We start from the raw sequence: 57,671 nt of genomic DNA, 5'->3' as shown, positions 1-57,671 counted from the left end.
TCCACACCTTCCGTGGCGGTAGTCAGGAATACTGGAAAGCTCCGGTAACAAGTTCTATTTATTATCCTAGTGCATCCTGGGACGCTCTATAGTTCCTATATACTTTAAAAAAATTAAAACCTGAGAATCTTAAGATTTTCAGGTTTTTTTGTTAATGATACTTTTCAATCTTATCACATTTTTTTCTTTTGATTTTCAATTTGTTGCCTTTATATTTTTTTTAAACAAAACTATATCGTAATATTGCAATATAATTATAAAACGATGGGAGCAACAAAAACAGATCACTTTACAGACAACCAGAATGAGCTGGCTGTTTTAGCCAAGGCGTTAGGACATCCTGCGCGTATTGCTATTATAGAATATTTATTAAAAGTAGATGCCTGTATCTGCGGGGATATTGTAAACGAACTTCCTCTTTCACAGCCAACTGTTTCACAACATCTTAAAGAATTAAAAAATGCCGGCTTAATAAAAGGAAGCATCGAAGGAAATGCTATCTGCTACTGCATCAACGAACCCGGACTGGAAAAGATAAAAGGTTTCTTTGAGCATATCACAAATCATCTTGCTAAAAAGAGAAACGAATGCTGTTAATCTAATCTCTATGGAAATCAGAAAACTTTTAACAACAGACTGGCAACAGGTAAAATCAATCTACGAAAAAGGAATAGAAACCGGCAATGCTACTTTTCAAACCGGTGCTCCATCGTGGGAAGATTGGGACAAGTCACATCTTACAGACTGCAGAATTGTTGCTGAAATTAATAAAACACTAACTGGCTGGGCAGCACTTACGCCTGTCTCTTCCCGCTGCGTTTATGCGGGAGTTGCAGAAGTGAGTGTATATGTCGATCCTGAATATTCCGGAAACGGAATCGGACTTACTCTTTTAAACGAACTTATAAAACAAAGTGAAGCAGAAGGCATCTGGACACTTCAGGCCGGAATTTTCCCGGAAAATAAGGCAAGCCTTCGTATCCATGAAAAAGCAGGATTCAGAATCGTTGGAATAAGAGAAAAAATCGGAAAACAGAATGGTGTCTGGAGAGATACCGCTCTTCTTGAAAGAAGAAGCAATCTTTTGTTTTAACCGTAATTATTGAATGAAAACAGTTTAACTAAAAATAAAAAAACATGAAACTTTCAGAAATCAAAGAAATACTAAAAACAGTAGAAGCTGTAAATTTTGAATTACCTAACGGAACTTTTGTACCGGAATATTTTCACGTAACCGAAGTAGGCCTGATAACAAAAAATTTTATTGACTGCGGAGGAACAGTAAGAAAAGAAACTGTTGTAAACTTTCAGCTTTGGAATGCCAATGACTACGAACACAGGCTTAAACCTCAAAAACTGATTCATATTATTGAACTTTCAGAAAAAGTACTGGGAATTGAAGATCATGAAATTGAAGTAGAATATCAGGATACCACTATTGGTAAATATGATTTAGACTTTAATGGACAGAATTTCATTTTACTAAATAAACAGACAGCCTGTCTTGCTCAGGAGCAATGCGGAATTCCATCGGATAAGCCTAAAGTAAAATTATCACAATTAAACAGCGATACCAGTAATTCCTGTACTCCAGGCGGAGGATGCTGTTAATTTTAAAAACTTACAAGTAATAAAATTATGTTATACCCTGAAATTGATAACACAATCAGTTCATTTGATTTTAAGCAGATTTCTGAAGACCGCAGGAGTCTGCTTCAGCCATTAATCGACTATATTCAATACAAAGCAGACAGCAAACTGGATATCAGGTTAAATTTAATCTGTACACACAATTCCAGAAGGAGCCACTTGTCACAGGTCTGGGCACAGACGGCCGCTGCTTATTATGGCCTGAAAAATGTTTCATGCTATTCAGGAGGAACAGAAGTTACGGCCTTATTCCCAATGGCAGCCGAAATTTTAGAATATTCCGGGTTTAAGGTCAAAATTATTTCAAAGGGGACAAATCCGGTATATTCAATAAAATTTTCACCGAATGAACTTTCAGTAATTGGTTTTTCTAAAACCTATAATGATAACTTCAACCCGGAAAGCGAATTTGCAGCAATAATGACCTGTTCACAGGCTGACAGCGGATGTCCGTTTATAGCCGGTGCAGAAAAAAGAATTCCAATAACTTTTGAAGATCCAAAAATTTCCGACGGCACGCCACAGCAAAAAGAAATATACCTCGAACGAAGCCTGCAGATAGGAACTGAAATGTTTTATGTGTTTTCGCAAATCAAAATTTAGATTAGACATTAAATAGGAATTGGTTCCAGCTCTACCCTTTTAATTGGTCTTCGCCAGAGTCTGAATAAAAGAATAATAACAATTGGTAAAAAACAAACCGCTGACATTACCAAATAGATATCCTTATAAGCCAATAAAATTGCAGCTTGCGAGGTTTTGTTTGAAAGGTTTTTTTCTGCCATTTTTTGTGCTTCGGCTTCAGACAGGCCCATATAGAGAAAATTTCTTTTGGAGCTGGCCAATTGCTGTTTTGCCATTGTGTTCACTTCTGTCAATTGCTGGCTCAGGCCTGTTTTATGATGTACATTTAGACCCGAAACAAAAGTTCCTAAAACAGCACTTCCCAATAAACCGGCAAAAATGGCCTGGGCAATAATACCGCTCATCATTCTGGATGCACTCAATCGTGGCGGAACACCTTCTGAAATATAAAGCAGGGATATCGGAAAGAGAAACCCCATTCCAAGTCCTTTGAATATTAACGGCATAAAAAAATCAGAAGAATCAATTCCCGGATAAAACCTGAAAAACAATATGATATGATAGAATCCGTAACAGGCAAAACCCATAATCCAGATGGTTGCCAAATACGTTCTTCTGAATAGAAGATATGTAGACAACGGAATCGAAATACACAATCCAATTAATAAAGCCAAATGTGTTTTGGCCCCGGATACAGCATCAAAACCTAAGATATTGGTCATGTATCCTGTTATAACGCTTCCTGTGCCGTTCATTACACCAATATATAACATTAAAAAGGTACCAATAATTACATTTTTATATTTATAAACATCGGGATTAATTATGGGGTCTTCGGTAAAACGAACGTGCAGGAAATAAATCCCAGGAATGATAACTAATAAAGCCGTGGCTAAACTAATTTTAGGATCGTTAAACCAGTTGCGGCTTTGTCCTTCTGCACTAAGAAAAAGAATCACGGTAAAAAACAGAATCATGATAATCCATCCGCGCCAGTCAAATTGAAATTTGGTTTTCATGGGCGCAACATCGGCTTTATAAAAATACCAGGCCAGAATAATACAGATCAGAAAATTGATATTGAGAAAATAAATACCAAAAGTCCAATTGTGAAAACTGGTAAAATGAGCACCTAAATATTGGTAAACATGCTGGCTCCCTTTTTGAATGAACTGAAGAATTCCGTACAATAATGCCATATTAAAAGCAGGATTGTACTTTAATATCACAGGAACCATTGAAGCAAAAATCCCAATAACAGATACAATTCCCAAAAGCGATCGCCAAAAAGTAAACCATTCAATACTGGTAGTAAATAATGAGGCCGTGTTAAATAAAATCGACAGGAATGCTGCTGACAATATCATGGTTTTTACTTTGATCTGTTTGCCTAATTTTAATCCTAAAGGCATAAAAGCCAGCATTACAAAAATGGGAATATAAATAGAATAGGTAAAAACGGTTGTCGAAGCTCCAAAATGTCCCAGAATTTGGGAATTATCGTAAGTGGTGACATTCAGTCCGTTAAAAAAAGGAATGGTGAGGATATACAATCCTGTCAGAGTAAAAATACTTCCTTTTCTTCCTGCAAACATATTTTATTTTTTTACTTCAACTGTTACATTCATTCCTGGTTTTACTTCCTGTAAATCTTTGGTTTCGTCCTCAAATTCTATTTTTACCGGAATACGCTGCGTTATCTTTACAAAATTCCCTGTTGAATTATCGGGCTGAACCATCGAGAATTTGGCACCCGTTGCAGGCGAAAATCCTGAAACTTTTCCTTTGAACTTTTTGCCGTTCAGAGCATCAATTGTAATGGAAACCTGCTGTCCTTGTTTAATTTTTTCAATCTGAGTTTCTTTAAAATTAGCCGAAACCCATAATTTCTGATTCAGTACCAGGGTTGCCACAACCTGATTTGCATTTATTAATTCGCCAATTGACAAATTCCGTTCTCCAACTATACCCGTTGCCGGAGCTATTATATTGGTGTATGATGACTGCAGTTTCGCTGCCTCAAGATCTGCTTTTTTCCGTGCAACAGTCGCCCTTGCTGCCTCCAGGTTAATCGCACTTTGCCGTGTTACAGAACTATTGGCGTCGAGTCCTTTTTGACCTGCTTTAAGATAAGCTTCTTCTGATCGTAATTTTGAAACTACCTGATCATATTGGTTACGAGTAACAGCAGAATCTGCATACATGTTTTTGAACCTTTGGTAATCTTTTTGTGCTTTTTCAAAACTGGCCAAATCGCCTGCTAATTTTTCTTTTGCCGCAGATTGGTTAGACGCCGATGTAACAATTGTTTGTTCGAGCGAATGCAGGTTTCCTTCGGCAATAGCCAGATCAGCTTCTGCCTGTTTTTCTTTGATCTGATATTCTGAATCATCCAAAATTACCAACGTATCACCTGCATGAACAAGCTGATTGGCTTCGAAACGAATTTCTTTTATATGACCGGATGCCCGTGCCGAAACATTATTGATATAAGCTTCAACCTGAGCATTATTTGTGGTTTCGTAATTACTGAAATCAAAAAACAAACTCAAAATCCAGAAACCTCCTCCTGCCAGAAAAACAAAGGAGAGAATGGTTAAAATGGTATTTCTTTTTTTGTCTTTTTGAATTGCTTCACCGGGTTTGTTTTCTTCGCTCATACTATTCTTATTTTAAAGTTTACCCATTGCAAATTGAAGGGAATAATAGTGAATGATAAAATCTAAATTGGCATTTACAAGTGAAATTTTTGAGTTGTTCAATTGCAGTTCAGCATCGACCAGGTCACTTATCAAAGCAAAATCATTATCATATCTGCTTTTTACAATTTTATAATTGCTTAATGATAATTCAACATCTTTTTTATAAGTGTCGATGTTTCTTTTACTTTCTTCAAATTTGATATAAGCACTTTTTACTTCGCGCTCAATCTGATCTTTTGCGGCATCGAACGCCACATTGCTTTTATCGATTTGCAGTTTGTCACTCGTAATGCGATGCTTAATTGTATAAAAACCGGAAACATCCCAATTTAGAGAAATGCCTGCTGCCCAGTAGTTAATGATGTTTACATAATTGGGCCATTGGGCAGGATATTCGGTATTTAAAATCAGACTGGCATTTATATTGGGCCGAAACCCGCTTTTTGTAATGTTCAAAGAAGACTCTGACAACTGAATATTAATTGCTGCCCGTTTGATTTCCTGCCTGTTTTGATATGCATCTGCAAGGCTTTTCTGCAATTCAACATTTTCTGGCAGAATACTGCTTTCTGAAACTACAGGTTTTAAAATCGTATGCGTCGGAAGTCCTGTTAAAATATCCAAATAATTGCTTACCAGTTCAATATCATTCGTATTACGAAAAACAGAAACTTTAAAGCCGGATTGCTGCAGCTCTGTTCTCAATAAATCGCTTTTTAAATTCTGTCCGTTATCAACACGGGATTTTAATTGTTTTATCCTGAGATCTGTATTTAGAATATTTTGCCTGGTTACTTCAATTTCTCTGTACAATTTTTCGAGGGTAAAATAATACGTCGCAACCGCATTTTTAACGTCGGCCTGTGTCATTTTTATTGCAGATTCCTGCATCTGGATGAGGAGTTTTTGTTGTTCAATTTTTTCGTTAATCAAACCACCGCTGTAAAGTGGCACTGACGATACAATATTGGCAAATGCCTGATGATTGAAATAATCGACGGTGACATTTCTCTCATAAAATCCTTCGTATAATTTCGGATCTCCAATATAGGTATAGCCGCCATTTATTCCCACGCGTGGCACTTTTGCGATTTTAGCCTGAGACAGATTTTCATTTGCAATGGCAGCGTCTATAAAAACCATTTTAAGCTGCCTGTTGTTTTGAATTGCCAATGCAAGTGCTTCTTCAAGCGTTATGGTTTTTGCCTGAAAGAGACTATCTTTTTGTGCAAAACCCAACAGGTTACTAAAAAAGGCAAAAACCAATACCAAATAATGAAATTGTGTTTTTTTGTTTAACATACAATTTATTATTATTAATTTAATCAGTTGAAAATCAGGTAGAAGTAAAAATATTTAAAAAACAATACTTAAAGAAATGCGAGTATTTGGCTTGTAGGAGCTTAATTTAAAGGATTAACAGGATTTTATGTTAAAATATTTCATTATAAATGTAGTGAATATTTCTTTATATAAGAATAAATCACTAATATTGAACAACTTAAAACCGAAATACCATGTTTATAGAACTTGCTTTAACCGGAAAATTTATTGTTGATATTGTAAAAAGATTAAAAAACGACAAGACATTTCGAACGCTTGGTTTTTTGCTTTTTGTATTAGTTTTGGTGGGTACGATGTTTTTTTGGCTGGTCGAACACCTTCCTTTTCTTAAAGCACTCGCTTATTCTGTTGGTACACTTTCCATGAACAGCCCTTATGATCATGAAATTACATTTTCGACTATTGGAGTTGTATTCAATATCATCTATATTTTTATAGGTGTTGGTGTATACCTGATATTTGTTATTGAAGCCGGAAGAACAATCATAGCGGCACATGAAGAATTTGAGAGAAAACAAGCAGAAAGGAAAGCTTTGAAAAAAGCAAAAAAAGAGGCCGGATTATAATCTGCTTTATTGTTTTGCAAATTATCAAACCTACTATTTTCTGTGGTTCTAAATTCTAATTAACTGACTATGAATACAAATTTACTAGATGCTACTGAAGCCTGGATGATTGCTCTGCTTCTTTTTATATTGATGCTCATTTCCAGCTATATTGGAAAACTGACTGGAAATCATATTCGGAAAAAAACAGGCACTGAAGAGAAATTACCGGAAACCTCAGCACTAATTGCCCTGCTTTTTTTTCTGCTCGCATTTACTTTTGGCATGAGTGGCGATCGTTATGATTCGCGAAGAAAAGTTGTCGTAGAAGAAGCCAATATCATTGGCACTGCGATATTAAGAAGCGATTTATATCCCGATTCAACAAGAATTTTGTTTCGCAATGATTTTAAAGATTATGTAGAAACAAGAATTTCCTACTATGAAGTGGGTGCAGATGTAAAAGGAATTTTTAAAGCCGACAGCCTGTCACAAATAATTTCGGCGAAATTATGGAAAAGGGCAAGCACACTTTCTAAAGATCCTGCAAATTTGGCCGCAACCCAGCAAATGATTCCGGCGCTAAACGACATGATCGATATAACTACTACCCGTCTTTCAGGAGAAAAAGCAAAAGTTCCCCAAAGTATCTTAGTAATGCTGTTTTTTCTTGCTATGATAATCGCATTTTACGGAGGTTATTCTGAAGGCAGAAAAGGCAAGATTGACTGGCTGGTCCAGATCGGATTTTGTGTTTTAGTGTCTTTGGTTGTTTTGTTCACCTTAGATTTAGACAGGCCCCGCAGAGGTTTTGTTAATTTAGACACGCCAAATCAAACGATAATCGATCTGAGGAAAAATTTTAATTAAAGCTATTATTCAGATTTCATACGCTCTGATTTGCAGGATTCAAAAAATTCATACGCTCTTTTTTCGGCATAGGAATACTCTGAGTCACGCAGAGGAAAAGCACAGTGCCCTCCATATTTTGGAGTTTCCAGATAGACATATGCGCTGTCCTTGGCTATAGCCCTTGGATAGCACCTTTCACCCAAAAAAGGATCATCAAGCGAGTTGATAATCAAAACCGGAGTAGTAATATTTTGAAGGGAAAATTCAGGAGAAACACGCTGGTAATAATCATCCCGGCTCGCAAAACCATGCAAAGGTGCCGTAAAATACTGGTCAACCTCATCAAAAGAAGAAATCTTATCAATCTGGTCACGGTTTATAAAATCAGGAAACTGTGCTGCTTTATATTTCAGCTTTTTTTTAATATCAATTGTAAAATTCTTCAGGTAGACTCTGTTAAAGCCTTGTTTGAGTACAGCAGCGCTTGTTGCAATATGAGTTGGCACTGAAATGCATACTCCGGCCTTTATGCGCTTATCAATTTTTGTCCATCCTAAATAATTCAGCAGCTGAACACCTCCCATCGAATATCCGATCAGATAAACATCTTCGAATCCTTTTTTTAAAACAAACTGAACCACTTCGTCAAGATCGTCCACTGCACCATGATGATAAAGTCTCGGCAGACGATTCATTTCTCCGCCACAAGTACGGTTGTTCCATGCGAAAACCGAAAAATCTTTCTGCTGAAAATAAGCTGCGCAGCTATTATTGTAAGTTCTGCGGGAATCTCCTTCTAAACCATGACACAGGATAACGGCTTTTTTGGAATCCTTTATGATAAAGTCAATATTAATGAAATCTCCGTCGGTTAACTCCAGTTTTTCTCTTGTATAACCCGGAACTTCAAACTTTTTAAACAAAGCGGCATATATAGTCGAAATATGCCTATTGCGATGAATAATAGAAGGAAAATTATATTCTGATTGTTCAATTACCGGCATGATTAAGAAATGTTTTTTGATATGTTATACAAATCTAAGAAATCAATCCATATGTAGTTTAATACTGTCTTTTTTTATTTCACTTTTAAAGTCATTAAATAAAAGAAATTAAGAGAATAGGAATAAATCATCTCAAAAAGGCAGTCATTTTATACTAATCAGATTGTTATTTTACTATTTTTTTATTGAATTTAATAAAGACGAATTAAGATTTTATAACTAAATTGGTATTATGAGAACAAATCCCGAGGTAGTTATTATTGGTGGTGGTCTTGCCGGTCTGGCAAGTGCCATACATTTATCTAAAAAAGGATTAAGAGTAACGCTGATTGAAAAAACGGACTATCCAAAACATAAAGTCTGTGGTGAATATGTTTCGAATGAAATTTTGCCGTACCTGAAATGGCTGGATGCCGACATTTCTACATTAGATCCTGCTATGATTACCAATTTTGAATTTACATCGCAAAATGGCAGAATTGCGAGAACCAGCCTTCCTTTGGGCGGTTTTGGAATAAGCCGTTATGCACTGGATCATTTTTTATTTGAAAAAGCAATTTCAAATGGCTGTATAATTATCACCGATACAGTAACCGATGTTTCCTTTGAAAATGATATTTTTTCAATAAAAACCTCCAAAGGGATTTTATCCTCAAAAATAGTGTTAGGCGCATACGGAAAACGTTCCAACATCGATCAGCTGCTTTCGAGAGATTTTATTTCTAAAAAATCTCCATGGCTGGCTGTAAAAGGACATTATGCAGGAAACTTTGACAACAGTCTTGTTGCTTTACATAATTTTCAGGGTGGTTACTGTGGGGTTTCTACAGTCGAAAAAAACATTATCAATATCTGTTATCTGGCAGATTATAAAACGTTTAAAAAGTATAAAAACATAGACGAATACCAGAATGCTGTTCTTTATAAAAACAAAAACCTTAAATCTGTTTTTGAAAACAGCACTCCTCTTTTTGAAAAACCGCTTACCATCAGCCAGATTTCTTTTGACAAAAAACAGCCTGTTGAAAATCATATTTTAATGATTGGTGACACTGCGGGACTTATACACCCTATGTGCGGTAACGGAATGGCTATGGCAATACACAGTGCAAAAATAGCAGCTGAACTGGTACTGGATTTTTACGACGGTAAAATCGGATCGCGTAGTTTACTGGAAAAAAAATATACGCAGGAATGGAAAAAACATTTTAGCAAAAGGCTTTTTGCAGGCAGGCTTTTAGGAAAGATATTAAGCTATAAAACTTTTACACACATAATGACCTCAGCAGCTGCCTATTTTCCATCTTTATTGTCACTAATAATCAAACAGACACACGGTAATCCTGTAACAATTAACTAAATGAGAATAAATACTGAATATAGAACAGAAGAAACCGAAATAATGGATGATTTTTCGCTCGAAGGTTCCGAATTAATTGGAGCATTGGATAAAATCGCCGTAATCAATCAATTGTTGGGAGGCAATAAACTAACACTGCACGGATTAAAACAGTTACTAAAAAAAGCTGATCCTGCGCAAACTTTAACAATTGCAGACATAGGCTGTGGGAATGGCGATATGCTGAGAATGCTGGCAAAATATAGTAAAAAAAAGAATCTAAATTTTAAACTTGTTGGTATAGATGCGAATCCTTTTACTATAAATTATGCCCGCGAACTTTCTATAGATTTTCCAAATATGGAATATCGGTGTATGGATATCTTTAGCGAAGATTTCAATACTATAAAATATGATATTGTTTTATGTACCCTTACACTTCACCACTTTACCACACAGCAAATTACAAATCTGATTACTGTCCTTAACCAAAATGCTTCAATAGGAATTGTAGTGAATGATCTTCATAGAAGTAAACTGGCTTACAGACTTTTTGAAATAATCGGAGTGGTATTTAACTTAAACAATATGTCCCGAAAAGATGGCCTGGTTTCTATTTTGAGAGGATTTAAAAAAGATGAACTGGAAGATTTTTCCAAAAAACTAAATTTAAAAAACTATACCATAAACTGGAAGTGGGCCTTTCGTTACCAGTGGATAATTACTAAAATATGAGTGTAAAAATAATAACAGCTGTAAAACAGCTTCCGAAATATTCGCGTACCACAGAAGAGATACTTCCGTTTCTGGATGTATGGCTAAATGGACAAGAGGAACGTTTTATAAAAAAAGTAAAAAAGATATTTGAAGGTGCTGCTGTAGACAAACGTTACTCTATCATGGAACCTTCGGAAGTTTTTACGGCAACATCTTTTGAGGAAAAAAATGATATTTACAGCCGGGAGATGATTGTTCTGGGACATCAGGTTTTAGAAAAAGCACTTCAGAAAACCGGTTGGGATCCGCAGAATCTTGATTACATTATCACGGTAAGCTGTACCGGAATCATGATACCTTCCCTGGATGCTTATCTTATCAATAAAATGAAACTCCGTCAGGATATTGTACGCCTTCCGGTAACTGAAATGGGCTGTGCAGCCGGAATATCAGGAATTATTTATGCCAAGAATTTCCTGAAATCAAATCCGGGAAAACGGGCTGCAATAATCGCGGTAGAATCGCCAACGGCAACATTTCAACTCAACGATTTTTCGATGCCCAATATTGTTAGTGCCGCTATTTTTGGTGACGGCGCTGCCTGCTGCCTGTTATCTTCAAGAGAAGAAGACAACGGACCGGAAATTATTGACGAACAAATGTATCATTTTTATGATGCTGAACACATGATGGGATTTAAACTCACCAACAGCGGACTGCAAATGGTTTTAGATATTGAAGTACCCGATACCATTGCTTCACATTTTGGCGATATTATTCATCCCTTTTTGAAAAAAAATAATCTTGAAATTAAAGATATTAACCATATGATATTTCATCCCGGCGGAAAAAAGATAATCACAACGGTTGAAGCACTTTTCTCAGGAATGGAAAAAAACATTGACGATACCAAAGAAATCCTGAAGCAATACGGTAATATGTCGAGTGCAACCGTATTATATGTTTTGGAAAATATTATGGACCGTAATCCTGAAAAAGGAGAAAAAGGGTTAATGCTGAGTTTTGGCCCCGGATTCTCAGCACAGCGGGTTTTATTACAATGGTAATTATTTTGTACAGATTATGAAATTAAATGATATCATAACACAGCTTCCGTATAGCGAGCCTTTTTTATTTGTCGATGAACTTTTGCAGGCAGATGAAAATGGCATAACCGGAACTTATACTTTTAAGGAAGATTTAGATTTCTACAAAGGGCATTTTAAAAACAACCCCGTTACCCCGGGCGTTATTTTGACCGAAACAATGGCACAGATTGGTATGGTATGCCTGGGAATATTTCTGTTGGGAAATAATCTGGATAAAAATACTGTCGTTGCCTTTACGTCAGCTGATATGGAGTTTTTAAAACCCGTATATCCAAATGAGAAAGTAACCGTGATTTCACAGAAAATATTCTTCCGTTTTGGAAAATTAAAATGCAGTGCCGTTATGAAAAATGAAGCCGGACAGGAAGTCTGCAGAGGTATTCTTGCCGGAATGATAACGCAAAAATTATGAAAAAAAGAATCGTAATTACAGGTCTTGGAGTTGCTGCGCCAAATGGTGTTGGAATTCCTGCGTTTACTGATGCCTTAAAAAATGGTATTTCAGGTATACGCCATGACCCGCAATTGGAAGAATTGCAGTTTTCCTGTCAGATTGCAGGTCAGCCACAAATATCTGACGAATTAAAAGCAGCATATTTTACAGAACTGGAACTTCGCGGATTCAACAGCACAGGAATTTTATATGGTGTTATGGCGGGAATGGAAGCCTGGAAGAATGCTGGATTAGCACCAAATGAAAACCCGGATTGGGACAGCGGAACTATTTTTGGATCAGGTACTTCCGGAATTGATAAATTCCGCGAAAGCATTTATAAAATTGATGATTTACAGACCAGAAGACTCGGAAGCACTGTTGTGGCACAAACCATGAACAGCGGTGTAAGCGCCTATCTTGGTGGTAAACTGGGACTTGGAAATCAGGTTACTACAAATTCATCTGCCTGTACAACAGGTACTGAAGCTATACTAATGGCATACGACCGCATACAGTCCGGACAGGCAAAACGGGTACTCGCAGGAAGTACCTCCGACAGCGGACCTTATATCTGGGCAGGTTTTGATGCCCTTCGGGTATGCTCTTCCAAATACAATGATAATCCTGAAGAAGGCTCAAGACCGATGAGTGCTTCGGCTTCCGGTTTTGTGCCCGGAAGCGGTGCCGGTGCTTTAGTCATTGAAGATCTTGAAAGTGCCTTAGAACGAGGAGCAGTAATTTATGCTGAACTATTAGGAGGAAATGTAAATTCGGGCGGACAAAGAGACGGCGGAAGCATGACGGCTCCCAATAGTACGGCAGTTCAGAAATGTATTAAAACTGCTGTTGAAAATGCCGGTATAAAAGCGGACCAGATAGAAGCCATAAATGGGCATCTTACCGCAACCACAAAAGACAGTCTTGAAATCGAGAACTGGACTAAGGCTTTAGGTCGCAAGGGAAATGATTTTCCGTATATTAATTCTTTAAAAAGCCTGACGGGGCATTGTTTAAGCGCTTCCGGAAGTATCGAAAGCGTTGCGTCGGTATTACAGCTTCACGAAGGTTTTTTGTTTGGAAACAGGAATTGCTCAGACCTTCATCCTGAAATTTCGGCACTTATTGATCCTTCAAAAGTGCTTTTAGAAACTATAAAAATGAACCCTAAAATAATTGCCAAAGCCAGTTTTGGTTTTGGTGATGTAAATGCCTGTATAATATTTAAAAAATTTGAAAAATAAAATGGACAGAAAAGAACTTACCGAAAAACTGAAAGTAATTATAAAACCCTATGCAGCCAATACAGAAGCATATGACAATCTTACTGAAGAAACTGATTTTATAAATGACCTGAATATTAATTCAGCCAACCTTGTTGATATTGTACTTGACATTGAGGAAACTTTTGATGTGGTCATTGACAATACCGATATGGAACGCATGCTTGATGTCAAAACGGCCATTGAAATCATCGAGACTAAACTTGCCGCAAAATGATTGGCAATGATGTCATAGATCTTACTCAGTCACGCATAGAAAGCAGGTGGCAGCGAAGAGGTTTTACAGAAAAACTTTTTGTTCCGGAAGAGCAACAGCTTATTGCAGAACACCATGAACCCGAAATCATGGTGTGGCTGCTATGGAGCATGAAAGAAGCGGCTTATAAAATCTATAACAGACAAACCAAAATAAGGGAATATAGTCCTAAAAAACTCTTATGCTCCTTACATTCGCTAAATGCACACAATACTTTTGGAAAAGTTGTATGTGCAAAAAACACCTATTATACCAAAACAATTATTTCTTCAGAATCCATTCATACCATTGCCGTTACTGTTTTTGAAGACTTAAATAATATCATGGAAATAGAGAATAAAAAAATTATAAAAGACGAAAACGGCATCCCCTATTTAGTCACTTCACCAACTATTCTTAAGCCTGTTTCAGTAAGCCATCATGGACGTTTTGAAAAGATTATAACATTATCGATTTAAATCTAAATATTTCTATAAGAAACAACATATAAGACATTTAAGTTAAAAATAATTATACTTCTTAAATATCTTATATGGTTAAAAAATAGGATCCTTTATAATTAGCAATTAACCAAAACAAAATTATTTTGGAAGAGTTGCAAGAAACTTCAAAATATCATTACCTATTTCCTGAACATGTGTTTCTAAGGCAAAATGTCCCGTATTATAAAATTTTACTGTTGCGTCCGGAAGATCTTTTTTATACGCTTCTGCTCCCGGAGGTAAAAAGAACGGATCTTTATTTCCCCAAACAGCTAAAAGTTTTGGCTTGTATGTTCTGAAATATTCGTGAAACTTAGGATACAACATCACATTCGTTTTATAATCCTTAATAAGATCAAGTTGTATTTCAATTGATTCCGGACGATCAAGAAAATGCTGATCAAGTGTATACGATTCTGGCGCAATCAAGGAAGTATCTGAAACTCCTGTAAAATATTGAAATTTCGTTCCTTCAATAGTATAAGTTTCTTTAAGGGCATTTCTGTTTTCTGGCGTATCATTTTGCCAATATTTTTGAATTGGATCCCAGATTTTACTCAGCCCTTCTTCGTAAGCATTTCCGTTTTGTGAAATAATTCCTGTAATTTTTTCAGGATTTGCAATTGCCAAACGGAATCCAACCGGCGCGCCATAATCGAAAACATAAACCGAAAATCTTTTAAGTCCAATCTGATCAATAAAAGACTGCATTGTTTTTGCAAGATTATCAAATGTATAAACGTATTTGGTTCTATCAGGCGCATCACTATAACCAAAACCCGGTAAATCTGGTGCAATTACATGATATTTACCACTTAACATCGGAATAAGATTACGAAACATGTGTGATGATGTTGGGTAACCATGCAGTAATAAAATCGTTGGCGCTCCGGCCTGACCTGCTTCACGATAAAAAATAGTCTGACCATTTACTTCTGTCTGACGATAATGAATGTCTGCAACAGATGCGTTTACTGCATTTTCTGAATTTGTTTTTACTTGTCCCATAATTGTAGATTTTACTGAGATAAAAGCCAATAATGTTATGGCTGTTAATTTCATTGTTTTAATTTGATTCATATTCCATTTTTTTTATCAAAAGTAAATCCTATATTTGATCATTCAAAACGATTTATAAAGATACAAATTATCACAAATTATGATTTATGAATACAAATGACCTGAAATTATTTGAAGCTGTCGCATATCATGGGAGTTTTACTAAAGCTGCTGAGGCTATGTTTACGGTTCAGTCGAATGTAACTGCACGTATAAAAAATCTGGAAGAAGAGTTTGGAGCTTCATTATTTATCCGTTCCAACCGAAAAGTAGAACTCACAACGGCCGGAGAAACTTTGATGGTTTACAGCAAAAAACTCAATCATTTAATTGATGAAGCCAAACGTTCTATTGGTAAAAATGACGTAATAAAAGGACAAATAAAAATCGGGTCACTCGAAACCATGATGACCATCAAAGGACCAGAATTAATCAATTATCTGGCTCTTAAATTTCCGTATGTTGATTTAGAATTAAAATCTGATATGCGGGCAGGTCTTATAAACGATGTAGTGAATTATAAACTGGATGCCGCTTTTGTTCCTGCGCCTCTGGATATACCCGAATTAAATCAGCTTAAAATAAAAGAAGAACAAATCGTTATTGTAGCTCCTTCAAGTTTTAAAAATCTGGATGATCTTCTTAAAAAAAGTCCGCAGAAAGCTATTGTATTTGATCAGGGTTGTGTTTTTAGGGCAAGATTAGAATCCTGGCTTGTCAGCAAAGGAATATCTCAATATCATAAAACAGTAATGAATTCCATTGAAGGTGTCATCAATTTTATTGAATCCGGTATTGGTTTTAGTGTTTTGCCGCAGGACATTGTCACTAAATTTTACGGAAACAGGAACATCAAAACTTTCCCGCTTCCGCCTGAACTTGGCTTAATGACAACTATTTTAATTTTCAGAAAAGATGTTCCGCCATCACCAGCATTAGAAGCTTTTATTAATTTATGTGAAAACCAATTAGACAATTTCTAATTATTTGGAATAATTGCCATTTCCTGATTCAATATCAATTTGATACTTTTCCCATTTCCCAACGTATCTTTTTTAATCCGGACCGAATTACCTTCTATTTTCTCATAACGTGGGTTTTCTTTTTCAGAAAGTAATTCCAGGGTTTCAAATGATATCAATTTTCCGGGAATAACAGCACCAATCCAATTTGGATCCGCTTTTTGGCTCCATGTTATTCTAATCAGCTTCTCGCCTTCTTTCATAACCGTGCTGTTTTCACCTATTCTTTTGATTGCTTTTTGATTTCCATACAGCAATGATGTCGTCTGTTTTTTAGTATTGATGGACGAATTAATAACTTGCAGACCTGTTACCTTATCTCTTAAACCATCGGGTAATGAAGCTTCTTCATTCAGTGCTTTCTGACTTGTTTTGTCTGAACATCCGAAAAGAAAAAACAGAGAAATTATTACGGTAAAATAATGTGTTGCTTTCATGTTATTGTTGTATTGGAAGAGTAAATACGTAATCATTTTTTTTCATAGGCTGATGGCAATTCATGCATTCAATTACAAAATCTGCTTTTTTACCGTACGGGATCAATTCGGTAGTTTTAAATCTGGCAAATCCCCAGCCATAGGTTTTCTTATACTTCTCATCATCTTTAATCATATATTCTACCTGTTTAAAAGCACCCTGGAAAATATTTCCATCAGCATCTTCAATTTCATCATAGGCTGCTTTTGCCAAAATACTTCCATTTGGCCACGGATTTATTTTTTTATCATGAATTGCTTTTACTGCAATATCATTTCCGTAAATAATACGCATCGTTCCGTTGTCAAGACGCTGGGTTGTACTCACAACAGCCCATTTTTTATAATCATCTATATAAGCAATTCCGTTAATTGTTTTGGGAATTTGAGATAACCTTTGTTTTTCCTTTACTGCATCAGACTGATTTTTTAATGCCTTAATTTTGGAAGTATCTCCCGGAATATTGTTCACCCGGAGACTCCATATATATTTTTTGAGTATCTCTAAATCTTTCGACGATATTTTGGCATTTGGATGTGCCATAGTATAACTTTTAAGGGGCATTGCACCCTGAGCAATCTGATTTACTGATTCCCAAAGTTTTGCTTTCTGGTCTCCCGGAGCCAGTTTGTCCCAGTCCGAAAAATTAAGTCCCTGTCTGCCATCCTTAACATGTTGTGCCACGAGCCAGTAAGCGGGAACTATTTTGTCATACCAGGTCAGTTTGGTTTCATTGGAATGACAATCATAACAGGAATTCTTTAAAATGGACTGAACTTCACGGGGAACTTTTAAATCGGCTGTCAACGGCGGATTTGTTATTACCGGACGTATAAATTGCATTCCAACAAACAATGCCAGTATGATTACGAGCAAAATTAAAAATGTCTTTCTCTTGTTCTTTTTTTGTTTTTCCATACCGCTTTTAAAATCAATTTTACTAAAATGAATACCATTTCTGTTTAAGTTAATCAGGAATTAAAAAATATAAAGTGTTGTATTCTGATTTCTTCTGATGCAAAGGAAGGGCTGCAGGGCTATTAAAAGTAAAGAAAAAAGTGCGAAAGGGAAAAAAACAACTTAAAAAGGAATAAAAAGGACTGAACTGTTCCTGAAGATTCTTTCAAAGAAATCAAACAATAATTTCTGCAGCTTGAAGGCTATTCTTTTAAAGCTTTAGAAAATATCTTCTGCCGAATGATCCGTTTCAAACCGGATTATTAATTAAATTTGAAGTAATTATTCAAAAAAAATCCATGAAAAAAGACAGGCTTTATCTTTTTACATTTTTATCATTGCTCCTAATTGTATACATCTGTGGCTATTTCAGCATGAACTATTTGGTAGATCTAAGTGCCGAACAATTTTTGAAGATTCAAATCGAATCCAGTAAAAGAGAAGCCAAAGAAATGGCAAACCTGATTTCTTATCAGTCACAACAAAATAACAATCCGAAACTGATTATTGATAATGTTCAAAAAAGTATTGAAAAAACCGATACGCAAACCGGATTTATCTGCATGTTTGATCAGACCGGAAAAGAAGTCTGCCATCCTAATCCTGAAAAAATTGGCCGTATGGCCGGTCCGGATGAATCTTATATTTCGAAAACGAATAATGAAATTAATCCGAAAGATTTTTATTCCTATTTAAAAAACAAAACTGAAGGCGGAGGTATCAGAAACTTCAATAATCCAAAACGGGAATCTGAAATCATCTATTTATATCCTGTTAAAAATACGGAATGGATTATTGCCTCACACGCCAACTTAAAAAACATTCAGGAGCAGGTAAGCAATCTAAAGTTTTATTTTATTCTCGTATATATCGCAACCGGTACGTTAATTATTCTGTTATCCTTTTTTATGATACGCCTTCTCGGAAGCCGTTATGAAAGAAAACTGGAAGTGAAAAACGAAAATCTTTTTAATGAGGTTTTAAATTTATCTAAATTAAATTATGAGCTAACGAACTATAAATCAAAGTTGGAATCTGATTCAAATTTGAAAACTCCGGAAGATTCAGCTCTGGCATCCGGCAAAAAAAGAATCTTAACCCATTTAAAGAATGAAATTGTAACGCTGGAAATCGATCAGATAGCGTATATCTATATGGAAAATACTATTGTTTATGTTAAGGACATAAATGATAAAACGTCTACAAGCAACAGCAGTTTAGAAGAGCTTTTTACTGAACTGGATAACAGCCTTTTTTTCAGGGCCAACAGGCAGTTTATTTTATCCATAAAATCAATAACAAAAATTCTGAAATATGGCAATAACCAGCTAAAAATCGAAGTAGAACCGAAATCGGGTATTGATATCATTATCAGTAAAAACAAAGCCGCTGAGTTTAAAAACTGGCTTAATAAATAATATCCAAAAAAAAGGAATAGCTGCTGACACTATTCCTTTTAGCACATAATATTCTCTTTAAAAATTACTGGTACCTTATCTAATTTCTATTTGAGATTTTAAATTCTATTATGTGTATTTTACAAAATTTATTATGTGTTTTGAAGTAAGCTCCGGATATTGATGCTGTGGTGCATGTCCTGTTCCTGAATAAACAACCATTTGCGCATTAGTCATCTGATTGAAAACCGAATACCAATTTTCTACAGCAAAGCTTATATCATGATCTCCTGAAATGATTAAGATGGGCGTTTTAGTCTTTTTAATTTGTTCCCTAAAATTCAAAACATCCTCCCTAAAACCATCACCCCCACCAAAATACAACTGAAAAACATCCATAGTCGAAGGAATTTTTTGCACGTCTATTTTTTTATGGATCCTGTCATGCGAAGCTTTTGCAGCCAATCGGCTCGGTTCTGATTTTGGCTCAAAGAACAAAACAATTTCGTCTTCAAAATCATTTAATGGTTTCAGAGCAGCATCATAAAAAGCCTGTTCAATTGGGATTTCATTTTTTCCCGGCGGATTTGTACCAATCAACACGGCATGAGTTACCAAATCAGGATATAATAAAGTAGCGGCCTGAGCCACCAGCCCGCCATAAGACCAGCCCAAGACAACAATTGAATCTAGTTTTAAAATATCGGCGAGATCCTTAATGTCCTTCGCCACAACAGTAATATCGGGTGTCAGACTGCCTGTAGAAGAGCCTATTCCGGAATAATCAAATACAATAACATTGAGTTTTTTTGCCATCAGTGCTATAAATAACGGATCCCAGGTATCGAGAGTCCCTCTGAAACGGTTTACAAAAAATACTGCTTTTCCTTTTCCGTACGAACGGTAAGCAATTTTACGATCGCCTGCATCGGCAAAACGTGTCTCTGCATCATAAATTTTTTTCATAATAATAATTTAAAGATTGGAATCAATATTATTTCTTTCAAACGGAAGCAGTCAAACATTAAACCAAAACACAGAATACTTAAAATAAAGCTTTTACGATCTGTGCTCCTATTTAAAATTGTGATATTTCAATAATTAAAACTTCTTTTTAACGATATATAATAATTCCAAAACTATCCTCTTCACGAAAGCTTTATAATCAATACATTACAAAAAAGGCATTCCTTTTGTTTTTATAAAGTATTTCCAAAATTAAATCGTTGTGCTTTTTATACTAATCTTAAAGATGTGATATCATGTATTTATCTAATAAAAAAACAATTATGTTTATTACGGGAGCATTTGTAAGTCATTCCTACTGGGAAGAATGGATTGTTTTTTTTGAAAATAAAGGATATAAAGCGGTGGCACCACCCTGGCTGCACAAAAATGAATCAGCAGACCATTTAAGACAGGCTCATCCTGATTCAAAAATTGCTGCAATTCGTTTAAACAACTTACTGGATTACTACACTGAAATTATTGAGAAACTTCCCGAAAAACCAATTTTAATAGGACATTGTTACGGAGGTCTCTTACTACAATTATTGATGCAAAAAGATTTGGGTTCAGCTGGAATTTGTATGCATTCAATTCCGCCAATGAATATGACATTTTTCAATTTTTCATTTTATAAAAGAATCCGGAATACTTTTGATTTCTTTATTTCAAAGAAAAAAACAGGTTTAATCTCTTTTAAAAAATGGCAGCACTATTTTACAAATCAGATGACTTTTGAGGAACAAAAAGAGACTTATGAGAGATTCGTAATTCCGGAATCAAAATCAGCTTTGTGCGATGTTTTTTCCAGATCGGCTAAAATAGATTTCAAAAAAAGACATAATCCCCTTTTGTTTCTATCGGGTTCGGCAGATACTTTTACACCTGTATCACTTGTTTATTCCAATTATAAAAGATACAAAAACCTTCATTCTATTACTTGTTATAAAGAATTTAGCGGTACAAATCATCTTGTATTAAGCCAACAGGATTGGAAAATTGTGGCTGAATTTATTGCAAACTGGTTAGAAAAAGTGACTTAACTAATTTCTCTTTTTATCTCCAGTTTTTTTATTTTTGAATTTAAAGTAGAAGGATGAATATCTAAAATCTCAGCTGCACCACCTGTCCCTGAAATTTTTCCGTTGCATTTTTTAAGGATGTACAAAATATAATCCCGTTCGTTTTCTAAAATAGTTTTTATTGAAAATGGCTCGGAAACCTGCTCCGGATGCATTTTGGAAGACATTGAAAGTTCAATTTCCTTTATGGTATTGCCGTCCGTGAGCAAAATGGCGCGCTGCATTACATGTTCGAGTTCCCTGATATTTCCCGGCCAATTGTAATTCATGATTTGCTGCAATGCAAAATCAGAAAGAATAGGCGCTTTTCTTCCCATCTTTTCGCTGTAGACTTTTATAAAATGGCTGGCCAAATCCGGAATATCTTCTTTTCGCTTTTTTAATGAAGGAACTACAATCGGAAAAACATGCAGACGATAATACAAATCCATTCTAAATCTTCCTGCAGCTACTTCTTCTTCGAGATTTTTGTTGGTTGCTGCAATAATTCTAACATCAATTTTGAGTGATGAGGTTCCGCCGACACGTTCAATTTCTCTTTCCTGCAAAACACGCAGCAATTTTACCTGAAGCTCTAACGACATCTCTCCTATTTCATCCAAAAAAACAGTTCCTCCGTCTGCCAGTTCAAATTTGCCGGTTCTTCTGTCCATTGCTCCGGTAAAAGCCCCTTTTTCATGACCAAAAAGCAACGATTCGGCAAGATTCTCAGGAATGGCGCCACAATTAATAATTACTAATGGCTTATCTTTTCTTGGAGACAATGCATGAATACTTTGTGCTATTTTTTCTTTCCCCGTACCGCTTTCTCCTAAAACCAGCACCGAAGTATCTGAAGGCGCGACTTTTCGGATATAATTAAAAACGGAAATCATTTGTGAACTATTTCCAATAATGCCTTCAAAACCTTCTGTAGTATTTACAGGCTTTGTGTTTTTGATTTCCGGTTTCTGAACAGGTAAACCAAAATCCTTTTCAGAATAAATTTTATTGATAAACTGAGAAAAAGTATGTTCGAGCGAACTTAGAAGTTGTAGATTTTCCTGAGAATAAATATTCAGATTTCGGCTGTAAAAAGTAAAATGATAGCTTTGGATCGTTGCTACGGAAAGAGGAAAAACCAAATACGATTTTATACCAAAATTATGTGCTATCAGTGCTTTTATCGGTGCTTCCTGAAAATTGTTTATTAGTGCTTCCTCGCTGTAAATAACAGGTTCTTTATCTATTTTTGATTTTCTGTACGTCTCATTAATTTCTTTTTCAGATACTGTGGCGATCTGGGAAAGCTTTTGCGGGTTGATAATTTGATAGAGATCTAAATTCCTGCGGATAATTCCGAGATTATCATAATGAGTTGTCGTTACAAATCCGGCTTCTAAATAATCAAAAGGGACATACGTCTGGATTATTTTGCCAAAGGCCAGTAATGCATCTTCTCTCTTCAGATTTGAATTTATGATTTCTGTGATTTCTTTCTGCAACTGAAATTGCTGCATTAACTGCGATTCCAGACTGTATTGCTGACGATAAAATGCAATTTCAAGTGTAGTTAAAACGTCCTGATCCCGAAATGGTTTAACGATAAATCCGTAAGGATGAGTAGTTTTGGCCTGATCTAAAATACTTTTACTGGAATTCGCCGAAATAAATATAAATCCTATATATTTTTCTTTAAGATAATGCGCCAGTTCGATTCCGTTTCGGTTGCCTTTCAGCATAATATCAAGGAAAACCAAGTCCGGTTTTTCAATCTCAATTTGTTCTAAAGCCTGCTCAACCGAACGTGCAATTCCTGTTACTTCATAATTTGCCTTTTCGAGAATCAATTGCAGATCATGCGCTTCAATAAACTGATCTTCGACAATCAAAATTCGTTTTTTCAAAACTGGAGGAACAGCTTCATACCCGTTATCGGCAACGTTTTTCATAAGTGAGTAAATTTTATATTATATTGCACTTAATTAATTGACACAAAAATAGTTAATAATCACAATTAAAATTAACCTTTTCCAAAATTAGGTAAATAAAAATCACACTTTGTATTAATTTTCATGTTATTTTGCAAGACATTTAAAATTGTTTCTATATATATTTGTTAATCAAAAACTTACTAAAATTTAATTGTAATAAACTATGAAGTCATTTTATATCTTTTGTGTGCTGTTTTTAATTACTGGTCATTTTCAGGCACAAAATCATCCGGCCACAGCAAACTATGATTTAAAAAAGAAACGTTTATTAATTCAAACTTGTTCAAGCTATTTGTATAACTCCAATCAGGGATCAATTGATGCCGACAGTGCTGTAGTTTTGACTTGCAAAGCTTATAAATTACCACTGTCTTTAGCCTATGATGAAGGTTTTAATGATGGTACTTATTTGATTGGAAACGATTTAATCGAAAAAGGAAATATTGGTGCAGCAAAACAGCTTTTTGCTAAATCAAAAGATGCTAACAGGATAAAATTGGCTTTACAACTTGGCAATCATTATTTATTTAAACCCTATTCAAAACCGGAAGATATGGCTAATGCCAGTCTTTATATATCAGAAGCTGTAAAAATCAGCAATCAGCTAAAAGCAAAAAAATGGCAGCACCAGAGTGTAATGCTCCTCGGTAAGTTTTACTTCCAGATTAACAATTACCCGGAAAGTAAAAAAAGCTTTTTGCAGATCGTAACAGAATGCCGGAAACAAAATGATAAAGCAGCACTTGCCGATGCATTGCTAAATCAGGCAACATACCAATACGATTTAGATCCTGAAAAAGAAAAAATCCTAAAAGAAGCCGAATCTTTATATACTGCTTTAGGTTTTGAAGAGAAAATAATTGAAGTAAAAATGAAGCTGTGCACGATTTATTTCTGGCACGGAAAGATTAATGATGCCAAAAAAATACTTTACCAAAATATTGCGGCCATGCGAAAAATCGGCTTCAGGCAGCAGCAATTTGGAGAAACCACAATTGCCTATATAGAAAGCGTTCAGTATAATATGAAAGGTGCACTTTATTATGCGTTAAAAAGTGTAGAAACCATGGAGTCTACCAAGGATTATACTTTCGCAGATATTTTCTACATGAGACTGGGACTGGTGTATTTGCAAATGGGACATAATGATGATGCCAAAAAAGCCGCAGAAAAAAGTATTAAATACGGACAGAACAGTTTTAATAGCGGCAGCTGGTATAAAAGTTTTATCACCGCCACTGCATCATTATCGATGAGAGGAAAAAACAAAGAGGCAATTGAATACATGAATACCATTACGAGTAAATATGCGCCGCCAAATAATATGGACAAAATGCTAATGAATTTTGCTTACGCTAATTGCTACTGGAGATTAAAAAATTACGGAACGGCTGAAAATTATTTCAAAAAAACAGCATTAGCCGCAGATGCTTTAGACTCGCCGCAAACCTATCGCGATGTTTGCAACAGCTATGCCTCTATTGCTTTGTTTTATGCTAACCGAAGTAACCTTCAAAAAACAAAATTTTATCTTGACAAAATTGATGCTCTTTCAAAAAAATATAATAAAGGGTATAATTCAGAGGCCGTTCAGGTATCCTTATACAAAATAGATTCCCTCAATGGCAATTTTAAATCGGCTTTGGCGCATCATAAATTGTACAAAAAATTTAGCGATTCACTTTTAGATTATTCTAAAAACAAACAAATCGAGGAACTTAAAATTCAATACGAAACCGTAAATAAAGAGCAAAAAATCAAGCTCTTAAGCCAGGAATCTGATTTGAAGGAAACGGCTTTAAAAAAATCAAAATTATTAAATACAGTATCAATCTGGAGTTTAGTTTTACTGGTACTTATCATCGGATTATTATACAATCGATATCGCCTGAAACAGAAAAATAATGCTGAATTAGAACTTAAAGAAAGAGAAATCAATCAGAAAAATATCAATCTGAGGCATTTACTGGATGAAAAAGAATGGCTTTTGAAAGAGATTCATCATCGTGTAAAAAACAACCTGCAAACCGTTATAAGCCTGCTGAATTCACAATCGGCTTATCTGGAAAATGATATGGCATTGTCTGCGATTAAAAACAGTCAGCACCGTATTCATTCCATGTCCTTAATCCATCAGAAATTGTACAATTCTGAGAATATTTCGACCATCAATATGCCTAATTATATCAAAGAACTGGTGGAATATTTAAGAGACTCTTTTTCGCTTGGGCAAAGAATCCGGTTTGAACTTAAAATTGATCCGCTGGAATTAGATGTTGCACAGGCAGTTCCGCTTGGGCTTATTTTAAATGAATCGATCACAAATTCAATCAAATATGCTTTTCCGGAGGACAGGACCGGAATGATTTATGTCACGCTGGAAGCCACTTCTGAAAATAAATATCTATTGACAATTGCAGACAACGGAATTGGTTTTGATGCCAATATTGATGCGAAGAAAATCAATTCATTTGGATTGAGCCTGATAAAAGGTTTAAGTGACGATTTGGAAGCCACTTTTTCTATGGAAAATAAAAACGGAACCATTTTTAAAATTGAGTTTTCAAAAGAATTTCCAATAAATGAAAAAAGGAAGATGATTTAATGGCGAAATCTCACTAATCTAATTTTGTTTAGCGAAATATAGCGCTTTTACACTCATGAAAAAGCGCTAAACACCTGTTATAAGGCATTTTAATGACATGGCATATAAATTGGTTTCTTAAGAAAATTAACACTTAAAACCATTTACCATGAAAAAATCAATATTGCTATTAATCATTCTGTTTTTAAATTATAGTGCTGTAAAGGCCTGCGACAAATGCGGTACTTACAACAACGCTGATTTTAAGATAAAATCGGCAACAATAACGCATAAGGCAGATTTAGGCCTTACTGTCTGGGATATAAAAGTGGAAGGAGCGGCCGGAAAAACGATGCCTAAACCAGTCGGACAATTAAATGGCGCACCGGTTTTAGCCTATGTTTTTCCTACTACCTTAAAATCTTCTGATATTGGTTTCGGTCAGGCCGAAGGAATTGTGGCACTTGCCCTGACCTCTCACCCTGATTTTGAAGACACCCCGCTTTGGGATGAAAATCTCGATGGAAACTACCTGAATGACGGACTAATCTGGCATGCCCACTGGGTTTTACTAGTCGAAGACAAACGTGTTGCCGGCGGACTTTCGGTAAGGGAATTTACAAAAGGAGACCCCAACGTAGTTTTACCTCCAACAAATCCCGGAATGGCGATGTATATGGATAGCCCTGGTTTTAATATTGTTAGCAAAGGAAATTCCATAAAAGTAATTGTACCCGATTTTAGAATCAACAACAAAACCAATTTCAAGTTTGATGCAGTAAGCTGCTATATGGAAGTCAGCACAGGTGACGGTGGTTCTCATGAAGGTGAAGGAAAAAAACCAATGCTTGGAGTGTACAAAGTTTATACAGTTGCCAGTGGTAATCTTTCTTTGCCTTATTCTGTAAAATAACAATTCATCTTAATTCAGACATCATGAAAAAATCAAACCTCTTAAAAATGATTTTAATTCCCTATATAATTTTAACCAATATGACAACAAAAAGCTACGCCCAGACAGATTATGCCGCAGATTCTCATTTGACACCAGCGGTTAAAGCATTTTTGAAACCTTTAAATTCCGGAGGAGCACCATTAGAATCTCTTCCTGTTGCAGATGCGCGAAATGTACTCGTTGGCGCACAAAATGCTTTTAAAGTTGATTTATCCGGAATTGAAGAATCCGAAAAAGAAATTACCGCAGACGGCTACAAAATCAAATTGAATATTGTGCGTCCTGCAGGAGCAAAAGGAAAACTGCCTGTTTTTATGTTCATTCACGGAGGTGGCTGGGTTTTGGGCGATTATCCTACGCACAAACGCATGGTTCGCGACCTGAGTGTCCTTACTGGTTATGTTGGGGTTTTTATTAACTATTCTCTGGCTCCGGAAACGAAATATCCACAGCCTGTAAATGAAGTGTATGCGGCCGCAAAATGGATTGCAGCGCATGGAAACGAAATCAATGTTGACGGAAGTAAACTGGGAATCGTAGGCAACAGCGCCGGAGGAAACCTTGCCACAGCAAGTGCTTTACTGGCAAAAGAAAAAGGAACTCCTTTGTATAAAGTACAAATTCTCTTCTGGCCTGTAACAGATGCTAATTTTGAAACTGAGTCGTATAAAAAATATGGAAAACAACGTTTTCTAACCGACACTTTAATGCAATGGATGTGGGATCAGTATGTAGACCCTTCTAAAAGAAAAGAAATTTATGCATCGCCATTACAAGCCAGTTTAGATCAGCTGAAAGGTTTGCCTCCCACTCTGATCCAAGTAGCAGAAAATGATATTCTAAGAGACGAAGGAGAGGCTTACGGACGTAAATTAAGTGACGCGGGAGTTGTGGTTACAACGGTTCGATACAACGATGTGATCCATGATTTTGGATTATTGAACGGTCTTGCGGAGATTCCTCAAACCAAAGCTTTATTTCTTCAGGCTGCAGCAGAACTCAAAAAATACCTGAAATAATTCACTCATCAATCTAACGTCTTATGGAACCTCATCAATCGAATAAAACAGCTTTGATTTTAATTGATCCTTTTAATGATTTTCTTTCCGAAGGAGGCAAATTGTGGGACACGGTAAAACAAACCGTTATAGAAAACAATGTAATAGCAAATCTGGTAAAACTGGTTGCTGAATGCAGAAAAAACAAAATTCAGATAATTTATGCCCCTCACAGAAAAACGCAAAAAGGAGATTATTTAAATTGGAAATTTTTATCGCCATCGCATATGGGAAGCTTAAAATTATCGCTTTTTGAAAAAGACAGCTGGGGCGGCGAATTTCATCCTGATCTTCAGCCGCAACAGGAAGACTTAATTGCGCAAAATCACTGGACTGCCAGTGGTTTTGCCAATACTGATCTTGATTTTCTTTTAAAAGAACATGGTATCACCCATATTGTTTTAGCTGGAATGAGAGCCAATACCTGCATCGATTCTACAGCCCGTTATGGTGTTGAATTGGGTTATCATGTGACTTTAATAAAAGATGGAATTGGTGCTTTTAACTGGGACGAAATTAAAGCAACCGTTGAAACAAATTTCCCAAATTACGGACATAGCCTGTTGACTACCAATGAATTTACAGACTTTTTAAAATAAAATTGTTAAATGCAGTCAATCATTTCTTAATTTTACTTAATTCATTAAATATCAACAATATATGCTCTATCAGGAAAACACCGGATTGGTTCTTATAGATGTTCAGGGCAAACTGGCCCGGATTGTAAATGAAAGTGAAAAACTAGCCGTAAATCTGGAAAAACTGATTCGCGGGTGTCAGATTCTGTCAATTCCGATAATCTGGGCAGAACAAAACCCAAAAGGGCTCGGTTCAACGATACCGGAATTGGAAAAATTATTAGTTCATCAAAAACCAATTGAAAAATATTGCTTCAACGCTTTTGATAATGAAACTTTCAGGCAGGCGATTATAGATTCCGGCAGGAGACAATGGTTAATCTGTGGTATAGAAGCCCATATTTGTGTGTATCAAACTGCTATGGGACTTCTATCAAATAATTTTGAAGTCGAAATTGTAACGGATTGTGTTTCTTCCCGGACAAAAGAAAGTATTGAGACAGCCCTGAAAAAACTGCAAAATAAGGGGGCAGGATTAACCAATATTGAAATGTGTCTTTATGAGCTGGTTAAAGACTCCAGACGAGAAGTTTTCAAAGAAATTTTAACTTTAATCAAATAAAATAATCATGTCAAAATCAAAAAATATTGTACTCATTCATGGAAATTTTGTAAACGACAATAGCTGGACAGAATGGAAACAGTACTACGAACAAAAGGGATATACGGTGCATACACCGGCAAATCCCGGACACGACGGAAATCCGGCTGACCTGAGGGCAAGAGTTCATCCTGAACTGACTAAAACCGGTTTTATCGATGTCGTAAATAATATAATCCGATTAATAGATTCTTTACCCGAAAAACCTTTATTAATAGGTCATTCAATGGCAGGTATGGCCACTCTGAAGTTAGTCGAACTGGGAAAAGCAGCTGCGGGAGTAAGCATTGACGGTGCGCCGCCAAAAAATGTTTTTCCTCCATTTCAAACCTTAAAAACGGTTTTGCCGGCTTTTGGCTTTTTTTCTTCCAAAAAATATTTCATGGGAAGCCGCGAATGGTATGATTATGCGTTTTTTAATACCATACCGGAGTCTCAAAAAAGAGATGCTTTTGAAAAATTTGCTGTTCCGGAAAGCTACAAAGTGAGTCGTGAACTGGTTTTGAATTCTTTTTCGAATATCAATTTCAAAAAACCGCATGAGCCGATTTTGTTTATTGGTGGTGGAAGCGATCATATTTTTCCTCCTAACCTGACAAAAACTATAGCTCAAAAATACAGAGAAAATGCCGGATGTGTTGACATCAGAATATTTGATGGAAAAAGCCATTTCATTTGTGGAGAACCTGGCTGGGAAAGCGTTGCCGATTATATTTTAAAGTGGTACGAAGAATTATAAATGGTTTGGGGTAATTTAAAGCTTTGGAGAAATCCGGAGCTTTAAATTTTTAATATCAAACTATTTCCCGTAAAACCTGTTGTAACTCTTACTTGTATTGTTTTTATTGCTTATTTATCTGCATTATTAATTTCCTGCCGTATGTTTTATTTTCGCGTAAAAGCCTAAGCGCTCTCACAACTGTTGCGGTGCTTAATTCGCCTGTTATCGAAATATTGGGCGGTGTAATGGATTTATTTTTTAGTAACTGCGCCAGTTCGTTCAGGCCATTTTTATAATAATCATATTGTTTTTCTAGTCCATAGGCATAATTAGAAATATTGTGAATTGTAGCTCCTCTTGAAAAAAGAATACTTCGTGATTCCGGAGTTGAAAAATTCGTTACGTCTATATAAGTTCCGTTTATTTTCAAAAGTTTGGCTGCAACTTCCGCAATATTATTCCCAACCAGATCTACTGCGATGTCAAATTTTTTACTTCCGTTTAAAGAAAGTGCCGAATCGTATATTTCTTCTTTTTTATAATTGATGATTTGTTGTGCTTTTACTCCAAGATCAAGTAAGGAAGTTATACTTTCTTCACTTCCGGCAGTTACTACAAAGTTTGTAAAACCTTTGGCAAGAAGTATTTTTACAAACACATTTCCAACTCCTCCGGCACCGCCTGTAATCAAAATTGAATCGGTCAAAGATGCCTTCATTCTTTTAAAAGACTGCAAAGCGGTAAGTCCGGCTGATGGAATTGCTGCAGCTTCCTCAAAAGAAATGTTTTCCGGTTTCTTCACGGCAATTCCTTCAGGAACACAAATATATTCGGCGTAAGTACCATTCGACCCCATACTTCCTGAACCGCAAAAAACAGCATCACCAATTTTAAATTCGCTTACATTTGTACCTGTCTTTGTTACAATTCCTGAAAATTCCCGTCCCAAAATAGGCGAATGCAAAAGCTTTCTTTCAGAACCATTTTCGGTCATTTGATAATCAATCGGATTAAAACCGGCAGCGATAATCTTTACCTGAATCTCATGTGATTTAGGTTCCGGAGTTTCGACCGTTTCTAATTGAAATTCACGATTTTCCTGTAATAAAATTGCTTTCATCTTTCTGTTTTAAAGTTCTTTAAATTTAATCCAATGCAAACCAATCGTTTACTTCCCTTGCAATTGTATCTTTAATTTTAGGGTTTTCAAATTCATTTGTTGCCGGATTATATTCGTACTCTTTTTGCCATTTTTTATAATTTAGGGCTACTTGCTGAATGGCATCACAAATAAACAAAAGCTCTTCATTTGTTGTTATCGGATGAAGTGACAAACGAACCCAGCCCGGTTTATTGGTTTGGTTTTTCTGTAATAATTCATTGGTAATCTCTCTGGATCGTTTCTCATCAATATTAAACAAATAGTGTGCATAGGTACTTGCACAGGACCAGCCTCCGCGGGTCTGAATCCCAAAGCGGTCATTTAAAAGCCTTACGATCAGATTATAATGAATATCTTCAATTACAAACGAGACACAGCCAATGCGTTTGCTTTTTAAATCTCCTAAAATAGATAAACCCTGTATTTTTTGAAGTTTAGAGAAACAAATATCCAATAGTTCTTTTTCTCTTTTGGCAATCTGCTCCACTCCCATTTTTTCTTTTAATTCCAAAGCCAGAGCAGCTCTGATCACTTGCAAAAATCCCGGAGTTCCGCCATCTTCCCTTACTTCTATGACCTCGCTATAACAATAATTCCCTAGCGGATTGGTCCATTTTACATTTCCTCCACCGGGATTGTCAGGGAAATCAGACTGGTATAATTTTTCATTAAAGACCAAAACTCCACAGGTTCCGGGACCTCCTAAAAATTTATGAGGCGAAAAGAATATAGCGTCTAACTGCTGTTCAGTATCTTTTGGATGCATGTCAACTTTTACATAAGGTGCCGAAGCTGCAAAATCGACAAAGCATAATCCGCCGTTTCGATGCATGATTTTGGCCAGTTCATGATAAGGTGTGATAATTCCCGTAACGTTTGAACAAGCCGTAAACGAACCAATTTTCAAACTTCTGTCCGAATATTTCTTTATTTCTTCTGAAAGGATTTCAGGATCAACCAAATTGTCTTCATCTGCAGGCAAAATAACAACATCTGCATTGGTTTCATACCACGAAACCTGATTCGAATGATGCTCCATATGCGTAATAAAAACAACAGGTTTGTCATCTTCATTTCCATCCTTTTTTCTCAGGCCAATAATACGCTGCAGTTTTGATAACGCGGCTGTCATTCCGGTTCCTGTTGTTACTAAAACATCTGATTCATTTGCATTAACCGATTTTTTAATAATATCCCTCGCATACTGATACGCATAAGTCGAAGTTTTTCCTGTCTGACTTGAAAGTGAATGCGTATTGGCAATCATCGGACCTATTTTATTTAGCATGATATCTTCAATCGGAGCGTATAATCTTCCGCTGGCAACCCAATCTGCATACAGCAGATTTTGTTCTCCATAAACCGATTCAAAACGGTGATTTACTCCTACTGTATTTTTCCTGAACTCAGAAAAATAACTTTCTAAACTAACTGGTCTGGTTTTCTCAATAGCATTCATTTCCCTATCATTTTTTAATTAACAAATTGTATTATTTACTGAATCCCTTAAAGGATTCAAGATTCTGAAGCAGCTCATTGGTTACTGGTTACTTACTTTTTTATCCAAAAGCGATTTCAGCGTTGACTGTAACTCTTCTCCGTGAAGATTTTTTGCCACGATAATTCCTTTCGAATCGACCAGATAATTGGCAGGAATTGCTCGTACTCCGTACAATTTGGCAACGGCGCTGTTCCAGAAAAGTAAATCGGAAACCTGAAGCCAGTCGAGTTTATCATCCTGAATTCCTTTGATCCAGTTTTCTTTCTTTTTGTCTAAAGAAATAGCGATTATATTAAATCCTTTGTCGTGAAATTCTTTGTAAGCCGCTACAATATTTGGATTTTCTTTTCGGCATGGACCACACCAGGAAGCCCAAAAATCGATTAATGTGTATCCTTTCAGGTTTTCTGAAAAACGAACTGGTTTTCCATCCGGATTATTGGCAGTAAAATCGGGGGCTTTCTTTCCGACCGCTAATCCGCTTAAGACGGTAACCAGTTCTTTTAATTCTTTCACGTAAGTGGAACTCTGTTGGCTTTTATCCAGCAAAGCAATATTTTGTGTAATTTGATCCGGAGTCAGTCTATAAGACCAGTTTCTGTATAAAACATAAGCAGAAACTATCGAATTAGGATAGGCTGTAATGAATTTGCTTATTTCAACATCTTTTGTTTTTTTATAAGTTTCAAACAAATCCTGAGAAGCCGAACCTTCTACAACCGAAGTGCTGTAATATTTTTTAGGACTTAGTTTAACTGTAATTGGGGTTTTTTCAAGAAAAATATATAATGGTGATTCAGCGGTATTGACGCTTAATCCGTATAACTCCGGCGTTTTTACTTTTGTTTTGAAACTAAAATTTCCGTCTTTTACTTTTACCGAATCAATTGTGGTAAACATTTTATTGTGAAACTTTTGAAGGTAAACATACTGAACAACGGTATCGGCAATAGTTCCCTTTAACTGTAAATTATTTTCCTGTGCCTGCGTTTGGGTTACTCCGAAAAATAAGGCAAAACCTAGTAATATCTTTTTCATATTTATTTGATTTTTAGTGAATATTTAAGTGTAATAAAATTTGATTTTAGTTTAAAATGAGACAAAAGAATTCCCTGGCCAATGTCAAAAGACCATTAGCAAATGCTGTTAAAAAGGAAAAATGAGAGGAAAATTTACTGTCTTCGCATTCGGAAAACTTCAATGTTGTTTTCCTGAAAGAATAAATTCAAACGATTAGAATAGGTGTTTAATGAAACTAACTTGCTTTTCATTTTTTAATAAATAATTTTTAACATTGATGACCTTATTCAGATTTGAGGAAATCTTTTCTTATCTGTCCACCTTGGCGGAAGGATTTAGCACCTTATTTGGCAACAGGTTGCTAAGACTTCACTGGGCCTACTCCCTCAGTCTTTCTGGATAAGCATCATACAGAAATTTTCTGTATTGCAAATATATACTAATTCTACCGAATTAGTCAAGTTTTAAATGTGTTTTTTTTATTTTTTTAATTACTCTTGTTTTAAAAAATAAGTTGAGTTGTCTTTTATGCCGTTTTACAACAGCTATTAGGCAAAACAGGAAGCTCCTGTTATCAAATTTATCTTGTCAATAACTACTTTTTGACAGTTCTTATTTTGAATTCCAGATCGTAAGTTTCATTTCGACCCGGAATTCAAATTATTAAAGTTCTATTTTACTGCTGTTGCCTCCAGTTCTATTTTCAGGGTTTCAAAAAGGCTTTTTACTTCCAGTACCGTACTTGCCTGTTTGATTTCATTTTTTTGAATCCAGTTTTGCAATACATCAAAGTTTTCAAATAATGAAGCACTATCAGTTGTGTAAATATTAAGCCTGACAATATTCTTCAGCTCATAATCGGAATTATAAATTACTTTCTCCAGATTTTCGATTGTTTGCAATAACTGACTTCTCATATCTGCATTACTCGAAATTCCGTTATCATCTATAGCAGTTTGCCCGGATACATATAGTGTTCCCTTTACGTTAGTAACTTCTACTGCCTGAACATAATTTCTTGCATCCTGCCAATTCCACGGATTTATTAGTCGTTTTTCCATCTTTATTCTATTTTTAAATTATAGATGCAAAAATCAGCAGACTTGCGTTTGCAACGGTGTGACAAATATCACAATTTGCAAATACTACATAAAAAGACGACTGAGTGTCTCACGCGAAACACCTAAGTAAGAAGCTAACGAACTTTTTGGAACCCGCTGCAACAGTGACGGATTCTTAACAAGCAGCTGTTCGTATCTATCCCGTGCGTTTGAGGTTAAAAACGATAAAATCCGTGTTTGCGAGCCAATATGTCCGGCTATTGATTTTCGAAGGAAGAAGTGCTCCATTTTACGTAAATCTGAACAAAGTTTTTCAAAGTTTTCCAGTGAAAGGCTAAAAGCAACTGTATCCTCAATACATTCCAGAGTCAGCAATGCTTTACTTTGTGTATAAAAAGCCTGAAAATCGGTTTCCCACCAATCTTCCATTGCAAATGAAACTATATGTTTCTTAGCTTCTCTATCTTCATAAACCAGTTTGACAAGCCCTGATATTACAAAATAGACTTCTTTGACATCATTTCCTTCCTCGATAATTAATTGTCCTTTCCTAAAAGTTTTTAACACAAAATGAGAAATTATAAAAGAAGATTCTTCATCTGTCAAAGAAATTATTTTCTCAATATGTGCTCTTAAAAATTTTTCAGGGTTAATCATAAAATCGTTTTTGGCGGTAAATTTAAACATTAACACGATTAATAAAATCGCAGTACAGATTATCAGCAAAAGATATTCTAAAAAAGAAATCCAAATTCCAGTTGTAAAGCTGGAATTTGGATTTCTAAGAATTTAAATTTTAAATTTTATTGTTTTATCATAATGTTACGATACCAAACATTGTCTCCGTGATCCTGTAAAGCGATTTTTCCTTTTTTGAATGTTCCGAACCCAGGCCAGGTAGCAAATTTACTGCCGGCAATCAGTTTTTTAAAATTCTCGTCCCAAAGTGTGGTTTCAACTACGGTGACGCCATTCAAAATAAGGGTCAATTTTCCTTTTTTACTGATAACTTCAGCCGTATTCCATTCTCCGACCGGTTTCACAGGTTCTGATTTGCTTTGAATTAAATCGTATAAATCTCCCGCACGGTGTTTGGTAATTTTCCCGTCCGGATGACCATCATTGTCCAAGACCTGCATTTCCAGACCTGTCTCGTATGTATTTTTATATTTTTCAGGATTTTCATTGACATAAAAAATAATCCCGCTGTTGGAATTTGGAGCAATTTTCCATTCCAGTTTTAAGTGAAAATTGTCAAATTCCGCATCTGTTACCAAATCGCCTCCTTGTCCGTTTTTTGCCGCTTCAGGGTCAAAATGTAATACTCCGTCTTCTACTTTCCATCCCGCTGCAACGGCATCTTTACCATAAGAATGCCAGCCTTTTGTAGTCTTTCCATCAAAAAGCGGTTTGAAACCTTTCTGCGCCTGAGTCATTTGTGTCAATGACAAAATAAATACTGCAATTATAATTTTTTTCATTTGTTATATTTTTTATTGTAATGAATTGAATCGGTCATGTCAACATTCTGAATTCCGGTTAATTTTGAAATATGAAGTAGATTCTGTCTGCAGGTAAAAATAGTAAAAACTAAATTACTCACATGATTGTTCGAAAACAAAATCATAAAAAAGACAGATTAATTTATTAAAAATTGCAATAAATTATCAAATTGTTTATGATTCTTAATCAGCACAATGAATCTTTCTATTCTAAAAAAAAACACAAAATTTAACTTTCGCTTTGTGCAATAATTACTTAATTTCGCGCTCGATTATAACGTTCATATTAAACAAGTTTGCAAACAAAAAAGGAATTTCAAATTAAAAGAAATGACTTTTAGATTTTGTGGTAAAATCAAAGCAAAAGAGTTCATAAGATTATGTATAGAGCCATATAGTCTGGATTCAGGCTTTATAGTTCGAATACTGCTCTCCCCACAAAAAGTCCTGAAATACTTCAGGACTTTTTTATTGGAAACAGTTATAATTATCGCGGTTTCAACCTGATTTTTTTATTTAAAATTTCATAAAACACACATAATAAATATTTTACGTTCTTATATTATAACCATAATTTAATCCAATGCTTAAAAAAAACAAATACCATATTTTAGTTTTAATTTTTTTAAACTTATTTTTTTCCACCAATTCATTTTCCCAAAAAAATCTGTTCGCAGGAATTGAAATCGGCCGCAGAGCTATAAAAGTTTCAGTTATTGAGGTAAACAATATCAGAAAAGCAGACTACAAGATCATCTCTTTTACCACTGACAGGCTTAATTTTGCTGAACATATTGCTGCTAAGGGCGAAGTTCCTCAGGAAGATATGAATAAAATTAGTGTTACGGTTGTTGAACAGTTAAAGAAAATAAGAGAAGAATATAAAATTCGCGAAGAAAATATATTTATAGTAGCTGCTCCTGTTTTTGCGTCTGCCAGCAATATTGATGTTTTATCAAAAAAAATCACTACCCTGACCAACAAAAGTTTTGATGTAATGAATGTTGACGAAGAAGCTAAAACATTGGTTAAAGGTGCTATGCCTCCTGTTGACTATCCTAACGCTTTATTACTTGATATCGGTGCTCAGACTACTAAAGGTGGGTATATCGATGAACTTGAAGATAATAAATTAGAGTTTATACCACTTGAACTAGATTTTGGTACCATGACACTTACCGATGCTGTTAAAAAAACGGTGGCAAATCCGAACCAGGCTAATGATCTTTCAACCTATCAGGAAAAATCTTTTGATTTTAACCCGATTCTGCGTAAAAAGATAAAAGAGATGCTTGACACAAATCCTCTTTTATTAAAGAAAGATAAAATTTATTTATCAGGCGGGGCTGTATGGGCTTTTGCAACGCTTTATTATAACGAGAACGTTAAAGAACATTATGTTACTTTAAATATGGAAGATGTTATCAATTACGATGCAATCCTGAAGAATAATTTCAGTAAGTTTAATACACTTGCTCAAACAAATAAAGAGGCTGCCAGAGTTTTGAGTACATACGACCAAAAATATCTTATCTCGGCAAATAACATATTGGTATGTTTATTAGAAGGTATTCCAAACTTAGAAAGTAAGAAAGTATACTTTGTAAAAGAAGGACAGGTTACCTGGCTGATTTCATACATTGCAGATCGCTCTAAAAAAGTAAATACTAATTTCTAAGCGTTTACCCTTTTTAGGATTTCATAAAAAAATCCAAATCCCAATCGTAAAATTGGGATTTGGATTTTTTTTTATATCGGAATTTTATTTTTTCCTAGTCTAAAACAAAACTCACACTAACGTTTGCAGTAATTTCTATTTCTCCAATTGCTAAAGTTTCATTTGACGCTCCCATAGCATCTGCGGATTCTTTCATTCTCATCGCAGCATACATTGGCTGTGGGTGATAGATTTGAGAATTATCAGAGATCGTAAACGCTTTACCTACTTTCTGACCTAAAACAGATACATATTCTTCTGCTTTTACTTTCGCATCTTTCATAGCCAGTTTGCGGGCTTCAGATTGGTATTGAGTTAATTTAGATGATTCAAAAGAAACTCTGTCAATTCGGTTGATACCTTGTTGTACAAGACCTTCCATCAATTCGTCATATTTAGTCAAATCTTTAACAATAATTTCTACCGTTTGTGTAGCATTATAACTTGTTTTCTTTTTCTCATAATCGTATTGCGGATTAAGAGCTACTTGTTTTGTTTTGAAATCTGCAGTCGGAATATTCATTTTTTTGATGAATTTCAAAACAGCATCCATTTTTTCGTCATTCTGTTTTTTAACCTCTTTAGCATTATTCCCTTTTGTTTCAACCGAAGCTGAAATACAAACCTGATCAGGGGCTACTTTTACTTTTCCTTCACCATTTACATTGATTAAAGGGATTTGTTTGATTTCCTGGCCGTAAGACATAGTCATAAACATGATTGTTAAAAATAATACTAGTTTTTTCATTTTTGTTATATTTAATAGTTCGTTAATTGCATTTCAAAAGTTGTGCCATCATTAGAGTTTTCCCAATTTTGCCATTCCAAAAAGAATCAAAATCGGTATTAATAACAGGATTACAACAAAAGTCTGATCCGAAAATAATGAGGGATCTTTTATCAAAGTAATCAAATACCCTCCTATAGCACCTCCAAAATGCGCTGTATGCCCAATATTGTCATTCTTGGCTTTCATACCGTAAATCGAATACAATAAATATAAAATTCCGAAAACATAACCTGGAAGCCAGATAAGAAAATACAATCCCACTTCTTTATCCGGATTAAGTAATATTGCTGAATATAAAACGCCTGTAACTGCTCCGGAAGCTCCTACAGCACGATAGCTGTAATCATTCTTATGGAAAACCATAGTAAGCAGGCTTCCAAAAATCAAACTTCCAAAATAAACTAATACAAATGAAAAATTTCCTAAATGCGAAATAACATCTGGCGCAAAAAACCAAAGTGTCAGCATGTTAAAAGCCAAATGCATCAGATCGACATGCAGAAAACCAGAAGACAACATTCTGATTTGCTCTCCCGAACGAATACTTCCGACATGAAATTCAAATCTTCTGAAAAAATTATAATCATTAAACCCCTGATAACTTATAAGTATATTGGCAACTATTATCCCAATTAAAATAACATTCATAAAAATTAATTAATGTGAAGAGCAAATATAATCATTATCGTACATAAGGGAGTAAGAAACCAAATTATCGGTGATATTCATTTTTACTTTATATTTGCAAAAAAAGAATTTCATGCAATTTATTGTTTATATACTGGCCTACCCTTTACTCTGGCTTATCTCTATACTTCCTTTTAGATTATTTTACTGGTTTTCTGATTGTGTTTATTTTCTTGTATATCATATCATTGGATATAGAAGAAAAGTAGTTCGCGAGAACCTGGCACTTGCTTTGCCGCATTTAAATGATTCTGAAAGAAAGATTATCGAAAAAAAATTCTACAGCCATATGTGCGATATGTTTCTGGAAATGATTAAAACCATGAGCATTTCTGCAGAGGAAATGGATAAAAGATTTAAGGTAACCAATCTTGATTTGGTTTTGGATTATGCCAAAAAAGGAAAAAGCGTGATTCTTGTAGCTTCACACTATGCCAGTTATGAGTGGCTTATGACGATTAACCCGAAAATTGGTTTTCAGGGAGTGGCTGTTTACAAAAAACTGGCTAATCCTTATTTTGATAAATTAATTCGAAAAATACGATCAAAATACCAAACCGAATTGATTGAGACCAAACAGGCTATTCCGATGATGGCACAAAATCAGCGTGACGGAATTTTAAGCATGTATGGCCTGGCAAGCGATCAATCGCCAAAACTGGACAGAATTTTTCATTCAATGAAATTTATGGGTGTCGAAGCTCCTGTACATACGGGTGCCGAAATGCTGGCCAAAAAATATGATTTGAGTGTCATATTTGTAAAGGTGAAGAAACTATCAAGAGGGCATTATGAGGCAACTTTTATGCCTATAGCAGACAATCCTAATGAATATCCAAATTTTGACGTTACAGAAAAATACCTGCAGGAGGTAGAAAAGCAAATTCTTGAAGCTCCTGAATATTATCTTTGGACCCACAAAAGATGGAAACACAGAATTGACAAATAATTAAAATAAGAATCCAGAAGCGAAAGCTCTCTGGATTTTTTATTTTCAAAAAGAAATAAATCACACACTCTGAAGCGGGTAATTATTGATGTGTTTTTGTAATGATTTTTTTATCAAAATAAAAAAAGAAACTATATATATTTGAACTAGTTTTTTTAACAACCCCCAAAATCACAACCATGATCAAAAAATTAATTTTTACTTGTTTGCTGTTATTTCTCATGACAGCCATTTCAGCCCAGAGTCCGAAACGCGGTATCGCGTATGGCTATCACTCCAAGGCTGATTTACTGGCACTAAAGCCCGGAGTTTCCTGGTGGTACAACTGGTTTTCTGAACCAGACACAGACGTCAGGGCAGATTATGAATCCTTAGGCGTTGAATTTGTACCAATGGTCTGGGGAAAGATAAGCGATGCCGATGTTCAGGGTTTTATCAATAAAATAAAACCGGGTACAAAATATTTATTAGCATTTAATGAGCCTAATTTTAATGACGGAGCAAAACTAACCCCACAAGAAGCAGTTAATGCATGGGGAAATGTTGAAAAAATTGCTGCCGCCAAAAACCTGGAAATTGTAAGTGCTTCACCAGCCTATAATGGTCCTCAAAATTACGGAGGTTATAGTAGTCCTATTGTCTGGCATGACGAATTCTTTGCTTTATGCCCGAATTGCAAAGTTGACTATATTGCTTTTCATACCTATGATAATACTGCCGGCTCTGTTGTCGGGGTAACCGGACTCCTCAAAAAATATAATCGACCTGTATGGGTAACCGAATTTGCCAACAGGGTAATTCAGACATCCGATCAGAAAATAGCTTTTATGAAGGATATCCTGACCAGTTTTGAAAACGATCCGGATATTTACAGGTATTCCTGGTTTACAGGAAGAGTACCGGCAGACTGGACCGATATGCTCGAAGGTCAGCTATTAAGTGCCACTAGCGGAGTTTTAAAACCAATTGGAACAGAATATATCAATGCTCCCTACACAAGCAAAAAAATGAATGTTCCGGGAAGAATTACGGCAAACAAACATTATCGCAGAAAAGGTACGACCCTGCAAAACACAACAGATGCTAATACGGGACAAAATGTAAGTTCTATAAATACAGGCGACTGGAATGAATTTATAATTAATGTAGCTGATGCAGGAACATACCAGCTTACTTTTAGAGTTGCTGCTCTCACTAATCCCGGTAAATTTGATATCCTGGTCAATGATGCTGTGGTAAAAACGGATGAAACTTTTCCTGCCACGGGTGGTGCTCAAACGTATGCGGATAAAGTTGTAACCGGAGTTGTTTTGCCAAAAGGCGAAGTGTACTTAAAAATTAAATTCAAATCTGATGATATGAACTTTAATTATATTGATGTTACGACTTCAAATTTAGGTGTCAATGATCCTGTTTTGGAAAAAGATTCTTTTACCATTTATCCGAATCCTGTTAAGTATCAGTCCACACTTCATATCAAATCTGAAACTACAGAACCTTTGCGTTTAAAAATTGTTGATATGAAAGGAACAGTTTGTTATTCATCGGATGCTTATTTTACAAATGAAGATATCAGGATTGGTGAAAAACTTTCGAGTGGTGTTTATATTGTAAATGCACAATACGGAAAGATTAAAAAATCATTAAAAATTATAAAGAACTAAAACTTTATATTTCTTCTAAAAGCAAAAAACTCTTTCGAATTAACGAAAGAGTTTTTTTTTATGTTTAAACAAAAATTTAAATCCCTGCTATAGCTTTTATTTCATCTATAATTCGAAGTGCAAGCTTATCCGCAGTTTCCTGTGAAGGCGCTTCTGTATAAATTCTGATAATTGGTTCTGTATTTGATTTTCTCAAATGAACCCATTCTGTTGCAAAATCAATTTTAACACCATCAATTGTAGAAATATCCTCATTTTTATATTTCTCCGTCATGGCCACCAAAATTGCATCAACATCAATTTGCGGAGTCAATTCGATTTTGTTTTTACTCATATAATATTCAGGATATGAAGCTCTCAAAGCCGAAACAGACATTTTTTTGTTTGCCAGATGGGTAAGGAATAAAGCTACTCCAACCAAACTGTCACGTCCGTAATGTGATTCAGGATATATAATTCCGCCATTTCCTTCACCTCCGATGATGGCATTATTTTTTTTCATTAATTCCACTACATTCACCTCGCCTACTGCACTGGCTTCGTACTTTCCTTTATGCCCCACTGTTACGTCACGCAAAGCACGTGAAGATGACATATTCGAAACCGTATTTCCAGGCGTTTTGCTCAACACATAATCGGCACAGGCTACCAGAGTATATTCTTCACCAAACATTTCTCCGTCTTCGCTGATAAAAGCCAGACGATCTACATCAGGATCCACAACAACTCCCAAATGTGCTTTTTCTTTTACAACCAATTCAGAAATATCAGTTAAATGTTCTTTTAAAGGCTCAGGGTTATGAGGAAAATGTCCGTTTGGCTCGCAGTATAATTTTACAACTTCAACGCCCATTAATTCCAATAATTTCGGGATAATAATTCCACCCGATGAATTTACGCCATCAACAACTACTTTAAATTTGGCCGCTTTTACAGCTTCGACATCTACCAAAGGTAAATTTAAAACCTCGTCGATATGAATATCCATGTAAGCATCATTAACCGTGATTTCTCCAAGGTTATCAACATCTGAAAAGTCGAAAGCTTCTGCTTCTGCAATTTCAAGGATTTTAGCTCCTTCAGCACCGCTCAGGAATTCTCCTTTTTCATTCAGTAATTTTAAGGCATTCCATTGTTTAGGATTATGAGAAGCCGTAAGAATGATTCCTCCGTCTGCTTTTTCAAGTGGTACGGCAATTTCTACAGTTGGTGTTGTAGAAAGTCCAAGATCAATTACATTTATTCCTAAACCAATCAGTGTATTTACAACAAGGTTATGAATCATCGGGCCGGAAATTCTGGCATCGCGACCAATTACAACCGTTAATTTTTCTTTAGAAGTATTATTTTTAAGAAAGGTTCCGTAAGCCGATGCAAATTTTACGGCATCAACAGGCGTCAGATTATCTCCAACTTTTCCGCCGATAGTTCCGCGTATTCCTGAGATAGATTTTATTAAAGTCATTTTTGTGAGTTATGGTTACCAATTACAAATATAGAAAAGTTAAAAAGGTTCTAAGGCTCTAAGTAGCTAAGATTTTAATAAAATTGAGTATCGAAGCCGTACATCACTAAAATGGTATGAAAAAGTTTTCATACTTTTACTAAATAACTCAGGTTCTTACCAACATAGAACCTTAGCATCTTAAAAAAAATGAACTTCCTAGCCCACATCTATCTTTCAGGGGATAACGACTTAATCAAAATCGGTAATTTTATGGCCGACGGAATTCGCGGAAAACAGTTTGAACATTTTCCGGAAGATGTCCAAAAAGGAATTCTTTTACACCGTTTTATAGATACTTATACTGATTCGCATGATATTTTCAGACAGAGTACCAAAAGGCTGCACGAAAAGTACCATCACTATGCCGGAGTAATTGTCGACATTCTCTATGATCATTTCTTAGCCAAAAACTGGGAGCAGTATTCGGATGAAAAACTGGAAAGTTTTATTAACCGATTTTACAAATCATTACATGAAAATTATGATATCCTGACTGAAAAAACGCAGGACTTAATGCCGTATATGATTCAGAGAAACTGGCTTTTGAGTTACCGTACCGTAGAAGGAATCCATCAGATTCTGACCCAAATGGACAGAAGATCGAGAAACGAATCAAAAATGCAGTTTGCCAGTACGGAATTAAAGGAATTCTATACTGAATTTGAACAGGAATTCACACTCTTTTTTGAAGATATAAAAGTGAATGCAAAACAAAAATTACTCTTACTATGAGAAAAATAACACTCCTGGTTACCTTTATCTATATCAGTTGCACGGCGCAGCAAAATCCGGTTAAGCCAACAGGTTTGGTGGTTACCAAAGCGATGGTCGTTTCTGCCCGTCAGGAAGCTTCTAAAATTGGTGCCGATATTATGAAAAACGGCGGAAATGCTTTTGATGCCATGGTGGGTACAGAACTGGCACTGGCGGTTTCTTTTCCGTTTGCCGGAAATATTGGCGGTGGCGGTTTTATGGTTTACAGAAAAGAAAATGGCGAAGTCGGATCTTTGGATTATCGTGAAAAAGCACCTTTGGCTGCAACAAAAGATATGTTTTTAGACAAGGACGGAAATGTTATTAAAGGTAAAAGTACCCAAACAGCATTAGCAATCGGAGTTCCGGGAACTATCGCGGGCGTTTTTGCCGTACATAAAAAGTTCGGTTCCATGCCAATGTCCGAAATTTTGAAACCTGTAATTGCACTTGCGGAAAGAGGTGTAATTGTCACTAAAAAACAGGAAAAAAGCTTAAAGGATTATCATGAAAGTATTGTAAAAATAAATGGTGAAACTTCTGATGCATCAAGAACTTTCAAAGAAAATGACACTATTAAATATCCTGCTTTAGCAAAGACTTTAAAAAGAATCCAGAAAAATGGGAGGGATGAATTTTATAAAGGTGAAACCGCTAAAATTCTGGTTGATTATTTAAAGCAAAAAGGTGGTATTATCACCATGAAGGATTTAGCAAAATATGAAGCCAAATGGAGAAAGCCTTTACAATTTACTTATAAAGATTTAAAAATCACATCGATGTCGCCACCAAGCAGCGGCGGAATTTGTTTAGCGCAGATTTTAAAAATGATTGAGCCGTATGATTTATCAAAGCTGGGGCATAATTCAGATGAATCCATTCAGATAATTGTTGAAGCAGAAAGAAGAGCTTACGCAGACAGAAGCTATTTTTTGGGTGATCCTGATTTTGTCAAAATTCCGCTAAAAGCGTTATTAGCCGATGCTTATCTGAAGGACAGAATGTCAACTTTTAATCCTGAAAAAGCCAGTTTATCATCTGAAATAAAAGAAGGAAAAGTAACTTATAACGAAAGTACAGAAACGACACACTACTCTATTGTGGATCAGTTTGGTAATGCTATTGCTGCAACAACCACGTTAAATGATGGTTATGGATCTAAATATTATTGTGATGAATTAGGTTTCTTCCTGAATAACGAAATGGATGATTTTAGTGCCAAACCAGGATCTCCAAACATGTTTGGTTTAGTTGGAAATGAAGCTAACAGCATTGCACCCCAAAAAAGAATGCTGAGTTCTATGACGCCAACCATCGTAGAGAAAAACGGAAAACTTTTTATGGTTGTTGGGACTCCCGGCGGTTCTACTATTATAACTTCGGTTTTGCAAACTATATTAAATGTTTATGAGTATAATTTAAGCATGCAGGATGCCGTAAATGCACCGCGTTTTCATCATCAGTGGCTTCCTGACTTAATCACGTTTGAACCGGATACATTTGACCCGAATACAATTGAAAAACTGAAATCAAAAAAATACCTGATTAACGAAAAACCAACACCAATTATCGGAAAAGTTGATGCTATTTTGGTACTTCCGAATAATGAACTTGAAGGTGGTGCCGACTTTCGAGGTGATGATAAAGCAGTTGGACTCTAACCCTTAAACTACTGATTTAAAAACAGTTAAAAATAACATACCGACATAATGTTTTTTGAAAAAATGGAATATTTTTTTTACTAAATTTGACCGCAAAACTAAACAAAACCATTATGTCGGAAGAATCCTTTTCAGAAGAAAAACAACCAAATAAAAAGTCAAGAAATATCAAAATTGGAGTTGTAATCGCTATTGTTGCAGTACCTGGCGTTATTTTCATTCCTAAAATCTGGGCTAAGTATAATAAAAAGGAAGTAATCTGCTTAAATGGCCAGACAGAAATCTATGATAAATATAAAGATGCTGTTGTTTTAGTAAAACATACTTATACTGTCGAAATATCAATAAAAGGATCTAAACCTTTTCAGCTTGAAGTTGATGACAGTAATTTAGAAGAAAAAACAATCTCCGGAACAGGATTTTTTGTTTCAGAAGATGGAAAAATAGTAACCAATCATCATGTTGCAGAACCGTGGCTTTATGGCGATGACAGCAACAATTCTTTTACTTATTTAAAAGAACATATTGCAGGTATCCTGCCGGATTCTATAAGCGAAGGAGATTATAAGACTTATCTTGAAAAAAACTGGAATGAATATTATTCTGAAGAAGGTGAAGGAGAAGAATCTGAAGATGTCGTTCACGAAACGAGCGCAGTAGTAGATTCTAGTGCTGCAGTTGTGGCTGCAAACGATAATCCTGAAGCTGTAGAAACTACTACTGCAGAACCAGCTCCTGCAAAAGAAATAAAATATGTAAGCGTTGATGACATTACCGTAAGCTCAAAATCGGTTGAGATAAGTGTGGCGCTTCATGGTTCTAAAGAAGACTGGCTAAAATGTAAAGTTTATAAAATCGCTGACGGAAATGAAGTTGATGTTGCCGTTTTGCAATTAGCCAGCGAAACATTGCCCGGATCTGTTCGCAATATCGTTGATTTGGATGCTGCCGTTACAGATGATGCTAAAATAAAACCGGGAACTAATGCTATTTTGATAGGCTATCCAATGGGAATGACACTTGCTAATACAAGAAGCGGTATTAAAGTTCAGGTATATGAAGGTCAGATAAATAAAGAATCTGATGGTGTAAGTGTTCAGTATAATGTAACATCTACACATGGGGCAAGCGGTTCCCCTGTCTTCAATGAATGTGGTCAGCTGATTGCTGTAAATTATGCAGGTTATGATGCCGCCCAGGGGTACAATTTTGGGATTGTTGCCAAACACGCCGCAGCATTAGTTGACTAATTTTAAAAAATAAGAAATTTTATTGTCTTAACTTTATGGATTAAAAGGCTAAATTTGCAATACCCATAATTTTTTAAAGAGAATGCTAAAAAAATATTTCAGAAGACTAGAAAGCATTATTGCTTTGGCTCAATCATTAATGACCCCAAAGCAATTTATTTTTTTATCAAGTGTTTTAATTGGTATTTCTTGTTCACTTGCTGTAATCGTCCTGAAAACATTTGCTCACAGTGTTTTCTCGTTTGCAACTTATATTAACGGAATTTTAAAACTGAGTTTTATCAACAGTATTTTGCCTATAATCGGAATTCTGCTGACGGTTTTGGTGGTGAAAAAAGTTTTAAACGGAAGTATCCAGAAAGGAACTTCGCAGATACTTTATGCTGTAGCAAAAAAAGCAAGTATAATTCCGAAAAAGCAAATGTATGCTCAGATCGTAACCAGTTCCTTAACAGTAGGTTTAGGAGGATCGGCTGGTTTAGAAAGCCCGATTGTGATAACAGGTGCCGCTTTTGGATCTAATTTTGCCCAAAATTATAAATTACCGTATAAAGACAGAACGCTCCTTATTGGTTGTGGAGTTGCAGCCGGAATTGCGGCAGCATTTAATGCCCCAATTGCAGGGGTTCTTTTTGCGATTGAAGTTTTGCTGGTAGATGTCAGTATTTCGGCATTCACCCCTATTATGATTTCTGCAGCAACGGGTGCTTTGGTTTCTGCTATTGTTCTGGATGAAACCATTCTTTTAAGTTTTAAAACGCAACAAACTTTTGATTATCATAATATTCCTTTTTATGTACTTTTAGGAGTACTGACAGGTCTTACTGCTATTTATTATTCCAGAAATTTCCAAAGGGTAGAACATTATTTTTCTAAACTCGAAATAGGGCCTTATAAAAAAGCATTTATTGGTTCTTCACTGTTAGCTGTTTTAATTTTTATCTTTCCCACTTTGTTTGGTGAGGGGTATGAAAGCATTAAAACCTTATCTGAAACAGATCCGGGAAAATTGCTGGACAATACTTTGTTTGCAGATTTCAGGAATAACAACTGGGTATTGCTTTTATTTGTCGGGGCTACGATGATGGTAAAAGTATTTGCATCGGGGCTTACAATTGGAAGCGGCGGAAATGGAGGAAACTTTGCTCCTTCCCTGTTTTTAGGATCTTATCTTGGGTATTTTTTCTCTAAATTTATCAGCCTGACGGGTTTGTCAAAACTCCCAATAGGAAATTTCACAATGGTAGGAATGGCAGGAATCCTTAGCGGCTTATTTCATGCTCCGCTTACCGCTATTTTCTTAATTGCGGAAATTACCGGCGGTTACGGATTAATGATTCCGCTTATGATTGTTTCCTCCATAAGTTTTGCCATTTCTAAAAAATTCGAGAAATATTCGCTTGACGTAAAAGGATTAGCCAAGAAAGGGCATGCTTTTACGAGCAATAAAGATTCTAATATACTTTCTACATTAGATATTGATACGATTATTCAGTGCGATTACTTAACCGTTCATCCGGATGAAAATTTAAGCAAACTTGTCGATTTGATTTCGCATTCTAACCAGGTCGTTTTTGCCGTGGTCAATAATGATAAAGATTTGGTCGGAATAGTTCATTTTAATGATATCCGTGAAATCATTTTTAATGCCTATCGTGTAAAATATACCAAAATCAGCGATGTAATGAAAACACCTGCTGCAACAATTTTTTCTACTGATAGTATGGAAATCGTGATGAGTAAATTCGAAAGATCAAAAACAGCCTTTCTGCCCGTTTTGCGAAATGAAAAATATTACGGGATCATTTCCAAATCAATAGCACTTGAAGCATACCGAACAAAACTCCGTTCAATGACAATCGAATAGCTCTTAATATCGGATAAGTTAAAAATTTTATTTATCCGATATTAAGAAGTACCTTTGTGGAGTAATGTGGAATATAGACCTAAAATACCGGGAAGAATTTGATGCAACCTTTGAAAGACTGTATCAAAAAAGAGAGCAGCTGCAAAATAGCAGACCACTGCCTAATATCGCTTTGAATAAAATCCGCGAAAGTTTATCACTCGAATGGACTTACAATTCTAACAGCATTGAAGGAAATACCATGAGCTTACGTGAAACCCAAATGGTCATTCAGGAAGGAATAACCATTAAAGGAAAATCACTTCGGGAACATTTTGAAACACATAATCATGACAAAGCCATCGATTATTTGTACAACATCGTTAGTGAGGATTATAAGCTAAGGAGTATTGACATTCTTTCTATTCATGGCTTGGTTTTACGGTCTATTGAAGATGATTTTGCAGGACGAATCCGCAATGGCGGTGTACGTATTTCGGGAGCAAATTTCATGCCTCCCAATGCCAATAAAGTTTCAGACTACCTGGATGAATTAATTGATTTTATAAATACAAATCCATTAAATCTAAATGATATTGAACTTGCTACAATTTATCATCATAAATTAGTCTGGATACATCCATTTTTTGATGGTAATGGCCGTACAGTACGCTTAAGCATGAATTTATTATTAATGCGCTGTGGTTTTCCTCCAGCAATTATTTTAAAAAATGATCGAAAAAAATATTATGAAGCACTCAATCAGGCTAATAATGGCAACTATCAAAAGTTAATTCTTTTGATGTGTCAGGCACTCGAGCGAACACTAAATATTTATTTGAATGCCATGCCCGGAAGCACTTATGATTATCAGCCCATCATAAATATTGTAAGCGAACCGGAATCTCCTTATGGTCAGGAATATATTAGTTTATTGGCCAGAACAGGAAAAATTGATGCTTACAAAGAAGGCCGAAACTGGTACACTACCAAAGAAGCCATCGAAGAATATATGGCAACCCGAAAACGAAAACGCTAATTTATATTAGCGTTTTTTGTTACTAATTGTAACATAAAGTTTTGTACACTAGTATTAAAAGAACAAATCAAAGTGGTAACTTTGCGTTTTGCTCAAATTTATGTTAGAAAAAGACAACACTATTGAAGTTCTTGGCGCAAGAGTTCATAATCTGAAAAATATAGACATATCAATTCCGAGGGAAAAACTGGTTGTAATTACCGGTTTATCAGGCTCGGGAAAATCATCATTGGCTTTTGACACCATTTATGCCGAAGGACAGCGTCGTTATGTAGAAACCTTTTCTGCGTATGCGAGACAGTTTCTTGGTGGTTTAGAACGTCCGGATGTTGATAAAATCGACGGACTTTCGCCTGTAATTGCGATTGAACAAAAAACAACCAGCAAAAGTCCGCGTTCTACAGTTGGAACAATTACAGAAATTTACGATTTCCTAAGACTTCTTTATGCCCGTGGTGCAGATGCTTACAGCTACAATACCGGCGAAAAAATGGTATCCTATTCTGATGACCAGATAAAAGATTTAATTATTCAGGATTTCAACGGGAAACGCATTAACATTCTTGCACCGGTTATTAAAGCCAGAAAAGGACATTATGCCGAATTATTCCAGCAAATAACGAAACAGGGATTCCTTAAAGTCCGTGTAAATGGTGAAGTTCAGGATTTGGTTTCAGGAATGAAATTAGACCGTTATAAAACCCATGATATCGAAATTGTAGTTGACAGAATGCTGATTGAAGATACGGCAGACAATCAAAAACGATTGGCCGAAAGTATTAATACTGCAATGCATCATGGCGAAGATGTGCTGATGATTCTGGATCAGGATTCGAATGAAGTTCGTTATTTCAGCAGGAATTTAATGTGTCCCTCAACCGGAATTTCCTATCAAAATCCGGAGCCTAATTTGTTTTCATTTAACTCCCCAAAAGGAGCCTGCCCGCATTGCAACGGATTAGGAACTGTTCATGAAATCAATATAAAAAAGATTATCCCAAATCCGAAATTATCGATTAAAGCAGGTGGTTTTGCTCCCCTTGGCGAATATAAATCGTCCTGGATTTTTAAACAGTTAGAAGTAATTGGTGAAAAATTCGGGTTTAAAATCACTGACCCTATTGAGAAAATTCCGGAAGAAGCAATGAATATGATTCTTCATGGAGGAAAAGATAAATTTACTGTAAACTCAAAAGACTTAGGTGTTACCCGCGATTACAAAATTGATTTTGAAGGAATATCTCATTTCATTAAAAATCAATATGATGAAAGCGCATCTACCACTATAAAACGTTGGGCAAAAGATTTCATGGATGAAGTCAATTGTCCTGTTTGCGAAGGCTCCCGTTTGAAAAAAGAGGCACAGTTTTTTAGGGTAAATGGAAAAAATATCACAGAATTATGTGATATGGACATTTCTGATCTTACGATCTGGTTTCAGGATTTAAACAGCCATTTATCAGATAAACAACTTCTGATTGCTTCTGAAGTAGTAAAAGAAATCAAAGACCGTCTGAACTTTTTGATGAATGTTGGTCTGAATTATCTGGCTTTAAGCCGAAGTTCAAAATCACTTTCGGGAGGAGAAGCACAGCGTATTCGTCTGGCAACACAAATTGGTTCGCAACTGGTTGGTGTTCTCTACATTTTGGATGAACCAAGTATTGGTTTACATCAAAGAGACAATGAAAAACTGATTAAATCTTTAGAACAATTACGTGATATCGGAAACTCAGTTATTGTGGTGGAGCACGATAAAGATATGATTGAAACGGCAGATTACGTGATTGATATTGGGCCAAAAGCCGGAAAATACGGAGGAGAAATTATCAGCATTGGAACTCCGGCAGAAACTCTAAAATCGAATACGATTACCGCTCAATATCTGAATGGTACGATGAAATTAGAGATTCCGAAAGAACGCAGAAAAGGCAATGGCAAATTCTTAAAATTAACAGGAGCAACCGGAAATAACCTTAAAAATGTTTCAATAGAAATTCCGTTGGGTCAGTTAATTTGTGTAACGGGAGTTTCAGGAAGCGGAAAATCAACCTTGATTAATGAAACCCTCTACCCGATTCTGAATGCGTACTATTTTAACGGAGTAAAAAAACCACAGCCTTACAAAAAGATTGAAGGTTTAGAACATATTGATAAAGTAATTGATATCGATCAAAGTCCGATTGGAAGAACACCACGTTCGAATCCGGCGACTTATACGGAAGTTTTTACCGAAATCAGAAACTTATTCACGATGACTTCAGAGAGTATGATTCGTGGTTACAAGGCAGGCCGTTTTAGTTTTAACGTAAAAGGCGGGCGCTGCGAAACCTGTGAAGGTTCAGGGGTGAGAACAATCGAAATGAACTTTTTACCTGATGTATATGTGGAGTGTGAAACCTGCCAGGGAAAACGTTTTAACAGAGAAACTTTAGAAATTCGTTACAAAGGAAAATCTATCTCTGACGTACTGAATATGACGGTTGATGAAGCAGTTCCGTTTTTTGAAAATATCCCGAAGATTTACAGAAAAGTAAAAACAATTCAGGATGTTGGTTTAGGATATATCACGCTGGGTCAGCAAAGTACAACACTTTCGGGTGGTGAAGCGCAACGTATCAAACTGGCCGGGGAATTGTCTAAAAAAGACACCGGAAATACGTTCTATATTTTAGACGAACCTACAACCGGATTGCATTTTGAAGACATTCGTGTTTTAATGGATGTGATCAATAAACTGGTTGATAAAGGAAATACGATTCTGGTTATCGAACATAATATGGATGTGATCAAACTTGCCGATTATATAATCGATATTGGTCCTGAAGGAGGAAAAGGCGGTGGACAACTTATAGCCAAAGGAACTCCGGAAGAAGTAGCAAAAAACAAAAAAAGTTACACGGCTAAGTTTTTGAAAAAGGAATTAGAATAACAAAATCTATAGGGATGGATATTAATCCATCCCTACAATATTGGCCGACCCTACAGGTCTTTTTTTTTCATGTTAACTCTGAATAACGGATTAAAATCCGTCTCTACAATACTGACCAACCCTACGGGTCTTTTTTTAATATTAACAATGGTATGACTGATTATTAATCCGTCATACCATTGTTAAATAGAGCCTACGGTTCATCTGTAAATTCCGGCAATCTAAGTTCCGGAGGAACGAAATATTTTGTAGCAACGGATTTTAATCCGTTAACAATGTAAATACGCACAGCAAATCAGTTCTGGAGGAACGTTATATTTTTTTAAAATAAGGAGAGTTACAATTAATTGATAATGAAACTTCAACAAAAATATAATATTAAAAAATATTACATTTAAATTAATAAATGCGCATTTTTGTGTCAATTCTTAAAAAAAGCACTAATTTAGTACGCCCTTTTTGTCAAAGCTTTTTTTGATTTGATAAAGGTTAAGATAAAATCTATGAATCTAAAAGAAAAATTAAGCAGCGTAGACCAGTATTTTTCGCCTAAAATAATTGATGAAGTAAACGATCAGTATATTAAAGTGGCAAAAATAAAAGGTCAGGAAGTTCCGTGGCACAATCACGAAAATGAAGACGAATTATTTTATATCGTCGATGGTGAGCTTTTGATGGAAATTGAAAACGAACCCTCTTTCTACATGAAAAAAGGTGATTTATTTGTTGTCAAAAAAGGTATAAACCACAGGGTTTCATCAGATGAGGAGTGTTTAATCATGCTGATTGAATCTAAAACTACTGAACATACCGGAAAAGTAAAAAGCAACATTACTAAATCAATTGAACAGCAAACATATTAAAAACGGATTCTTCTTTTTATAACCGAGAAGTTCAATTGAAAACGAGTGCCCTAGCCCTGATGGGAGGGAAAATCCTTTTGTGTTCGCCACTGCGAACGCAAAAGATTTGGAAGGAACAGCAGGAAATAGCTCCTTAAAAATATAAATTATAAAATACCTAAAATGAGATTAGAAGATTTTGATAATGATGAGGATAAAGTAATCCAGGATCGTTTAAAACAAAAAACGTGGAATGAAATTAGAACAAATGACAGCTGGGCGATTTTTAAAATTATGGCCGAATTTGTAAATGGATATGAGAGTATGGGTCGTATTGGTCCTTGTGTATCGATTTTTGGATCGGCAAGAACAAAACCAGATGATAAATATTATTTACTGGCAGAAAAAATTGCTTTTAAAATTAGTAAGGCCGGTTATGGCGTGATTACAGGAGGTGGTCCCGGGATAATGGAAGCTGGAAATAAAGGAGCGCATTTAGGTGGCGGAACATCAGTTGGTTTGAATATTGAACTGCCTTTTGAACAACACTTTAACCCTTATATCGACCATGATAAAAACCTGAATTTCGATTATTTCTTTGTGAGAAAAGTAATGTTCGTTAAATATTCTCAGGGATTTGTGGTTATGCCTGGAGGTTTTGGAACTCTGGACGAAATGTTTGAAGCCATCACTTTAATCCAGACAAAGAAAATCGGAAAATTCCCGATTATCCTGGTTGGTGTTGAATTCTGGTCCGGACTGATCGACTGGGTAAAAACGGTTTTGGTTGAAAAAATGCAGACAGTAAGTCCTGAAGACCTGAACTTATTCAAAATTGTAGATACAGAAGACGAAGTGGTTGATGTTTTGGATAAATTCTATAAAAAATACGATTTGAGTCCGAATTTCTAATAATTTTTTGATCTCATAAATAACCTAAGAGTAAGCAAAAGTCGATTTTTATATGACTTATATTACGCGTATGTTTAAAATACATTAATTCTTACAAAAAATTGAAAGCTGTTTTTTTAAACAGCTTTTTTTATACTATTTTTACAGAAATCCAAAACAACTGTACGCTCGTAAATTAAAAATACAGCCTAAAATTTAAGCCAACTTTGAAATCATTTTATAAAATAGTTTTGTTTTTCTTCGTTTTATTTAGTTCAGTAAAACAATATGCGCAGCATCACTCTAAGATGGAAGTGGCGGTAAATCTTGAACTTAAAACTTTAAATGTAAAACAAAATATTACATTTTATAATACTTCAAATGATTCTATTGATTGTATTGTTCTTAATGACTGGAATAATGCTTTTTCGAATAAAAACACGCCTTTGGCCAGACGTTTTTCAGATGAATTTTATCGTGGTTTTCATTTGGCAAATGCTGAAGAGAGAGGAAATACGACAATATTAAATTTAGTGGATTCTAATGACATGGCGTTTGAATGGATAAGAACAGACAAAAACCCGGATCTTATTCTCGTAAAACTGAAACAAAAACTGGCACCTGATCAGAAAATCGATTTGCACATTACTTATATTGTAAAAGTTCCGAGTGATAAATTTACGCGTTATGGTTATGATCAAAATGGGGGAATGAACCTGAAAAACTGGTTTTTAAGTCCCGAACGTCATGATAATAATGGTTTTACATTATATAATAATTTCAATCTGGATGATATTGCCAATGCGCCAACAGATTATGAAATTTCGATAAAAATCCCGAAAAATTACTCGATTACAACTGACTTAAATTCGGTGTCAAAAGATCTTACCAATCCCTTATCAGAAGTTTATTCTTTTTCCGGAAGTAACAGGACCGATTTTAATTTGTTTATTGAAAAAGAAAACAGTTTTAAGAGCTATGAAAATGGTTCGGTTGAAATTCTTTCGAATTTGAAGAATAAAAAACTCAGCGAAATCCAGAAAGCGATTATTATCAATCGTGTGGTTACTTTTGCCAGCGCTTTTATTGGCAAATATCCCCATGAGAAGATTACCATTTCACAGACAGATTATGACCGAAACCCATTTTATGGTTTAAATCAGCTGCCGTCTTTTATAAGTCCATTTTCTGATGAATTTGTGTTTGAAATTACTTTCCTAAAAACGTATCTGAACAATTATTTAAAGAATAGTTTGCGCCTGGATCCTAGAAAAGACAACTGGATTTATGACGGAATCCAGATTTATACCATGATGAAGTACATGGAAGAAAACCATTCGGACCAAAAAATGCTTGGAAGCCTTTCGAACATGAAACTCTTTAAAAGTTATAATATTACCAATCTGACTTTTAATGAGCAATACAGCTATTATTATATGTTGATGGCCAGAAAGAATCTGGATCAGCCGCTTGGTGACCCAAAAAACAGTTTGATAAAATTCAACGAGCAAATTGCCAGTAAATATCGTGCAGGTTTAAGCCTGAGTTATTTAGATGATTATTTAAACCATGATATTGTACCAAAAAGCGTTCAGGAATTTTACGAACTGAATAAACACCAGCAAACCGAAAGAGCTGATTTTGAAAAGATACTGACAAAAAACAGTCCGAAAGATATCAACTGGTTCTTTAAAACCATTATTGATTCAAGGGATATTATAGATTATAAGTTTTCGAATGTTTCCAGGACAAAAGACAGCGTTCAGTTTTCAATCACCAATAAAACGGGTGTGTTTACTCCTATTCCTGTTTATGGGCTTAAAAATAACGAAGTAGTCTTCAAAACCTGGATTGAACCAAAAAGTAACGATTCTGTTTATGTATTTGACCGTAAAAATGCGGATAAAATAGTTTTAAACTATGATAATGAAGTCCCGGAATTCAATTTAAGAAACAACTGGAAATCATTAAAAAGCCTGGTAATTACAAATCGTCCGATAAAATTCAATTTTGCAAAAGATCTGGAAGATCCTTTCTACAACCAAATTTTATATATCCCGACTCTTACTTATAATTATTATGACGGTTTTACACCGGGAATGCGTTTTCATAATAAAACCATTTTAGATAAACCTTTTACTTTTGATATCAATCCCGCCTATTCTTTAAAAGCAGGTACTTTGTCCGGTTCTTCTTCTTTTGCATTAAATCATAATTACCGAAACAGTACACTTTATAATGTACGTTATTCCATTAGTCAGAATTATTATCATTATGCCCCGGACGCTACTTATCTGAGACTGAATCCGATGGTTCAGTTCAGGATCCGTGAAGAAAATTTAAGAGATAACCGAAAACAGTTAATCCTGCTGCGCCAGGTGATTGTAAATCGTGAAGAAAGTGAGTTTATAACTGATAATTCCAAACCTAATTATTCTGTTTTTAACGCCCGATACATGAACACGAAAACAGAATTGGTGAATCATTTTAATTTTATGACCGATGTTCAGTTTTCGGGTGATTTTGGAAAACTGGCGGGAGAAGTAGAATACAGAAGATTATTTGAGAATAATAACAAATTGAATTTGAGGCTATACGCCGCAAGTTTTTTGTACAACAGAACAAATTCTGATTATTTTAGTTTTGGTTTAGACAGGCCAACGGATTATTTGTTTGATTATAATTTTTTGGGAAGATCGGAAAGTACCGGAATTTTTAGCCAGCAATATGTAATTGCCGAGGGTGGATTTAAATCTAAAATCGAACCAAGATATGCCAATCAATGGATGACAACTCTGAATGCCAGTTATTCTTTATGGAACTGGATTGAGGCGTACGGAGATGTTGGTTTTCTAAAAAACAAACATCAAAAAGCTGATTTTGCATATGATAGCGGTATTCGATTAAACCTTGTTCCGGATTACTTCGAACTTTATTTTCCGGTTTACTCAAACAACGGGTGGGAAATTTCTCAACCAAAATACAACGAAAAAATACGATTTGTGGTGACATTTGCTCCTAAAACATTAGTCACACTTTTTACCCGAAAATGGTTTTAATTGAATAA

53 protein-coding genes and 1 riboswitch (1 of these 54 running past the window's edge) are annotated in these 57,671 nt (G+C 35.4%); of the genes, 35 read left to right on the top strand and 18 right to left on the bottom strand.

What is annotated here, in order from left to right; all coding sequences use genetic code 11:
• From DCO46_RS04055 to DCO46_RS04035, 5 genes are all read left to right on the top strand, one after another.
• On the top strand, window positions 1–92 hold the 3' portion of the coding sequence (locus DCO46_RS04055) for a polysaccharide lyase (protein WP_116751298.1). The gene continues 676 nt to the left of window position 1, outside the view; 92 of the gene's 768 nt are visible here — the last part of the coding sequence; its start codon lies beyond the left edge, outside the window; it ends in the stop codon at window positions 90–92.
• Between the two features lie 172 nt (window positions 93–264).
• Window positions 265–597 carry an ArsR/SmtB family transcription factor gene (locus DCO46_RS04050; protein ID WP_116751297.1) on the top strand — a complete coding sequence of 111 codons (333 nt, stop codon included), beginning with the start codon at window positions 265–267 and terminating at the stop codon, window positions 595–597.
• 10 nt (window positions 598–607) lie between these two features.
• The gene (locus DCO46_RS04045; protein WP_116751296.1) at window positions 608–1,093 is read left to right on the top strand and encodes a GNAT family N-acetyltransferase; all 486 of its coding nucleotides are present in this window, start codon (window positions 608–610) and stop codon (window positions 1,091–1,093) included.
• 44 nt (window positions 1,094–1,137) lie between these two features.
• Window positions 1,138–1,611: a DUF6428 family protein gene (locus DCO46_RS04040; RefSeq protein ID WP_116751295.1), complete on the top strand. Its 474-nt coding sequence runs from the start codon at window positions 1,138–1,140 to the stop codon at window positions 1,609–1,611.
• A gap of 27 nt (window positions 1,612–1,638) precedes the next feature.
• Window positions 1,639–2,253 (top strand): protein-tyrosine-phosphatase, encoded by a 615-nt coding sequence (locus DCO46_RS04035; protein WP_116751294.1) that lies wholly within the window; start codon window positions 1,639–1,641, stop codon window positions 2,251–2,253.
• 8 nt (window positions 2,254–2,261) lie between these two features.
• Here DCO46_RS04035 and DCO46_RS04030 read toward each other — a convergent pair whose 3' ends face one another.
• The 3 genes from DCO46_RS04030 to DCO46_RS04020 are packed head-to-tail and all read right to left on the bottom strand — an operon-like array spanning window position 2,262 to window position 6,239.
• Window positions 2,262–3,830, bottom strand: coding sequence for an MFS transporter (locus DCO46_RS04030; RefSeq protein WP_116751293.1), 1,569 nt, complete (start codon window positions 3,828–3,830; stop codon window positions 2,262–2,264).
• Window positions 3,831–3,833: 3 nt separating this feature from the next.
• Complete coding sequence (locus tag DCO46_RS04025; RefSeq protein ID WP_116751292.1) at window positions 3,834–4,895, bottom strand: HlyD family secretion protein; 1,062 nt, start codon at window positions 4,893–4,895, stop codon at window positions 3,834–3,836.
• Between the two features lie 12 nt (window positions 4,896–4,907).
• Window positions 4,908–6,239, bottom strand: a complete 1,332-nt coding sequence (locus DCO46_RS04020; protein ID WP_116751291.1) for a TolC family protein — start codon at window positions 6,237–6,239, stop codon at window positions 4,908–4,910.
• 215 nt (window positions 6,240–6,454) lie between these two features.
• Here DCO46_RS04020 and DCO46_RS04015 point away from each other — a divergent pair, with 215 nt between their 5' ends.
• Window positions 6,455–6,847 carry a hypothetical protein gene (locus DCO46_RS04015; RefSeq protein ID WP_116751290.1) on the top strand — a complete coding sequence of 131 codons (393 nt, stop codon included), beginning with the start codon at window positions 6,455–6,457 and terminating at the stop codon, window positions 6,845–6,847.
• Window positions 6,848–6,916: 69 nt separating this feature from the next.
• Window positions 6,917–7,696 (top strand): hypothetical protein, encoded by a 780-nt coding sequence (locus DCO46_RS04010; RefSeq protein ID WP_116751289.1) that lies wholly within the window; start codon window positions 6,917–6,919, stop codon window positions 7,694–7,696.
• A 5-nt stretch (window positions 7,697–7,701) separates the two neighbouring features.
• Here the strand turns inward: DCO46_RS04010 and DCO46_RS04005 are convergent, their stop codons facing one another.
• On the bottom strand, window positions 7,702–8,682 hold the full coding sequence (locus DCO46_RS04005; RefSeq protein ID WP_116751288.1) for a YheT family hydrolase: 981 nt from the start codon (window positions 8,680–8,682) through the stop codon (window positions 7,702–7,704).
• A 232-nt stretch (window positions 8,683–8,914) separates the two neighbouring features.
• Between DCO46_RS04005 and DCO46_RS04000 the strand changes: the two genes are divergently transcribed.
• Genes DCO46_RS04000 through DCO46_RS03970 form a run of 7 tightly spaced genes read left to right on the top strand, consistent with a single transcriptional unit; the run spans window position 8,915 to window position 14,277 of the window.
• Window positions 8,915–10,042 carry an NAD(P)/FAD-dependent oxidoreductase gene (locus DCO46_RS04000; protein WP_116751287.1) on the top strand — a complete coding sequence of 376 codons (1,128 nt, stop codon included), beginning with the start codon at window positions 8,915–8,917 and terminating at the stop codon, window positions 10,040–10,042.
• Window positions 10,043–10,756 (top strand): methyltransferase domain-containing protein, encoded by a 714-nt coding sequence (locus DCO46_RS03995; protein WP_116751286.1) that lies wholly within the window; start codon window positions 10,043–10,045, stop codon window positions 10,754–10,756.
• On the top strand, window positions 10,753–11,805 hold the full coding sequence (locus DCO46_RS03990) for a type III polyketide synthase (protein ID WP_116751285.1): 1,053 nt from the start codon (window positions 10,753–10,755) through the stop codon (window positions 11,803–11,805). The genes DCO46_RS03995 and DCO46_RS03990 overlap by 4 nt, the downstream gene beginning before the upstream one ends.
• 16 nt (window positions 11,806–11,821) lie before the next feature.
• Window positions 11,822–12,259 (top strand): 3-hydroxyacyl-ACP dehydratase FabZ family protein, encoded by a 438-nt coding sequence (locus DCO46_RS03985; protein WP_116751284.1) that lies wholly within the window; start codon window positions 11,822–11,824, stop codon window positions 12,257–12,259.
• Complete coding sequence (locus DCO46_RS03980; protein WP_116751283.1) at window positions 12,256–13,524, top strand: beta-ketoacyl-[acyl-carrier-protein] synthase family protein; 1,269 nt, start codon at window positions 12,256–12,258, stop codon at window positions 13,522–13,524. Before DCO46_RS03985 ends, DCO46_RS03980 begins: the two co-directional genes overlap by 4 nt.
• Before the next feature lies 1 nt (window position 13,525).
• Window positions 13,526–13,780 (top strand): acyl carrier protein, encoded by a 255-nt coding sequence (locus DCO46_RS03975; protein ID WP_116751351.1) that lies wholly within the window; start codon window positions 13,526–13,528, stop codon window positions 13,778–13,780.
• Window positions 13,777–14,277, top strand: coding sequence for a 4'-phosphopantetheinyl transferase superfamily protein (locus tag DCO46_RS03970; RefSeq protein ID WP_116751282.1), 501 nt, complete (start codon window positions 13,777–13,779; stop codon window positions 14,275–14,277). The genes DCO46_RS03975 and DCO46_RS03970 overlap by 4 nt, the downstream gene beginning before the upstream one ends.
• 123 nt (window positions 14,278–14,400) lie before the next feature.
• Here the strand turns inward: DCO46_RS03970 and DCO46_RS03965 are convergent, their stop codons facing one another.
• Window positions 14,401–15,381, bottom strand: coding sequence for an alpha/beta fold hydrolase (locus DCO46_RS03965; RefSeq protein WP_243416250.1), 981 nt, complete (start codon window positions 15,379–15,381; stop codon window positions 14,401–14,403).
• Window positions 15,382–15,467: 86 nt separating this feature from the next.
• Between DCO46_RS03965 and DCO46_RS03960 the strand changes: the two genes are divergently transcribed.
• The gene (locus tag DCO46_RS03960) at window positions 15,468–16,343 is read left to right on the top strand and encodes a LysR family transcriptional regulator (RefSeq protein WP_116751281.1); all 876 of its coding nucleotides are present in this window, start codon (window positions 15,468–15,470) and stop codon (window positions 16,341–16,343) included.
• Here the strand turns inward: DCO46_RS03960 and DCO46_RS03955 are convergent.
• Together DCO46_RS03955 and DCO46_RS03950 are read right to left on the bottom strand one after the other, a co-directional pair.
• On the bottom strand, window positions 16,340–16,819 hold the full coding sequence (locus DCO46_RS03955) for a hypothetical protein (RefSeq protein WP_116751280.1): 480 nt from the start codon (window positions 16,817–16,819) through the stop codon (window positions 16,340–16,342). The two genes, DCO46_RS03960 and DCO46_RS03955, sit on opposite strands and share 4 nt — an antisense overlap.
• 1 nt (window position 16,820) lies before the next feature.
• Window positions 16,821–17,777: a heme-binding domain-containing protein gene (locus DCO46_RS03950; RefSeq protein ID WP_116751279.1), complete on the bottom strand. Its 957-nt coding sequence runs from the start codon at window positions 17,775–17,777 to the stop codon at window positions 16,821–16,823.
• A 338-nt stretch (window positions 17,778–18,115) separates the two neighbouring features.
• Here DCO46_RS03950 and DCO46_RS03945 point away from each other — a divergent pair, with 338 nt between their 5' ends.
• Window positions 18,116–19,234: a LytTR family transcriptional regulator gene (locus DCO46_RS03945; protein WP_116751278.1), complete on the top strand. Its 1,119-nt coding sequence runs from the start codon at window positions 18,116–18,118 to the stop codon at window positions 19,232–19,234.
• Window positions 19,235–19,342: 108 nt separating this feature from the next.
• On the opposite strand, the gene DCO46_RS03940 is transcribed toward DCO46_RS03945, so the two are convergent.
• Window positions 19,343–20,179 (bottom strand): alpha/beta fold hydrolase, encoded by an 837-nt coding sequence (locus DCO46_RS03940; RefSeq protein ID WP_116751277.1) that lies wholly within the window; start codon window positions 20,177–20,179, stop codon window positions 19,343–19,345.
• Between the two features lie 296 nt (window positions 20,180–20,475).
• Here DCO46_RS03940 and DCO46_RS03935 point away from each other — a divergent pair, with 296 nt between their 5' ends.
• Window positions 20,476–21,261: an alpha/beta fold hydrolase gene (locus DCO46_RS03935; protein ID WP_243416249.1), complete on the top strand. Its 786-nt coding sequence runs from the start codon at window positions 20,476–20,478 to the stop codon at window positions 21,259–21,261.
• On the opposite strand, the gene DCO46_RS03930 is transcribed toward DCO46_RS03935, so the two are convergent.
• Window positions 21,258–23,231, bottom strand: a complete 1,974-nt coding sequence (locus DCO46_RS03930) for a sigma 54-interacting response regulator (protein WP_207784943.1) — start codon at window positions 23,229–23,231, stop codon at window positions 21,258–21,260. The genes DCO46_RS03935 and DCO46_RS03930 overlap by 4 nt on opposite strands.
• 205 nt (window positions 23,232–23,436) lie before the next feature.
• On the opposite strand from DCO46_RS03930, the gene DCO46_RS03925 reads away from it, so the two are divergent.
• The 6 genes from DCO46_RS03925 (at window position 23,437) to DCO46_RS03900 (ending at window position 29,848) form a co-directional block, all read left to right on the top strand.
• The gene (locus DCO46_RS03925) at window positions 23,437–25,878 is read left to right on the top strand and encodes a sensor histidine kinase (RefSeq protein WP_116751276.1); all 2,442 of its coding nucleotides are present in this window, start codon (window positions 23,437–23,439) and stop codon (window positions 25,876–25,878) included.
• A gap of 148 nt (window positions 25,879–26,026) precedes the next feature.
• Window positions 26,027–26,770: a hypothetical protein gene (locus tag DCO46_RS03920; RefSeq protein ID WP_116751275.1), complete on the top strand. Its 744-nt coding sequence runs from the start codon at window positions 26,027–26,029 to the stop codon at window positions 26,768–26,770.
• A gap of 23 nt (window positions 26,771–26,793) precedes the next feature.
• On the top strand, window positions 26,794–27,831 hold the full coding sequence (locus tag DCO46_RS03915; RefSeq protein ID WP_207784942.1) for an alpha/beta hydrolase: 1,038 nt from the start codon (window positions 26,794–26,796) through the stop codon (window positions 27,829–27,831).
• A 23-nt stretch (window positions 27,832–27,854) separates the two neighbouring features.
• Complete coding sequence (locus DCO46_RS03910; RefSeq protein ID WP_116751274.1) at window positions 27,855–28,469, top strand: isochorismatase family cysteine hydrolase; 615 nt, start codon at window positions 27,855–27,857, stop codon at window positions 28,467–28,469.
• A 61-nt stretch (window positions 28,470–28,530) separates the two neighbouring features.
• Window positions 28,531–29,070 carry a hydrolase gene (locus DCO46_RS03905; protein ID WP_116751273.1) on the top strand — a complete coding sequence of 180 codons (540 nt, stop codon included), beginning with the start codon at window positions 28,531–28,533 and terminating at the stop codon, window positions 29,068–29,070.
• A gap of 7 nt (window positions 29,071–29,077) precedes the next feature.
• Window positions 29,078–29,848: an alpha/beta hydrolase gene (locus DCO46_RS03900; RefSeq protein WP_116751272.1), complete on the top strand. Its 771-nt coding sequence runs from the start codon at window positions 29,078–29,080 to the stop codon at window positions 29,846–29,848.
• Window positions 29,849–29,951: 103 nt separating this feature from the next.
• On the opposite strand, the gene DCO46_RS03895 is transcribed toward DCO46_RS03900, so the two are convergent.
• The 6 genes from DCO46_RS03895 to DCO46_RS03870 all read right to left on the bottom strand — a co-directional run bounded on the left by DCO46_RS03895 (window position 29,952) and on the right by DCO46_RS03870 (window position 36,055).
• A complete protein-coding gene (locus tag DCO46_RS03895) occupies window positions 29,952–30,950 on the bottom strand; it encodes a zinc-binding alcohol dehydrogenase family protein (protein ID WP_116751271.1) in 999 nt (332 codons plus the stop codon).
• Window positions 30,951–30,975: 25 nt separating this feature from the next.
• Window positions 30,976–32,451, bottom strand: coding sequence for an aminotransferase class V-fold PLP-dependent enzyme (locus DCO46_RS03890; RefSeq protein ID WP_116751270.1), 1,476 nt, complete (start codon window positions 32,449–32,451; stop codon window positions 30,976–30,978).
• An 81-nt stretch (window positions 32,452–32,532) separates the two neighbouring features.
• On the bottom strand, window positions 32,533–33,531 hold the full coding sequence (locus DCO46_RS03885) for a TlpA disulfide reductase family protein (protein WP_116751269.1): 999 nt from the start codon (window positions 33,529–33,531) through the stop codon (window positions 32,533–32,535).
• Window positions 33,532–33,819: 288 nt separating this feature from the next.
• Window positions 33,820–33,919: riboswitch (SAM riboswitch) on the bottom strand.
• Between the two features lie 265 nt (window positions 33,920–34,184).
• The gene (locus tag DCO46_RS03880) at window positions 34,185–34,574 is read right to left on the bottom strand and encodes a RidA family protein (RefSeq protein ID WP_116751268.1); all 390 of its coding nucleotides are present in this window, start codon (window positions 34,572–34,574) and stop codon (window positions 34,185–34,187) included.
• An 84-nt stretch (window positions 34,575–34,658) separates the two neighbouring features.
• On the bottom strand, window positions 34,659–35,231 hold the full coding sequence (locus DCO46_RS03875) for a Crp/Fnr family transcriptional regulator (RefSeq protein WP_116751346.1): 573 nt from the start codon (window positions 35,229–35,231) through the stop codon (window positions 34,659–34,661).
• A gap of 146 nt (window positions 35,232–35,377) precedes the next feature.
• Window positions 35,378–36,055 carry a DUF1080 domain-containing protein gene (locus tag DCO46_RS03870; RefSeq protein WP_116751267.1) on the bottom strand — a complete coding sequence of 226 codons (678 nt, stop codon included), beginning with the start codon at window positions 36,053–36,055 and terminating at the stop codon, window positions 35,378–35,380.
• 604 nt (window positions 36,056–36,659) lie between these two features.
• On the opposite strand from DCO46_RS03870, the gene DCO46_RS03865 reads away from it, so the two are divergent.
• A complete protein-coding gene (locus DCO46_RS03865) occupies window positions 36,660–37,754 on the top strand; it encodes an exopolyphosphatase (protein WP_116751266.1) in 1,095 nt (364 codons plus the stop codon).
• 94 nt (window positions 37,755–37,848) lie between these two features.
• On the opposite strand, the gene DCO46_RS03860 is transcribed toward DCO46_RS03865, so the two are convergent.
• Both DCO46_RS03860 and DCO46_RS03855 read right to left on the bottom strand, forming a co-directional pair.
• Window positions 37,849–38,541 carry an SIMPL domain-containing protein gene (locus DCO46_RS03860; protein WP_116751265.1) on the bottom strand — a complete coding sequence of 231 codons (693 nt, stop codon included), beginning with the start codon at window positions 38,539–38,541 and terminating at the stop codon, window positions 37,849–37,851.
• Window positions 38,542–38,592: 51 nt separating this feature from the next.
• Window positions 38,593–39,231 carry a rhomboid family intramembrane serine protease gene (locus DCO46_RS03855; RefSeq protein ID WP_116751264.1) on the bottom strand — a complete coding sequence of 213 codons (639 nt, stop codon included), beginning with the start codon at window positions 39,229–39,231 and terminating at the stop codon, window positions 38,593–38,595.
• A gap of 112 nt (window positions 39,232–39,343) precedes the next feature.
• Between DCO46_RS03855 and DCO46_RS03850 the strand changes: the two genes are divergently transcribed.
• Both DCO46_RS03850 and DCO46_RS03845 read left to right on the top strand, forming a co-directional pair.
• Entirely contained in the window at window positions 39,344–40,219 is an 876-nt protein-coding gene (locus tag DCO46_RS03850) for a lysophospholipid acyltransferase family protein (RefSeq protein WP_116751263.1), read from the top strand.
• 179 nt (window positions 40,220–40,398) lie between these two features.
• The gene (locus DCO46_RS03845) at window positions 40,399–41,883 is read left to right on the top strand and encodes a cellulase family glycosylhydrolase (protein ID WP_116751262.1); all 1,485 of its coding nucleotides are present in this window, start codon (window positions 40,399–40,401) and stop codon (window positions 41,881–41,883) included.
• Between the two features lie 76 nt (window positions 41,884–41,959).
• On the opposite strand, the gene glmM is transcribed toward DCO46_RS03845, so the two are convergent.
• Window positions 41,960–43,348, bottom strand: a complete 1,389-nt coding sequence (glmM, locus tag DCO46_RS03840) for a phosphoglucosamine mutase (protein WP_116751261.1) — start codon at window positions 43,346–43,348, stop codon at window positions 41,960–41,962.
• A gap of 189 nt (window positions 43,349–43,537) precedes the next feature.
• On the opposite strand from glmM, the gene DCO46_RS03835 reads away from it, so the two are divergent.
• From DCO46_RS03835 to DCO46_RS03795, 9 genes are all read left to right on the top strand, one after another.
• A complete protein-coding gene (locus tag DCO46_RS03835) occupies window positions 43,538–44,122 on the top strand; it encodes an ACP phosphodiesterase (RefSeq protein WP_116751260.1) in 585 nt (194 codons plus the stop codon).
• Window positions 44,119–45,804 carry a gamma-glutamyltransferase gene (ggt, locus tag DCO46_RS03830; RefSeq protein WP_116751259.1) on the top strand — a complete coding sequence of 562 codons (1,686 nt, stop codon included), beginning with the start codon at window positions 44,119–44,121 and terminating at the stop codon, window positions 45,802–45,804. The genes DCO46_RS03835 and ggt overlap by 4 nt, the downstream gene beginning before the upstream one ends.
• A 113-nt stretch (window positions 45,805–45,917) precedes the next feature.
• Window positions 45,918–47,054: a serine protease gene (locus tag DCO46_RS03825; protein WP_116751258.1), complete on the top strand. Its 1,137-nt coding sequence runs from the start codon at window positions 45,918–45,920 to the stop codon at window positions 47,052–47,054.
• Between the two features lie 82 nt (window positions 47,055–47,136).
• Window positions 47,137–48,921: a chloride channel protein gene (locus tag DCO46_RS03820; protein WP_116751257.1), complete on the top strand. Its 1,785-nt coding sequence runs from the start codon at window positions 47,137–47,139 to the stop codon at window positions 48,919–48,921.
• 64 nt (window positions 48,922–48,985) lie between these two features.
• Window positions 48,986–49,939, top strand: a complete 954-nt coding sequence (locus tag DCO46_RS03815) for a Fic family protein (protein ID WP_116751256.1) — start codon at window positions 48,986–48,988, stop codon at window positions 49,937–49,939.
• Window positions 49,940–50,039: 100 nt separating this feature from the next.
• Window positions 50,040–52,871, top strand: coding sequence for an excinuclease ABC subunit UvrA (gene uvrA, locus DCO46_RS03810; protein WP_116751255.1), 2,832 nt, complete (start codon window positions 50,040–50,042; stop codon window positions 52,869–52,871).
• A gap of 503 nt (window positions 52,872–53,374) precedes the next feature.
• The gene (locus DCO46_RS03805; protein ID WP_116751254.1) at window positions 53,375–53,734 is read left to right on the top strand and encodes a cupin domain-containing protein; all 360 of its coding nucleotides are present in this window, start codon (window positions 53,375–53,377) and stop codon (window positions 53,732–53,734) included.
• Between the two features lie 162 nt (window positions 53,735–53,896).
• Window positions 53,897–54,625 (top strand): TIGR00730 family Rossman fold protein, encoded by a 729-nt coding sequence (locus DCO46_RS03800; protein WP_116751253.1) that lies wholly within the window; start codon window positions 53,897–53,899, stop codon window positions 54,623–54,625.
• A 287-nt stretch (window positions 54,626–54,912) separates the two neighbouring features.
• A complete protein-coding gene (locus DCO46_RS03795; protein WP_116751252.1) occupies window positions 54,913–57,663 on the top strand; it encodes an aminopeptidase in 2,751 nt (916 codons plus the stop codon).
• Window positions 57,664–57,671 lie beyond the last annotated feature (8 nt).

Origin of the sequence: Flavobacterium sp. HTF, assembly GCF_003105115.1 — a bacterium.
GTDB lineage: Bacteria > Bacteroidota > Bacteroidia > Flavobacteriales > Flavobacteriaceae > Flavobacterium.
This window is presented reverse-complemented; position numbering and strand designations above follow the sequence as displayed.

Coding starts and splice junctions, on each gene's coding strand:
- DCO46_RS03955 (WP_116751280.1), bottom strand. CDS start 16,819: ATGAAAGCAACACATTATTTTACCGTAATAATTTCTCTGTTTTTTCTT.
- ggt (WP_116751259.1), top strand. CDS start 44,119: ATGAGAAAAATAACACTCCTGGTTACCTTTATCTATATCAGTTGCACG.
- DCO46_RS03875 (WP_116751346.1), bottom strand. CDS start 35,231: ATGATTAACCCTGAAAAATTTTTAAGAGCACATATTGAGAAAATAATT.
- DCO46_RS03860 (WP_116751265.1), bottom strand. CDS start 38,541: ATGAAAAAACTAGTATTATTTTTAACAATCATGTTTATGACTATGTCT.
- DCO46_RS04000 (WP_116751287.1), top strand. CDS start 8,915: ATGAGAACAAATCCCGAGGTAGTTATTATTGGTGGTGGTCTTGCCGGT.
- DCO46_RS03965 (WP_243416250.1), bottom strand. CDS start 15,381: ATGAATCAAATTAAAACAATGAAATTAACAGCCATAACATTATTGGCT.
- DCO46_RS03975 (WP_116751351.1), top strand. CDS start 13,526: ATGGACAGAAAAGAACTTACCGAAAAACTGAAAGTAATTATAAAACCC.
- DCO46_RS03970 (WP_116751282.1), top strand. CDS start 13,777: ATGATTGGCAATGATGTCATAGATCTTACTCAGTCACGCATAGAAAGC.
- DCO46_RS03880 (WP_116751268.1), bottom strand. CDS start 34,574: ATGGAAAAACGACTAATAAATCCGTGGAATTGGCAGGATGCAAGAAAT.
- DCO46_RS04035 (WP_116751294.1), top strand. CDS start 1,639: ATGTTATACCCTGAAATTGATAACACAATCAGTTCATTTGATTTTAAG.
- DCO46_RS04040 (WP_116751295.1), top strand. CDS start 1,138: ATGAAACTTTCAGAAATCAAAGAAATACTAAAAACAGTAGAAGCTGTA.
- DCO46_RS03920 (WP_116751275.1), top strand. CDS start 26,027: ATGAAAAAATCAATATTGCTATTAATCATTCTGTTTTTAAATTATAGT.
- DCO46_RS03845 (WP_116751262.1), top strand. CDS start 40,399: ATGATCAAAAAATTAATTTTTACTTGTTTGCTGTTATTTCTCATGACA.
- DCO46_RS03800 (WP_116751253.1), top strand. CDS start 53,897: ATGAGATTAGAAGATTTTGATAATGATGAGGATAAAGTAATCCAGGAT.
- DCO46_RS03825 (WP_116751258.1), top strand. CDS start 45,918: ATGTCGGAAGAATCCTTTTCAGAAGAAAAACAACCAAATAAAAAGTCA.
- glmM (WP_116751261.1), bottom strand. CDS start 43,348: ATGACTTTAATAAAATCTATCTCAGGAATACGCGGAACTATCGGCGGA.
- DCO46_RS03855 (WP_116751264.1), bottom strand. CDS start 39,231: ATGAATGTTATTTTAATTGGGATAATAGTTGCCAATATACTTATAAGT.
- DCO46_RS03995 (WP_116751286.1), top strand. CDS start 10,043: ATGAGAATAAATACTGAATATAGAACAGAAGAAACCGAAATAATGGAT.
- DCO46_RS04025 (WP_116751292.1), bottom strand. CDS start 4,895: ATGAGCGAAGAAAACAAACCCGGTGAAGCAATTCAAAAAGACAAAAAA.
- DCO46_RS04015 (WP_116751290.1), top strand. CDS start 6,455: ATGTTTATAGAACTTGCTTTAACCGGAAAATTTATTGTTGATATTGTA.
- DCO46_RS03940 (WP_116751277.1), bottom strand. CDS start 20,179: ATGAAAAAAATTTATGATGCAGAGACACGTTTTGCCGATGCAGGCGAT.
- DCO46_RS03890 (WP_116751270.1), bottom strand. CDS start 32,451: ATGAATGCTATTGAGAAAACCAGACCAGTTAGTTTAGAAAGTTATTTT.
- DCO46_RS03865 (WP_116751266.1), top strand. CDS start 36,660: ATGCTTAAAAAAAACAAATACCATATTTTAGTTTTAATTTTTTTAAAC.
- DCO46_RS03915 (WP_207784942.1), top strand. CDS start 26,794: ATGAAAAAATCAAACCTCTTAAAAATGATTTTAATTCCCTATATAATT.
- uvrA (WP_116751255.1), top strand. CDS start 50,040: ATGTTAGAAAAAGACAACACTATTGAAGTTCTTGGCGCAAGAGTTCAT.
- DCO46_RS03895 (WP_116751271.1), bottom strand. CDS start 30,950: ATGAAAGCAATTTTATTACAGGAAAATCGTGAATTTCAATTAGAAACG.
- DCO46_RS03820 (WP_116751257.1), top strand. CDS start 47,137: ATGCTAAAAAAATATTTCAGAAGACTAGAAAGCATTATTGCTTTGGCT.
- DCO46_RS04010 (WP_116751289.1), top strand. CDS start 6,917: ATGAATACAAATTTACTAGATGCTACTGAAGCCTGGATGATTGCTCTG.
- DCO46_RS03910 (WP_116751274.1), top strand. CDS start 27,855: ATGGAACCTCATCAATCGAATAAAACAGCTTTGATTTTAATTGATCCT.
- DCO46_RS03905 (WP_116751273.1), top strand. CDS start 28,531: ATGCTCTATCAGGAAAACACCGGATTGGTTCTTATAGATGTTCAGGGC.
- DCO46_RS04020 (WP_116751291.1), bottom strand. CDS start 6,239: ATGTTAAACAAAAAAACACAATTTCATTATTTGGTATTGGTTTTTGCC.
- DCO46_RS03930 (WP_207784943.1), bottom strand. CDS start 23,231: ATGAAAAACGTTGCCGATAACGGGTATGAAGCTGTTCCTCCAGTTTTG.
- DCO46_RS04030 (WP_116751293.1), bottom strand. CDS start 3,830: ATGTTTGCAGGAAGAAAAGGAAGTATTTTTACTCTGACAGGATTGTAT.
- DCO46_RS03925 (WP_116751276.1), top strand. CDS start 23,437: ATGAAGTCATTTTATATCTTTTGTGTGCTGTTTTTAATTACTGGTCAT.
- DCO46_RS04045 (WP_116751296.1), top strand. CDS start 608: ATGGAAATCAGAAAACTTTTAACAACAGACTGGCAACAGGTAAAATCA.
- DCO46_RS03960 (WP_116751281.1), top strand. CDS start 15,468: ATGAATACAAATGACCTGAAATTATTTGAAGCTGTCGCATATCATGGG.
- DCO46_RS03950 (WP_116751279.1), bottom strand. CDS start 17,777: ATGGAAAAACAAAAAAAGAACAAGAGAAAGACATTTTTAATTTTGCTC.
- DCO46_RS03795 (WP_116751252.1), top strand. CDS start 54,913: ATGGAAGTGGCGGTAAATCTTGAACTTAAAACTTTAAATGTAAAACAA.
- DCO46_RS03980 (WP_116751283.1), top strand. CDS start 12,256: ATGAAAAAAAGAATCGTAATTACAGGTCTTGGAGTTGCTGCGCCAAAT.
- DCO46_RS03850 (WP_116751263.1), top strand. CDS start 39,344: ATGCAATTTATTGTTTATATACTGGCCTACCCTTTACTCTGGCTTATC.
- DCO46_RS03815 (WP_116751256.1), top strand. CDS start 48,986: ATGTGGAATATAGACCTAAAATACCGGGAAGAATTTGATGCAACCTTT.
- DCO46_RS03885 (WP_116751269.1), bottom strand. CDS start 33,531: ATGAAAAAGATATTACTAGGTTTTGCCTTATTTTTCGGAGTAACCCAA.
- DCO46_RS03985 (WP_116751284.1), top strand. CDS start 11,822: ATGAAATTAAATGATATCATAACACAGCTTCCGTATAGCGAGCCTTTT.
- DCO46_RS03900 (WP_116751272.1), top strand. CDS start 29,078: ATGTCAAAATCAAAAAATATTGTACTCATTCATGGAAATTTTGTAAAC.
- DCO46_RS03870 (WP_116751267.1), bottom strand. CDS start 36,055: ATGAAAAAAATTATAATTGCAGTATTTATTTTGTCATTGACACAAATG.
- DCO46_RS03935 (WP_243416249.1), top strand. CDS start 20,476: ATGTATTTATCTAATAAAAAAACAATTATGTTTATTACGGGAGCATTT.
- DCO46_RS03835 (WP_116751260.1), top strand. CDS start 43,538: ATGAACTTCCTAGCCCACATCTATCTTTCAGGGGATAACGACTTAATC.
- DCO46_RS03945 (WP_116751278.1), top strand. CDS start 18,116: ATGAAAAAAGACAGGCTTTATCTTTTTACATTTTTATCATTGCTCCTA.
- DCO46_RS03805 (WP_116751254.1), top strand. CDS start 53,375: ATGAATCTAAAAGAAAAATTAAGCAGCGTAGACCAGTATTTTTCGCCT.
- DCO46_RS03990 (WP_116751285.1), top strand. CDS start 10,753: ATGAGTGTAAAAATAATAACAGCTGTAAAACAGCTTCCGAAATATTCG.
- DCO46_RS04005 (WP_116751288.1), bottom strand. CDS start 8,682: ATGCCGGTAATTGAACAATCAGAATATAATTTTCCTTCTATTATTCAT.
- DCO46_RS04050 (WP_116751297.1), top strand. CDS start 265: ATGGGAGCAACAAAAACAGATCACTTTACAGACAACCAGAATGAGCTG.